The 43523-nt window shown below is 61.0% G+C and carries 43 protein-coding genes and 2 tRNA genes (1 of these 45 cut by a window edge); 31 read left to right on the top strand and 14 right to left on the bottom strand.

Going from position 1 to position 43523, the window contains the following annotated elements:
• The 6 genes from pntB to AB5Z05_RS20180 all read left to right on the top strand — a co-directional run.
• On the top strand, nt 1-142 hold the final stretch of the coding sequence (gene pntB, locus AB5Z05_RS20155) for a Re/Si-specific NAD(P)(+) transhydrogenase subunit beta (protein ID WP_005339759.1). 1343 nt of this gene lie to the left of the window's left edge; 142 of the gene's 1485 nt are visible here — the last part of the coding sequence; its start codon lies beyond the left edge, outside the window; its stop codon occupies nt 140-142.
• Nucleotides 143-240: 98 nt separating this feature from the next.
• Nucleotides 241-1020 carry a substrate-binding periplasmic protein gene (locus AB5Z05_RS20160; protein ID WP_368152869.1) on the top strand — a complete coding sequence of 260 codons (780 nt, stop codon included), beginning with the start codon at nt 241-243 and terminating at the stop codon, nt 1018-1020.
• 147 nt (nt 1021-1167) lie between these two features.
• Nucleotides 1168-1836 (top strand): transcriptional regulator, encoded by a 669-nt coding sequence (locus AB5Z05_RS20165; protein WP_368152870.1) that lies wholly within the window; start codon nt 1168-1170, stop codon nt 1834-1836.
• 21 nt (nt 1837-1857) lie between these two features.
• Complete coding sequence (locus AB5Z05_RS20170) at nt 1858-3159, top strand: serine dehydratase subunit alpha family protein (protein ID WP_041234985.1); 1302 nt, start codon at nt 1858-1860, stop codon at nt 3157-3159.
• 133 nt (nt 3160-3292) lie between these two features.
• Nucleotides 3293-4693 carry an L-cystine transporter gene (locus AB5Z05_RS20175; RefSeq protein WP_005341918.1) on the top strand — a complete coding sequence of 467 codons (1401 nt, stop codon included), beginning with the start codon at nt 3293-3295 and terminating at the stop codon, nt 4691-4693.
• Nucleotides 4694-4791: 98 nt separating this feature from the next.
• Nucleotides 4792-6120: a CoA-disulfide reductase gene (locus AB5Z05_RS20180; protein WP_368152871.1), complete on the top strand. Its 1329-nt coding sequence runs from the start codon at nt 4792-4794 to the stop codon at nt 6118-6120.
• Between the two features lie 147 nt (nt 6121-6267).
• On the opposite strand, the gene AB5Z05_RS20185 is transcribed toward AB5Z05_RS20180, so the two are convergent.
• Nucleotides 6268-7023 carry an outer membrane protein assembly factor BamD gene (locus AB5Z05_RS20185; protein ID WP_101530913.1) on the bottom strand — a complete coding sequence of 252 codons (756 nt, stop codon included), beginning with the start codon at nt 7021-7023 and terminating at the stop codon, nt 6268-6270.
• A 117-nt stretch (nt 7024-7140) separates the two neighbouring features.
• Between AB5Z05_RS20185 and rluD the strand changes: the two genes are divergently transcribed.
• The 3 genes from rluD to clpB all read left to right on the top strand — a co-directional run bounded on the left by rluD (nt 7141) and on the right by clpB (nt 11747).
• Nucleotides 7141-8121, top strand: a complete 981-nt coding sequence (rluD, locus tag AB5Z05_RS20190; RefSeq protein ID WP_005339771.1) for a 23S rRNA pseudouridine(1911/1915/1917) synthase RluD — start codon at nt 7141-7143, stop codon at nt 8119-8121.
• A 112-nt stretch (nt 8122-8233) separates the two neighbouring features.
• A complete protein-coding gene (pgeF, locus tag AB5Z05_RS20195; RefSeq protein ID WP_368152872.1) occupies nt 8234-8971 on the top strand; it encodes a peptidoglycan editing factor PgeF in 738 nt (245 codons plus the stop codon).
• A 202-nt stretch (nt 8972-9173) separates the two neighbouring features.
• Nucleotides 9174-11747 carry an ATP-dependent chaperone ClpB gene (clpB, locus tag AB5Z05_RS20200; RefSeq protein ID WP_335839916.1) on the top strand — a complete coding sequence of 858 codons (2574 nt, stop codon included), beginning with the start codon at nt 9174-9176 and terminating at the stop codon, nt 11745-11747.
• Nucleotides 11748-12032: 285 nt separating this feature from the next.
• Here clpB and asnA read toward each other — a convergent pair whose 3' ends face one another.
• Entirely contained in the window at nt 12033-13025 is a 993-nt protein-coding gene (asnA, locus tag AB5Z05_RS20205; RefSeq protein WP_021231465.1) for an aspartate--ammonia ligase, read from the bottom strand.
• 154 nt (nt 13026-13179) lie between these two features.
• Here asnA and asnC point away from each other — a divergent pair, with 154 nt between their 5' ends.
• Nucleotides 13180-13641: a transcriptional regulator AsnC gene (gene asnC, locus AB5Z05_RS20210; protein WP_005339783.1), complete on the top strand. Its 462-nt coding sequence runs from the start codon at nt 13180-13182 to the stop codon at nt 13639-13641.
• A 63-nt stretch (nt 13642-13704) separates the two neighbouring features.
• On the opposite strand, the gene AB5Z05_RS20215 is transcribed toward asnC, so the two are convergent.
• Nucleotides 13705-14469, bottom strand: a complete 765-nt coding sequence (locus AB5Z05_RS20215; protein ID WP_236288076.1) for an ABC transporter substrate-binding protein — start codon at nt 14467-14469, stop codon at nt 13705-13707.
• An 87-nt stretch (nt 14470-14556) separates the two neighbouring features.
• On the opposite strand from AB5Z05_RS20215, the gene AB5Z05_RS20220 reads away from it, so the two are divergent.
• A complete protein-coding gene (locus tag AB5Z05_RS20220; protein WP_005357578.1) occupies nt 14557-15093 on the top strand; it encodes a DUF2301 domain-containing membrane protein in 537 nt (178 codons plus the stop codon).
• Here the strand turns inward: AB5Z05_RS20220 and AB5Z05_RS20225 are convergent.
• Nucleotides 15090-15494, bottom strand: coding sequence for a CBS domain-containing protein (locus AB5Z05_RS20225; RefSeq protein WP_128834737.1), 405 nt, complete (start codon nt 15492-15494; stop codon nt 15090-15092). The two genes, AB5Z05_RS20220 and AB5Z05_RS20225, sit on opposite strands and share 4 nt — an antisense overlap.
• Before the next feature lie 162 nt (nt 15495-15656).
• Here AB5Z05_RS20225 and AB5Z05_RS20230 point away from each other — a divergent pair, with 162 nt between their 5' ends.
• Nucleotides 15657-16361 carry an SDR family oxidoreductase gene (locus tag AB5Z05_RS20230; protein ID WP_368152873.1) on the top strand — a complete coding sequence of 235 codons (705 nt, stop codon included), beginning with the start codon at nt 15657-15659 and terminating at the stop codon, nt 16359-16361.
• Here AB5Z05_RS20230 and AB5Z05_RS20235 read toward each other — a convergent pair.
• Nucleotides 16287-16862 carry a 2-amino-4-hydroxy-6-hydroxymethyldihydropteridine diphosphokinase gene (locus AB5Z05_RS20235; protein WP_368152874.1) on the bottom strand — a complete coding sequence of 192 codons (576 nt, stop codon included), beginning with the start codon at nt 16860-16862 and terminating at the stop codon, nt 16287-16289. The genes AB5Z05_RS20230 and AB5Z05_RS20235 overlap by 75 nt on opposite strands.
• Before the next feature lie 124 nt (nt 16863-16986).
• Between AB5Z05_RS20235 and AB5Z05_RS20240 the strand changes: the two genes are divergently transcribed.
• The 4 genes from AB5Z05_RS20240 to AB5Z05_RS20255 all read left to right on the top strand — a co-directional run bounded on the left by AB5Z05_RS20240 (nt 16987) and on the right by AB5Z05_RS20255 (nt 20384).
• The gene (locus AB5Z05_RS20240; protein WP_005339800.1) at nt 16987-17079 is read left to right on the top strand and encodes a YnhF family membrane protein; all 93 of its coding nucleotides are present in this window, start codon (nt 16987-16989) and stop codon (nt 17077-17079) included.
• 103 nt (nt 17080-17182) lie between these two features.
• Nucleotides 17183-18583, top strand: coding sequence for a sensor histidine kinase (locus AB5Z05_RS20245; RefSeq protein WP_368152883.1), 1401 nt, complete (start codon nt 17183-17185; stop codon nt 18581-18583).
• Nucleotides 18584-18588: 5 nt separating this feature from the next.
• Nucleotides 18589-19107, top strand: coding sequence for a hypothetical protein (locus tag AB5Z05_RS20250; RefSeq protein WP_040070048.1), 519 nt, complete (start codon nt 18589-18591; stop codon nt 19105-19107).
• On the top strand, nt 19104-20384 hold the full coding sequence (locus AB5Z05_RS20255; protein WP_005339807.1) for a sigma 54-interacting transcriptional regulator: 1281 nt from the start codon (nt 19104-19106) through the stop codon (nt 20382-20384). The genes AB5Z05_RS20250 and AB5Z05_RS20255 overlap by 4 nt, the downstream gene beginning before the upstream one ends.
• 1 nt (nt 20385) lies before the next feature.
• Here the strand turns inward: AB5Z05_RS20255 and AB5Z05_RS20260 are convergent, their stop codons facing one another.
• A complete protein-coding gene (locus tag AB5Z05_RS20260) occupies nt 20386-20868 on the bottom strand; it encodes a DUF1097 domain-containing protein (RefSeq protein ID WP_005339809.1) in 483 nt (160 codons plus the stop codon).
• A gap of 368 nt (nt 20869-21236) precedes the next feature.
• Between AB5Z05_RS20260 and msrP the strand changes: the two genes are divergently transcribed.
• Nucleotides 21237-22238, top strand: a complete 1002-nt coding sequence (gene msrP, locus AB5Z05_RS20265) for a protein-methionine-sulfoxide reductase catalytic subunit MsrP (RefSeq protein WP_368152875.1) — start codon at nt 21237-21239, stop codon at nt 22236-22238.
• Nucleotides 22229-22855 (top strand): protein-methionine-sulfoxide reductase heme-binding subunit MsrQ, encoded by a 627-nt coding sequence (gene msrQ / locus AB5Z05_RS20270; RefSeq protein WP_257123919.1) that lies wholly within the window; start codon nt 22229-22231, stop codon nt 22853-22855. Before msrP ends, msrQ begins: the two co-directional genes overlap by 10 nt.
• Here the strand turns inward: msrQ and AB5Z05_RS20275 are convergent.
• Nucleotides 22852-23100, bottom strand: a complete 249-nt coding sequence (locus tag AB5Z05_RS20275) for a PepSY domain-containing protein (protein WP_013724184.1) — start codon at nt 23098-23100, stop codon at nt 22852-22854. The genes msrQ and AB5Z05_RS20275 overlap by 4 nt on opposite strands.
• A 63-nt stretch (nt 23101-23163) precedes the next feature.
• On the opposite strand from AB5Z05_RS20275, the gene AB5Z05_RS20280 reads away from it, so the two are divergent.
• The 4 genes from AB5Z05_RS20280 to AB5Z05_RS20295 are packed head-to-tail and all read left to right on the top strand — an operon-like array spanning nt 23164 to nt 26029.
• Nucleotides 23164-23502 (top strand): PepSY domain-containing protein, encoded by a 339-nt coding sequence (locus AB5Z05_RS20280; RefSeq protein ID WP_005339825.1) that lies wholly within the window; start codon nt 23164-23166, stop codon nt 23500-23502.
• A 21-nt stretch (nt 23503-23523) separates the two neighbouring features.
• Entirely contained in the window at nt 23524-24180 is a 657-nt protein-coding gene (locus tag AB5Z05_RS20285) for a response regulator transcription factor (protein WP_005339826.1), read from the top strand.
• Entirely contained in the window at nt 24177-25526 is a 1350-nt protein-coding gene (locus AB5Z05_RS20290; protein ID WP_368152876.1) for a sensor histidine kinase, read from the top strand. The genes AB5Z05_RS20285 and AB5Z05_RS20290 overlap by 4 nt, the downstream gene beginning before the upstream one ends.
• A 41-nt stretch (nt 25527-25567) precedes the next feature.
• Nucleotides 25568-26029 (top strand): hypothetical protein, encoded by a 462-nt coding sequence (locus AB5Z05_RS20295; RefSeq protein ID WP_123173962.1) that lies wholly within the window; start codon nt 25568-25570, stop codon nt 26027-26029.
• Between the two features lie 85 nt (nt 26030-26114).
• Here the strand turns inward: AB5Z05_RS20295 and torA are convergent, their stop codons facing one another.
• Both torA and AB5Z05_RS20305 read right to left on the bottom strand, forming a co-directional pair.
• Nucleotides 26115-28595 (bottom strand): trimethylamine-N-oxide reductase TorA, encoded by a 2481-nt coding sequence (torA, locus tag AB5Z05_RS20300; RefSeq protein WP_368152877.1) that lies wholly within the window; start codon nt 28593-28595, stop codon nt 26115-26117.
• Between the two features lie 21 nt (nt 28596-28616).
• Entirely contained in the window at nt 28617-29747 is a 1131-nt protein-coding gene (locus AB5Z05_RS20305) for a NapC/NirT family cytochrome c (protein WP_368152878.1), read from the bottom strand.
• A gap of 276 nt (nt 29748-30023) precedes the next feature.
• On the opposite strand from AB5Z05_RS20305, the gene AB5Z05_RS20310 reads away from it, so the two are divergent.
• The 3 genes from AB5Z05_RS20310 to AB5Z05_RS20320 all read left to right on the top strand — a co-directional run bounded on the left by AB5Z05_RS20310 (nt 30024) and on the right by AB5Z05_RS20320 (nt 34585).
• The gene (locus AB5Z05_RS20310) at nt 30024-31991 is read left to right on the top strand and encodes an ATP-binding protein (protein WP_368152879.1); all 1968 of its coding nucleotides are present in this window, start codon (nt 30024-30026) and stop codon (nt 31989-31991) included.
• 55 nt (nt 31992-32046) lie between these two features.
• Nucleotides 32047-32544 carry a response regulator gene (locus AB5Z05_RS20315; RefSeq protein WP_013724182.1) on the top strand — a complete coding sequence of 166 codons (498 nt, stop codon included), beginning with the start codon at nt 32047-32049 and terminating at the stop codon, nt 32542-32544.
• Between the two features lie 67 nt (nt 32545-32611).
• On the top strand, nt 32612-34585 hold the full coding sequence (locus tag AB5Z05_RS20320) for a DNA topoisomerase III (RefSeq protein WP_368152880.1): 1974 nt from the start codon (nt 32612-32614) through the stop codon (nt 34583-34585).
• Between the two features lie 40 nt (nt 34586-34625).
• Here AB5Z05_RS20320 and AB5Z05_RS20325 read toward each other — a convergent pair whose 3' ends face one another.
• The gene (locus AB5Z05_RS20325) at nt 34626-35066 is read right to left on the bottom strand and encodes a DUF417 family protein (protein WP_005357613.1); all 441 of its coding nucleotides are present in this window, start codon (nt 35064-35066) and stop codon (nt 34626-34628) included.
• A 15-nt stretch (nt 35067-35081) separates the two neighbouring features.
• Nucleotides 35082-35615, bottom strand: a complete 534-nt coding sequence (locus AB5Z05_RS20330; RefSeq protein WP_043823097.1) for a carboxymuconolactone decarboxylase family protein — start codon at nt 35613-35615, stop codon at nt 35082-35084.
• Nucleotides 35616-35716: 101 nt separating this feature from the next.
• Here AB5Z05_RS20330 and AB5Z05_RS20335 point away from each other — a divergent pair, with 101 nt between their 5' ends.
• Complete coding sequence (locus AB5Z05_RS20335) at nt 35717-36547, top strand: cupin domain-containing protein (RefSeq protein ID WP_368152881.1); 831 nt, start codon at nt 35717-35719, stop codon at nt 36545-36547.
• 41 nt (nt 36548-36588) lie between these two features.
• On the opposite strand, the gene AB5Z05_RS20340 is transcribed toward AB5Z05_RS20335, so the two are convergent.
• Both AB5Z05_RS20340 and AB5Z05_RS20345 read right to left on the bottom strand, forming a co-directional pair.
• Nucleotides 36589-37944 carry a TrkH family potassium uptake protein gene (locus AB5Z05_RS20340; RefSeq protein WP_005356363.1) on the bottom strand — a complete coding sequence of 452 codons (1356 nt, stop codon included), beginning with the start codon at nt 37942-37944 and terminating at the stop codon, nt 36589-36591.
• Nucleotides 37941-38594, bottom strand: coding sequence for a TrkA family potassium uptake protein (locus AB5Z05_RS20345; RefSeq protein WP_005339863.1), 654 nt, complete (start codon nt 38592-38594; stop codon nt 37941-37943). The genes AB5Z05_RS20340 and AB5Z05_RS20345 overlap by 4 nt, the downstream gene beginning before the upstream one ends.
• Nucleotides 38595-38721: 127 nt before the next feature.
• Between AB5Z05_RS20345 and murB the strand changes: the two genes are divergently transcribed.
• Nucleotides 38722-39759 carry a UDP-N-acetylmuramate dehydrogenase gene (gene murB, locus AB5Z05_RS20350; RefSeq protein WP_368152882.1) on the top strand — a complete coding sequence of 346 codons (1038 nt, stop codon included), beginning with the start codon at nt 38722-38724 and terminating at the stop codon, nt 39757-39759.
• Nucleotides 39756-40721, top strand: a complete 966-nt coding sequence (gene birA / locus AB5Z05_RS20355) for a bifunctional biotin--[acetyl-CoA-carboxylase] ligase/biotin operon repressor BirA (RefSeq protein WP_021231448.1) — start codon at nt 39756-39758, stop codon at nt 40719-40721. The genes murB and birA overlap by 4 nt, the downstream gene beginning before the upstream one ends.
• Before the next feature lie 80 nt (nt 40722-40801).
• Here birA and coaA read toward each other — a convergent pair whose 3' ends face one another.
• A complete protein-coding gene (gene coaA, locus AB5Z05_RS20360; protein WP_005339877.1) occupies nt 40802-41740 on the bottom strand; it encodes a type I pantothenate kinase in 939 nt (312 codons plus the stop codon).
• A 263-nt stretch (nt 41741-42003) separates the two neighbouring features.
• Here coaA and AB5Z05_RS20365 point away from each other — a divergent pair.
• From AB5Z05_RS20365 to tuf, 3 genes are all read left to right on the top strand, one after another.
• A tRNA-Tyr gene (locus AB5Z05_RS20365) sits at nt 42004-42088 on the top strand.
• Nucleotides 42089-42126: 38 nt separating this feature from the next.
• Nucleotides 42127-42201: transfer RNA gene (locus AB5Z05_RS20370), tRNA-Gly, on the top strand.
• Nucleotides 42202-42369: 168 nt separating this feature from the next.
• On the top strand, nt 42370-43523 hold a 1154-nt coding region (tuf, locus tag AB5Z05_RS20375; protein ID WP_368152835.1), incomplete at its 3' end, for an elongation factor Tu.

A 43523-nucleotide genomic window follows, 5' to 3' on the forward strand; every position in this document is an offset into this window, starting at 1 on the left:
AGCGCAGAACGTCATCGGTTTCAAGCGTTCCATGAATACTGGCTACGCCGGTGTCCAGAACCCGCTGTTCTTCAAGGAAAATACCCAGATGCTGTTTGGCGATGCCAAGGCCAGCGTCGAGGCAATCCTGAAAGCACTGTAAGTGCCACTCAGAGACTGGATATCAAGGAGGCTTCGGCCTCCTTTTTTATTGCTCATCCCTTGTATATCCTCAATCCATACGGACCATGAGGGATCTCCATGATGTGGTGTCAGGGTTGGCGAAGGATCGGGTGGTACGGCTGGCTACTGGCCTTCCTGTTTGGTGCTGGTTCGGCCGTAGCGGCGGACGAGCCGCCGACTCTGACGCTGCTGACCGAGCTGTGGCCCCCTTATGTGATGCGTGGTGACAATGGCGAGCTGGCTGGCGCCGATCTCGATCTGGCCTGTACCGTGTTGCGCCAGATGGGTTATCGCACTGAAATCAGGGTGCTGCCCTGGAAGCGGGTTCTGCAGCAGGCCCGTCTCAGGCAGGGGGATGCGGTGCTCGATGTCTTCTTTGAACCTTCCCGCCAGCATTGGCTCCACTATCCCGAAGAGCCGCTCTCTTACAGTGGAGAAGTGCTCTTCTATCCATCGGCCCGTCCGGTGGATTTCAAACAGCTCTCCGACCTCAAGGGTCTGCGGATAGGTATTCAGGAAGATTATGCCTACAGCCCCGATTTTCTGACCGATCCCGGGGTGATCCGGATGCCGATGACGGGGGAGGGGAATGCCATCAAACAGCTGCATCTGATGATGGCAGGTCGGCTGGACGGGGTGGTGCTCAACGAGCGGGTCGGTCGCTACTTGCTGCATACCCAGGGGTTGCAGGATCAGGTGAACCACGGCTCGCGCCTGCTGACCGACGACAACCGCAACTTCCTCGCGTTTACCCACAAGCCCGGCCACGACCAGCTGGCTATCCGCTTCTCCTCTGCCCTCAAGGCGTTCAAACAGACTCCCGCCTACAAGCAGCTGCTGGCCCGCTATCACCTCTGAGTTGCCGCCCTGCTGTGCGCCGCTTCACAATTTGTCGCACTTTGTTAAAAGGTGGGCATAATGGCGAGCAAAAAGGGGATGCCGCTCAACATTAGTTGATCTTGTTGATAGTAGAATCAACTGCGGTTTACTCAAAGTTACTCATATATGTCCACAGCAGCCACCACTGACCAGATCAATTCGTTAACGGATGAAGAACGTCATCTGATCGCCAGTTTCGAGCCCGCGGTCGAGGCGCTGGCCGCGCTGTTTGGCGCAGGGTGCGAGGTGGTGTTGCATGCGTTCGATACGCTGGATGCATCGGTTATCAAGATTGCCAACGGCCATGTCACCGGTCGTCGGGAGGGCGCGCCGGTCACCGACTTTGCCCTCAACCGCTTGCAGGGGGAGGCGGGCAGCCAGTGGAGCAGCTACTTCAGCCGTACCCGCGACGGGACGCTGATGAAGTCATCCTCCATCACTATCAGCAACCGGCAGGGCAAGCCCATCGGCATGCTCTGCGTGAACTTCAGTCTGGATACCTCCCTTGGCAGCCTGCTCGATACCTTTGCGTTGCCAGCGGCACCAGCGCCGCTCAACAACGAGACTTTTGCCAGCTCGGTGGACGATCTGGTGACCCAGGTGATTGAGAAGGTGGATCGGGACGATTCGCTCTCCTGCACGGTGCGCAACAAGGAGATAGTGATCCGGCTCTTCGACATGGGGATCTTCGAGATCAAGGAGGCGGCCCAGCTGGTTGCCCGGATGCTCGGCATCTCCCGTCATACTGTTTATCTGCATATCCGTAATCACAAGGCGGATCTGAACAAGCAATAACTGCCTGCGGGCACTCTGAACATGAGAAACACTGCGATGAAAGCACAATGGACCGACTTTATTACCCTGCTCAAGCGTGAAGTGGTGCCGGCCCTGGGCTGTACCGAGCCGATGTCGGTGGCGCTGGCAGCGGCCAACTGCCGCAAGTTGCTGGGGGAGACCCCGACTCGCATCAGCGTTTGGGTCAGTGGCAATCTGTTCAAGAACGGCATGGGGGTCGGAGTACCGGGCACCGGCATGATCGGCCTGCCGGTAGCCGCTGCGGTCGGTATAACAGGGGGCAATCCCGATGCCGGGCTGGAGGTGCTCAAGACCCTCACACCAGAACAGGTAGAAGCGGCCAAGGCGCTGCTGCCGGTGATCAAGGTGGATGTGAAGGATGTACCGGATGTGCTCTACGCCGAGGTGCTGGCCGAAGTTGAAGGCCACAGTGCCCGGGTGGTGATCTGCACCGACCACACCCGCATCATCCTGATGGAGAAGGATGGCGAGGTGCTGATGGAGCAGGCCAGTGCCCCCGGCGTGCAGATCCAGCCAGCCAAATCCGCCAAACCGGCCATGACCCTGCGGGAGATCGTCGATTTTGCATTGGAAGTGCCGCTGGCGGAGATCGACTTTATCCGCGAGGCCGCCACCATGAATCAGGCGCTGGCGGACGAAGGGTTGCAGGGTTACGGCCTGAAGATCGGCAAGATCCTCACCGAGCAGGTGGAGCGCAAGCTGCTCTCCGATGACCTGATGACCCTGGCGATGCGCCTCTCCTCCGCCGCCTCCGATGCACGGATGGATGGCGCCATGCTGCCCGCCATGTCCAACTCCGGTTCCGGCAATCAGGGCATTGCCGCCACCATGCCGGTGGTCGCGGCTGCCCGCTTCCTCAAGGCGAGCGACGAGCAGCTGACCCGAGCGTTGGTGATGAGCCATCTGGTGGCCATCTACATCAAGACCTATCAGAACAAGCTGTCGGCCCTCTGCGCCGCCAGTACCGCCGCCATGGGGGCCGGTGCCGCCATCACCTGGCTGCTGGGCGGCCAGTATCAGCAGATCAGCCACTGCATCAACAACATGATTGGCGATGTCTCCGGCATCATCTGCGACGGCGCGGGCAGCGCCTGCTCCATGAAGGTCTCCACTTCCACCTCGGCGGCGGTTAAGTCTTCGCTGATGGCTATCAACAACCTGCATGTCCCCCAGAGCGAGGGGATCGTCTCCGACGATGTGGACCAGACCATCGCCAATCTGGGCCGCCTCTCCAAAGAGGGGATGCTGGATACCGACATCGAAATCATCAACATCATGCGAGCGAAACAGCAGAAGCAGTGAATCTGTGACAAGGGGGCGATAGACCCCCTTGTTCTTGTCACGACGGCGCAGACCGTCTGACACGGTTGCCAGGGCAAGCATGGCGCTTGCTCTTGTTTCTCGGGCCCAAGCCCGCTTTTTGGGGAGTCATACCATGACATTTAGCGTTATCGGCAATCTGGCCATCGCCGCCATCTTGCTGTTCTTTCTCTACCGGTTACAGGAAAAACATGTGAGCTTCACCCGCCGGGTATTTGCCGGTCTGGGGCTCGGTATTCTGTTCGGCGCCGCGTTGCAACTGCTTTACGGCGCAGGTTCGCCCGTCATTGTTCAGACCATCGACTATCTGGATATCGTGGGTAGCGGCTATGTGAAGCTGCTGCAGATGATCATCATCCCGCTGATCATGGTCTCCATCATCAGCGCTATCTTGAAGCTCAATGGCGGCACTGCGCTGGGCAAGATCAGCGCCATGACCATAGGCGTGCTGATCTTCACCACCGCCATCGCCGCCGGGGCGGGCATCCTGATGTCCAACTTGTTTGGCCTGACCGCTGAAGGGCTCACCTCCGGTGCCGCCGAAAGCGCCCGTGGTGCCGCGCTGCAGACCACCCTCGGCAGCGTCGAGAGCATGTCTTTCGCCAAGATGATGCTGGAGTTCATTCCTGCCAACCCCTTCCTCGACATGACCGGGGCGCGCAAGACCTCCACCATCGCCGTGGTGATCTTCTCCATCTTCATTGGCCTCTCCGCTACCGGCATCGCCCGCAAGAAGCCGGAGATCTTCGCCAGCTTCAGCCACTTCGTGGCCGTGGCTCATGCCATCGTAATGCGAATGGTGACTCTGGTGCTGCGCCTGACCCCGTTCGGCGTACTGGCGCTGATGACCAAGGTGGTCTCCGGCTCCAACTATGCGGATATTCTTAACCTGCTCAGCTTTGTGATGGCCTCTTACGGCGCCATCGCCATCATGTTTGTCGTGCACCTGCTGCTGGTGAGCATGGTCGGCATCAACCCGCTGCGCTTCCTCAAGAAGATCACGCCGGTGCTGGCGTTTGCCTTCACCTCGCGCACCAGTGCGGGCTCCATCCCGATGAACGTGCAGACCCAGACCAAGTCGCTGGGTATTCCTGAGGGGATCGCCAACTTCGCCGCCTCCTTTGGTTCCACCATCGGCCAGAACGGCTGTGCCGGTATCTATCCGGCCATGCTGGCCGTGATGATTGCCCCGACCGTCGGGGTCAACCCGATGGATCCCGGCTTTATCATGACCCTGATCGCCATCATCACCGTCAGCTCCTTCGGGGTGGCCGGCATTGGCGGTGGCGCCACCTTTGCCGCGCTGATCGTGCTCTCCGCGCTGGACTTCCCGGTGGCGCTGGCCGGTCTGCTCATCTCCATCGAGCCGCTGATCGACATGGGCCGTACCGCGCTCAACGTTTCCGGCTCCATCACCGCAGGGACGGTCACCAGCCGCCTGATGGGCGAGACCGACATGCATGTGTTCAACAGCGATCACGAAGTGAGTCTGGACGGCGAAGAGTCCACCGTCTGATTTGCTGTCGGTTGATCTGCTCGTGGAAAGGGGTGACTCTTTCCCGTCATAGACCGCAGGGAGGGCATGCCCTCCCTGCGCCATTGAGAGGAAAAACTATGAGAATTCTGATCATCGGTGGTGAAGCCGCCGGTATGAGTGCGGCGGCCAAGGCGCGCCGTCTGGCCAAAGATGCCGACATCGTGGTGTATGAGGCCTCCGAGGTGATCTCTTTCGGTGCTTGCGGCCTGCCTTATTTCGTCGGCGACGAGTTTCAGGAGCCCGGCTACATGGCCGAGTTCACCCCGGAGCAGTTCGCCGCCAAGGGGATCGAGGTCAAGATTGGCCATCGGGTGCTGAGCGTCGACGCGGCGGCCCAGACTCTGGTAGTGGAGCACAACGGCGACACCTTCACCGACCGCTACGATCGGCTGATGATTGCCACCGGTGCCCGCGAAGTGATGCCCCCCATCCCCGGTTTGCTGCAGCAAGGGGTATTCGGTCTGCGCCGGATGGCCGACGGGCTTGCGCTCAAAGCTGCGGTTCAAGACAAGAAAAATCGCCACGCTGTGGTGATTGGCTCCGGCTTTATCGGGCTGGAGGTGGTCGAGGCGCTGGTCCATCAGGGTAAAGAGGTGCGCCTGATCGAGTTGGCGGAGCGGGTCATCCCCGACGCCTTTGATGGCGAGATCACCCAGCACATCGAAACCGAACTGCGCGAGCAGGGAGTCTCTCTTCATCTGGGTGAGCGAGTTGAAGCACTGCTGGGGGATGGTCGGGTGACCGGCGTGCGTACCAGCCAGGGCGAGTATGAGGCCGATATCGTGGTGGTCTGCACCGGGGTCAAGCCCAACACCGAGTTTCTGGCCGACACCGGCATCGAGCGGCTCGGCAACGGTGCCATCAAGGTGGATCGTCAGGGGCGCAGCTCGCTGGCCAACGTCTGGTCAGCCGGTGACTGTGCCAGCGTCTGGCACAGCGTGAAGCAGCAGCAGGTCTATGTGCCGCTCGCCACCATCGCCAACAAGCTGGGGCGCATGGTGGGTGAGAACCTGGCGGGGGCCGAGCAGGAGTTCCCGGGTACCCTCGGTTCTGCGGCGCTCAAGGTGCTGGGGCTGGAAGCGGGCCGTACCGGCCTCTCCGAGCAGGAAGCCAAGGCGATGGGGATCGACTATCGCACCGTGGTGATCAAGGACAAGTGCCATACCAACTACTGCCCGGGCCAGTCCGACATTCACGTCAAGCTGGTCTATGAGGCGGGCAGCAAGCGGCTGCTGGGTGGCCAGATCCTCGGTCGCAAGGGGGCGGTACACCGCATCGACGCGCTGGCGGTGGCCATCACCATGGGAGTGACCACCGAGCAGCTCGGCATGCTGGACTTTGCCTATGCGCCGCCCTTCTCCCGCACCTGGGATGCCCTGAACGTGGCGGGTAATGTCGCGAAGTAACGCCCTGCTATGACGGTGCAGGGAGGGCGCCGTCACGCTGAACTAGATCTACAGAGCTATCTGCGGGTAACAGTTGAGGGTAAATTGCAGCGATAAAAAAACCGATGCCAAGGCATCGGTTTTTTGTTACCGGTTTATCCGTATCACTCAGCCACGGCCGAGGCGGTTCTCCGGGTAGTTCTTGGCCAGCACTTCGCGGGCATGCTTGGCCAGCTGCGGCATCTTCAGAGAGTCGTAAGACTCGACCATGATCTCCAATGCCTTCTCGGTTTCGGCTGTGTCGGGGTAGGTTTCGACAATCAGCTTGGCCCGGTTGGCGGCCGCGACCAGTGCATCACGCTTCACGTAATACTCGGCCACGCTCAGGTCATATCGGGCCAGACGATTCTTTAGGCCAATCATGCGAGCGCGGGCATCGGCGGCATAGACGCTGTTGGGGTAGTTCTGCAACAGGGTCTTGAAGTCCTGGAATGCCTGACGGGCATAAGCAGGGTCTTTGTCGTCCCGATCGATACCGAACAGGCTCTGGAAGAAATTGTAATCCGCCGCCATGTTGGTCAGGCCGCGCATATAGAAGACGTAATCGATATTTTTATGCGCCGGATTGAGGCGGATAAAACGGTCGATATTGGCGATCGCCTGAGCGGTATCATCCTGCTTGTAGTAGGCATAGATGAGGTCAAGCTGCACCTGGTTGGAGTAGGCACCGAACGGGTAGCGAGAGTCCAAAGCCTCCAGCAATTCAGTGGCTTGCACGTAATTGCCAACGTCCAGTTTGAGGCGTGCTTTCTGGTACAGGGTCTCCGGCGGTTCGTCGGGTACCTTGGGTTTGGTGCTGGAACAGCCTGTGATCAAGGTAGCGACCAAGGCGAGCGACATCAGCAGGTGAGACTTCTTTCCCATCAACAACATCCGGTCCATTTCCACGAAATTGGCAAAGTATCCGTTATGCTTGGCTAAAAGAAAAGCTAGAATACCCGGATTATTTCGAATTGATACCCCCCGCTCAAGAGACCATACATGAGCCAGCATATTGAACTGACAGGCGAATTCCAGGATCACCAATTCGGGCAGCGACTCGACCAGGCCCTGGCCGAATTGTTTCCAGACTACTCCCGCACCCGCATCAAGGAGTGGATTTTACAGGACAGAGTGACCCTGGACGGTCAGGTTGCCAACACCCCGCGCGAGAAGATTCTGGCCGGGCAGCAGGTGCATGTGAATGTCGAGCTGGAAGATGATACTCGCTGGGATGCCCAGGATATCGAGCTCAACATTGTTTATGAAGATGAACACATTCTGGTGATCGACAAACCGGCTGGTCTGGTGGTTCACCCGGGCGCAGGTACGCCGGATGGCACCATCCTCAACGCCCTGCTGCACCGCTACCCCGGCATTGCCGAGGTACCCCGCGCCGGTATCGTGCACCGTCTGGATAAAGACACCACAGGTTTGATGGTGGTTGCCAAAACCGTACCCGCCCAGACCCATCTGGTGGAAGCGTTGCAGGCGCGCCAGATCACCCGTGAGTACGAAGCGATCGCCATCGGTCACATGACCGCAGGGGGTACCGTTGATGCGCCCATCGGCCGTCACCCGACCCAGCGTACCCACATGGCCGTGGTGCCCAATGGCCGTCCCTCCGTGACCCACTACCGGGTGCACGAGAAGTTCCGTGGCCACACCCGTCTGCGTCTGCGTCTGGAAACCGGTCGTACCCACCAGATCCGTGTCCACATGGCGCACATCAAACACCCGCTGGTGGGTGATCCCGCTTACGGTGGCCGTCTGCGCCCGCTGCGCAACGCGACCCCCGAGCTGACCCAGGCACTGCGTAACTTCAACCGTCAGGCGCTGCATGCCACCATGCTGCAACTGGCTCATCCCATCACGGGGGAAGTGATGCAGTGGCACTCAGCTACACCGCAAGACATGGTGGAGCTGATGGAAGTGCTGCGCGCGGATACGCTCGCCAATCCGGATGATTTAGTCTGGAACTGATGCGATAGGGCCTGCTGCGTCGGTTTCTGGCGTCATCCGGCCCGAACAGATGCCAAACGGGGTTCCCTTGCAGGAGCCCCGTTTTTATATCGGTGAATTGAAGGAGTCACAGATGAAATGGATCGAACCCGACTGGCCAGCCCCGGCGTGTGTCAGGGCGTTGTCAACCACCCGGGATGGCGGCGTCAGTGAAGGGGTCTTTGCCGGTCTCAATCTGGGCGCCCACGTGGGTGACGAACCGGCGCGAGTCGAGGCCAATCGCGCCCGCTTGCAGCAGGCGGCCGCCATCCCGGGGCCCCTTAACTGGCTTAATCAGGTGCATGGCACCGTGGTTCATCCGGTCAGCAGCCATTATGAGCTGGCGCCGGATGCCGACGCAGCTTGCGCCCATGAGGCGGAGCTGGCCTGCATCGTGATGACTGCTGACTGTCTGCCGGTGCTGTTCTGCGATCGGGCCGGTACCGTGGTCGCAGCGGCCCACGCAGGCTGGCGTGGACTGAAAGAGGGTGTGCTGGAGGCAAGCATCGCAGCCATGGGCTGTGAGCCGGGCGAGATCCTGGCCTGGCTGGGCCCGGCCATCGGCCCCACAGCATTTGAAGTGGGTGGCGAGGTGCGCGAGGCCTTTATGGCTGAGCAGGCTGAAGCAGAAGCGGCATTCGTCCCTTCGTCCAACGACGGCAAATGGTTGGCGGATATCTACCAGCTGGCCCGGCTGCGCCTCGCCCGCGCTGGCGTTACCGCCGTCTATGGCGGCGAATATTGCACCTTCAGCGATAGCGAGCAGTTTTACTCCTATCGTCGTGACGGTCAGTCCGGCCGTATGGCCTCCCTCATCTGGTTGGCCCGCTAAGCAATCACCCGCCAACTAATACCCCGTCTCTCTCAAGAACAGATCCGTATGAGAGAGGCGGTGATCCTGTTCTTATCCCGTCTTGCAGAAAAAATAACCAGTCACAACCCTTGAAATAGCCCGTACGGGCCTCATCTTTCATCTCAGAAAGTTATGTTGTTTGCCGCGCAAGCGGCGTCTGCCTGTTTGAAGGGGGAGTGCAATGCGCCTCGATCGCCTGACCAGCAAATTCCAGATTGCTATTTCCGATGCCCAGTCTCTTGCGCTGGGTCGTGACCACCAATTCATCGAACCCGTTCACCTGATGACCGCGTTGGTCAATCAGGATGGCGGCTCTATCCGTCCATTGCTCACCCTGACCGGGATGGATATCAACGCCCTACGCTCCCGTCTCGGTGAGGAGCTGGATCGCCTGCCGCGCGTCAGCGGTGTGGAAGGGGACGTGCAGCTCTCCAACGGCCTCGGCCGCCTGCTCAACGTCTGCGACAAACTGGCCCAGCAGCGCAAGGATCAGTTCATCTCCTCCGAACTGTTCGTGCTGGCGGCCCTCGACGAGAAGGGCACGCTGGGCGAGCTGCTGCGCGCCCAGGGGCTGACCAAAGAAAAACTCGAAGCGGCCATCGACAAGGTGCGTGGCGGCAAGAAGGTTGAGGATGCCAACGCCGAGGAGAACCGTCAGGCGCTGGAGAAGTACACCATCGATCTGACCGAGCGGGCCGAAATCGGCAAGCTCGACCCGGTGATCGGCCGTGATGACGAGATCCGCCGTACCATTCAGGTGCTGCAACGCCGCACCAAGAACAACCCCGTGCTGATCGGTGCCCCCGGTGTCGGCAAGACCGCTATCGTGGAGGGGCTGGCCCAGCGCATCATCAACGGCGAAGTGCCGGAAGGGCTGAAGAACAAGCGGGTGCTGTCGCTGGACATGGGGGCGCTGGTGGCCGGTGCCAAGTATCGCGGTGAGTTTGAAGAGCGGCTCAAGGCCGTACTGACCGATCTCGCCAAGGAGGAGGGCAACGTCATCCTCTTTATCGACGAGCTGCACACCATGGTCGGCGCCGGCAAGGGCGAGGGGGCCATGGATGCGGGCAACATGTTGAAACCAGCGCTGGCCCGTGGCGACCTGCACTGCGTCGGTGCCACTACTCTGGATGAGTACCGTCAGTACATCGAGAAAGATGCCGCGCTGGAGCGCCGTTTCCAGAAGGTGCTGGTGGAAGAGCCGAGCGTGGAGGACACCATCGCCATCCTGCGTGGCTTGAAAGAGCGTTACGAGCTGCACCACCATGTGCAGATCACCGACCCGGCCATCGTGGCGGCGGCCCAGTTGTCGCACCGCTACATTGCGGATCGCCAGCTGCCGGACAAGGCCATCGACCTTATCGACGAGGCTGCAGCCAGCATCCGGTTGCAGATCGACTCCAAGCCCGAGGCGCTCGATCGTCTCGAGCGGCGCATCATCCAGCTCAAGCTGGAGCAGCAGGCGCTGATGAAGGAGGACGACGACGCCAGCCGCAAGCGTCTGGAGCTGATCAATCAGGAGATTGGCGAAAAAGATCGGGAATACAACGAGCTGGACGAGGTATGGAAGGCCGAGAAAGCCGCCCTCGCCGGCACCCAGCATATCAAGGCTGCGCTGGAACAGGCCCGTCAGGATCTCGACGTGGCACGCCGCGCAGGCGACCTGGGCCGGATGTCCGAGCTGCAGTACGGCCGCATTCCGGAGCTGGAGAAACAGCTGGATCTCGCCACTCAGGCCGAGATGCAGGAGACCAGTCTGCTGCGCAACCGGGTCACCGACGTGGAGATTGCAGACGTGCTGGCCCGCTGGACCGGTATTCCGGTCGCCCGCATGCTGGAAGGGGAGCGCGACAAGCTGCTGCGGATGGAAGATCAGCTGCACAGCCGGGTGATTGGTCAGGAGGAGGCGGTCGATGCGGTCTCCAACGCCATTCGTCGCTCCCGTGCTGGTCTCTCCGACCCTAACCGCCCCATCGGCTCCTTCCTGTTCCTGGGGCCCACCGGGGTGGGCAAGACCGAGCTGTGCAAGGCGCTGGCGGAGTTCCTGTTCGATACCCAGGATGCCATGGTGCGGATCGATATGTCCGAGTTCATGGAGAAACACAGCGTGGCCCGTCTGGTGGGGGCGCCTCCCGGATACGTGGGTTATGAAGAGGGTGGTTATCTGACCGAGGCTGTGCGCCGTCGTCCCTACTCGGTGATCCTGCTGGACGAGGTGGAGAAGGCGCATCCGGATGTGTTCAACATCCTGTTGCAGGTGCTTGATGATGGCCGCCTGACCGATGGTCAGGGTCGGACCGTCGATTTCCGCAACTCGGTGGTGATCATGACCTCCAACCTCGGGTCGGATCTCATTCAGGAGCACCACTCCGAGAAGGATTACGACGAGATGAAGGCCATGCTGATGGATGTGCTGACCCGCAGTTTCCGGCCGGAGTTTATCAACCGGATCGACGAGACAGTGGTGTTCCACCCCCTCGGCGAGGAGCACATCAAGTCCATCGCCCGGATCCAGCTCAAGAGCCTGATGGGCCGTCTCGAGGCTCAGGGTTACGAGGTGGAGGTGAGCGAAGCGCTGCTCGAGAAGCTGGTGCATGCCGGGTTCGACCCCGTCTACGGGGCGCGACCCCTCAAGCGGGCAATCCAGCAGAAGGTGGAGAACCCGCTGGCGCAGGCCCTGCTCTCCGGTCGCATCGTTCCGGGCAAAAAACTGCTGCTGGGGGCCGACAGCAATGGCCTGACCATGACCCAGTAACCGATTCTGTATCGATGTTTGCAACGCCAGCCCTCGGGCTGGCGTTGTCATATCTGGTGGCGGGGATTCGGGCGCAAAAAAACGGCAATCCGAAGATTGCCGGGAGGAATGTAGTGAAGCGACCTGACGTGGGTTGAGCGGGTCGCAGGGGCAAGCCCCCGATTGCGAAGCGCGGCCACTGCTGGCCTCGCTTCTTACAGCCTGCCGGGGATGCGCTCGCTCAACCCCGACGGCCACCTGCCTGTTGCCATGCCCGCGCGATGACGCCGGCATGGCCTTCATTCGTTACAGCATGCCTTGCACGGCGGCTTTCATCTCGGCCGGCCAGACACCGACCTGCACCTGACCGATATGCTCCTTTTGCAGCAACAGCATGGCCAGACGGGATTGGCCGATGCCGCCGCCGATGGTTTGCGGCATCCGTGCGGCCAGCAAATCCTGATGCCAGTCGTACTGCAGGCGATCTTCATCGCCGGTGATGGCCAGCTGGCGGCGCAGCGCCTCGGCATCGACCCGGATCCCCATGGAGGAGATCTCGAAGCTGTCTTGCAGTACCGGGTTCCACACCAGAATGTCACCGTTCAGACCCGCCAGACCCAGCTCGCTGTGGCTGCTCCAGTCGTCGTAGTCCGGGGCGCGGACATCGTGACGCTCGCCGTGGGAGAGGGCACCGCCGATGCCGATCAGGAACACGGCCCCCAGCTCTTTGGCGATGGCACGCTCGCGCCCCTTGGCATCGAGGTCCGGGTAACGGGCCAGCAGCTCTTCGCTGTGCAGGAACTGGATCTCGGCTGGCAGGAAGGGGGTCAGCTCATGTTCGGCGCAGACTGCGCGCTCGGTGGCCTTGATGGCGGCCCAGATGCCGCGCACGGTTTCCTGCAGATAGGCCAGATCGCGGCGCTCGCTCGGCATCACCTTCTCCCAGTCCCACTGATCCACGTAGACCGAGTGGATGGGGGTGAGCTTGTCTTCATCCGGACGCAGCGCCTTCATGTGGGTGTAGATCCCTTCGCCCGGGCCGAAGCCGAAGCGACCGAGAGTCTGGCGCTTCCATTTGGCCAGTGAATGAACCACTTCGTAGCTGTGCTCCGGCAGGGTTTTCACTTTGACCTGCACTGCATTCTCATGGCCAGAGAGGTTGTCCTGAGTGCCATCACCGACCCGGCTCAGAATGGGGGCTTGCACCTCCATCAGACCCAGTTGCTGGGCGAGTTGGCGGGAGAACATCTCTTTGACGAAGCTGATCTGCTGTTGGCTGCGAATGTAGTGCTGTTTCATGCTGAATTCCTGTTTCAAACCCCGTTGGATGTGGTGATTCTTCAACGGAGTGCCAACCAAATTCAATATTCGATAATAGAAATAGGCTTTATGTATTTTTTTCTTCAAAATAAGCCGTTATTTAATGAGGTATCGTCAACGGGAGTGCAAAAAAATGCCGGAAAATTACCGGATCGATAATCTCGATCAGGCCATCCTCACCGCTCTGATGGAAAATGCGCGAATCCCTTACGCCGAACTTGCGAAACAACTGGCGGTCAGCCCGGGCACCATCCATGTGCGGGTGGAGAAGATGAAACAGGCGGGGATCATCGAGGGGACACGGGTGCAGGTTAACCCCAAGAAGCTGGGTTACGACGTCTGCTGCTTTATCGGGATCAATCTGAAGAGTGCCAAGGATTATCCCTCGGCACTGGCCAAGCTGCAGGCGCTGGACGAGGTGGTGGAGGCTTACTACACCACCGGCCACTACAGCATCTTCATGAAGGTGATGACCCGCTCCATCGACGAGCTGCAGATAGTGCTGATCAACAAGATCCAGACCATCGACGAGATCCAGTCCACTGAAACCCTGATCTCGCTGCAAAACCCTATCCTGCGGGATGTGAAGCCTTGAGGTGGGTTGTATAAGGGGTAGGGCGTAGAGATCCATCTCCCGTGCGAAACCCTGACCCCTTGATCAGGGTTCGATATAGGGGATGGCGTACTTGTCGTAGAGGGCCTTGAGGCTGCCGTTGCGCTTCATGCGCAGCAGTTCGGCATCGTAGGCGGCCATCAGGGCTGGGGTCTGTGCATCCGCCCGTGCGCGGGCCCAGGTGTTGAAGTAGGGACTGCTCTTGAGCGGTTTGGGCAGGTAATCGATCTTTCCCGTCAGCCCCTCTTCCTTGATCTGGGTGAAGGCGGTGACCAGCGGCATGGGTACGGTATCGATCCGTCCGGCCAGCAGTTTGCGCAGTTGCAGCTGGTTCATAGTGATCTCCTGAAACTGATAGGCCGGGTCGGTCATGGCCGCTGCCAGTTCAGGGGTGTAGGAGAAATCCTTGGTCACGCCGATGCGCCAAGGTTTGAGATCGGCCAGCGTTTCGTAGCGGATCTTCATCAGGTCCGCCTTGCGCACGAAGAAGTGCCAGCTGTGGCGAAGATGGGCCTGTTGGGGATAGATGAGATAACTCTCCCGCTCCGCCTTGTAGGAGTGGGTCATGACCAGATCGCAGGCGCCGGTTTCGGCATTGCGGGTGAGGCGGGCGCCGGAGTCGGCCAGCTCGATCCGAAAGGGCGTCTCCAGCTTGTCGAAGATGGCGGTGACTATGTCTATATCGAGTCCGCGGGGTTTCTGATCGGCATCGAGATACTTGAGCGGGGGCTCCATGGTGCCGCAGATCACCAGCTCTTTGGCGGGCAATCCGAGTGGAAACAGCAACCAAAACAGGGGGATCACACGCAAACTACGTCTCCTGAGCCCGTTTGAAGATATTCCAAGACCTGATTCCAGTATATTGGATGGCACCTGATCCGTTAGAAGCGACTGTTTATGGCAAATCCTGAAATCGAGAGCCCGCTGGACGGGATCGACAAGTTGACCGTCTCGCTCTACCGCCTTGGCTTGAGTGCTGCTGCCCTGTTGCTGCTTTGCCGCGGTGCGGCGCTGCTGAGCGGGATGGCACTGCTTCCGTCGGCACAATGGTTGATGTCACTTGCAGTGGCAAGCGCAATCTGCGGCTTCTCGCTGCATATCTACGACAAGCGGATTCGCCTGATTCTGCAGGGATTTGGTTGGGGCGCGCTGGCCCTGGCTGCGGTAGGGGCACCGGATGCGCTGGTGCTGGGGGCGGCGTTGGCGACCCTCTCCGGGCTGGCGTTCAAGGAGCAGTTTTGCTTCGCCATTCCCGGCATCAAGCTGGTGCCCGTATTGCTGCCGGCGTTATGGCTGCTGGAGTGGTTGCGGGTGGAGTGGGCCGCCGCACTGGTGGCACTGGTCTGCGGTGCCCTGTTGACCTTGCTGGCGCTGGCCAAGTGGCGAATGCCCCTGCACTTCGATATCGGTGACAAGGGGCGTTACCAGATCTAGGTCTGCTGGCACACCTTCATCTGCTGGTTGAGGGCCTGCATCACCTGACGGCGGCTGATGATGCCGATCACCTTGCCCTGTTGCAGCACCGGGTAGATCTTGGGCTTGGCATCGGCCATCTGGCGAGCCAGCTCCAGAATGCTCTCATCCGGCCCGACCGAGAGGGGCGAGCGGTTCATCAGATCCTCCACCCGGATGCGGGTATCGCAGTGGTAGCTGCCGGTGAGCAGGCTGGGGATGCAGTCTTGTTCGGAAAGAAAGCCGATCAGCCGTTTCTGCTCATCCAGCACCGGCAGGCCGCCAAGACCCGATTGATGCAGGCGATCCAGCGCCTCGGCCAGGCCGAGTCCGGCAGTGAGGGAGTGGGTCAGGCGACCCATGTGGTGGTGTACTTTCAGCATGGTGGTGACTCCGCAAGAGGGGGATGCCGCCACTATGACGCGGGCGGGTGGCCCGCGACCAATGGCTTGTGCCGCAGGGATTGATAGGCACAAGCCATCGGCGGTGATCCGCTGGCAGGCGGGCTTCGTTCATGCAAGACCATGAAAGGGAAAGGAGATCGTATGCGTGCATTGGTTACGGGCTGCGGCCGTCGACTCGGATTTTATCTCTGTGAACAGCTGATGGCAGCGGGCTGGCAGGTGACGGGCAGCTATCGCAGCGAGAGGCCGGAGCTGGCCACTCTGGCTGCATTGGGGGTCGAGCTGGTGCAGGCGGATTTTGGCCGGGAAGAGGACGTTGGCAAGCTGATCGATGTGCTGGCTGCCCATCAGGATCTGGCGCTGGTGATCCACAACGCTTCGGCCTTCGAGCCGCAGGCAACTGATCCGGCGGCGCAACTGGCCCAGTTCGAGCAGTTCTACCGGGTACACATGGCGGCCCCCTTCCAGCTAAACCGGGCGCTGGCCCCCCGGCTGGCCAGCAATCCCAACGCCAGCATCATTCACATCACCGATATCTATATCCATGCCCCTGCCCCCCGTTTTGCCAGCTATGTGGCCACCAAGGCGGGAGCTCATTCGCTGGCCATGAGCTTTGCTCGGGAGCTGGCGCCAGCGGTTCGGGTCAACACTATAGAGCCGGGCCCCATTCTGTTTCTCGACGAGCATGACGAGGCGTGGCGCCAGCAGGTGTTGGCGAAAACACCGCTGGCGCGGGAGGGGGGACTTGAGCCCATCTGGCAGGCGGTGCAGTTACTGATGGGGAACAGTTATATGACGGGTGCCAGCATCAAGGTAGATGGCGGGCGTGCGCTGGCCACCCTCTGAGGGGTTGCCGAGCACCAGTGGCTCCAGCCCGACCTGCCGGGTCAGCAAGCCCTTGCCGGGTTTGAGCTTGCTCGACGGGGCGGGGAGCGTCACTTGCAGCGCCACCTTGGGGGCATGTACCTCGCCATGGCCATAGAGCTCGGCCAGCAGCTCCGCCAGATAGGAATCGACCTCTGCCGAGGCAAAGTCACCGCTCCTGTTGCTGGCCAGAATATCGATGTCGAGCGGCCGATCGTGCACCTTGCAGAGCGGATCGCTGCGATCCCGGCCGTGAGCTACCTCGAGGGCGACAAAGTGCTGCTTGAGGCGGGCGGCATCGAGCGGGCTCTCCACCACCAGCAGGCAGTTGAGAAAGTCGTGGCTGGAGTGCATTCCCACCGGCTTGGTGCGGATCACCGAACTCAGCCGCAGGGGGCCGACGTTCGCAAGCAGCTCGGCCAGCGCATGGCTGACATGGGTATGCGGGTCAAGATTGGAACCAATGCTACACAGATAGAACATGCTCACCTTCCCTGGGTTGGGCTCATCTGAAATGTATACGCAGCTCACGGTTATCGGATTAACTATGGCTTAACATAGTCTTATCTATTGTGATCCGGCACTGATTGGCAGAAAGGAGGTTTGCATGAGTGTGGAGCTGAAATGGGCGCTGTTGACCGCCTCGGGCGCGCTGGCGATGATCATGATTATCTGTCTGGCATCTGTCGCGTTGGCGTGAATCACCACAATCCAGATAATACAAACCGGCCTGTTGGCCGGTTTTGTTTTTTGGGGCGGTGCGGCTATGCTGGCGCACCGGTGAGAATGCAAGAGAAGAGATGATGACCAAAGTTCGCCCACGCTCCCTGCTGCAGGTGGTATTGATGGGATTTGTGCTGGTATTGATGCCGCTGGGCGGCATGATCTGGCACAACAGCACCTCCCTTGCCCACCTCAGTCAGCTCACCAGCGACGAGATGGAGCGGGCGGTCAAGGATACCCGCCGCGCTACCCTGCTGACGGCGCAAGCCATCGATATCGAACGCACCTTGCGCCGCTTCGCGGTGCTGGGGGATCGTCGCAGTCTCACCAGCTACCAGCAGCAACTCGATGGTTATCGGGTGTTGTTGGCGGAACACCGCAATTCCATCACCGACGGCCAGCTCTACAGCGGGCTCGATCAGGGGCTGGCCTGGCTCGACAGCCTGCAGGATGCCGCGCTGGCCCGTGCTGCGGTAGCGGGGGACAAGCTGGAGCAGTTCAACGATGCCAACAAGCAGCTCGAAATAGTCACCCGCAGCCGGGTTGACGAACACATGGATCGGGTGCAGCTCACTATTGCTGGACTGACCAGCGAGCTCTGGTGGGTGAGTGGAGCGGTGGCGGCGCTCAGCCTGCTGATGGTCTTTATCTTCACCTACCTCATCATCCACCCGGTACGACAGATTGAGTCGCGCATCTTGAGTCTGGGTGCCGGGGTCGAACCCGATCCCAAGCCGGTTGACGGCCCTGCCGAGCTGGTATTGCTGGGGGAGCGGATCGTCTGGCTGCACGACAAACTCAAGGAGCTGGAGCTGCAGAAATACCAGTTCCTGCGCCATGTATCCCACGAGCTCAAGACCCCGCTGGCGGTGCTGCGGGAAGGGACGGATCTGCTCTGCGAGCAGCTGGTCGGGCCTTTGACGCCGGATCAGCTGGAGATCTGCCAGATGCTCGACGAGAACAGTCGTCGCCTGCAGACCCTGATCGAGCGGCTGCTCGACTTCAACCGGCTCAGTCAGCAGGAGGCCTTCGAACTGGAGCCCGTCCCCCTGCTGCCGATGTTGTCGGAACTTTCTGCCGAGTACCGGCTGGCATTGGAGTCCAAGCAGATCCGTGTACACTTGCCGACCGTGCCGGTTACCCTGTGGGCGGAGCCCTACCGGCTACGACTGATCCTCGATAACCTCTTCTCCAACGCCGTCAGTTACGGCGCCAGCGGGGGCAATATCTGGATCAGGGCAGGGCAGTATGAACAGATAAGCTGGCTGGAAGTGGCCAACGAGGGGCCCAAGATCCCCGTGGCCGATCAGCAACGTATTTTTGAACCCTTCGAGCAGGGCAGCACTGTGCGGCAAGGTCTCTTGAAAGGCTCGGGCATGGGCCTCTCCATCGCCCGCGAGTCTGCCAACAGCCTGGGGGGGGAACTGGTTCTGGTAGAGGATGAACAGGCGGATGTCTGTTTCAGGTTGACGTTGAAATGAGGACTATGAAGATACAACGCGTATTTCCAGCTCTGATGGCAGGGCTGCTCGCGGGTTGCTCCTTGCTGCCGCAACAGGCACAGCGGGAGTCCTCCGATATCGCTTTTGCCAAGCGGATGGAGTTTGCCAACAAGGAGATGCAGGTGCGTCTGCAATACTCCGACTGGCTGCTGGCCAGTCACCCCCAGCAACGGGTGCAGGAGCGTCAGCGTCTGAAAGGGGCCGACGATCTGGAGAGCCGGGTCAGTCTGGCCATGGTGGACTCCCACCCCGCCGAATCGGTGGCCAATCGCACCGCCGGTCTGGCGCGCCTGAAGCAGATGCTGCCCGAACTGGGTCTCGATGCGCAGGCATTTTTACGCAGCTGGATCGCCCTCGGCGAACAGCTGCTGGCTCGCGACAGCCGTCGCGATGACCAGAGTCAGGAGATCCAGCGGCTGCGCCGCCAGATCGAGCAGCTGACCGCTATCGACGACCAGCTCAACCAGCGCAAGCTGAACGAGAATCGTGAGGTAATACCATGAGCCGGATCCTGTTGGTGGATGACGACGTCAGCCTGCTCAAACTGATGAGCATGCGGCTGCGCAGTCAGGGTTATGAAGTGGATACCGCCGACAGTGCGGAAGGGGCTCTCGACCGGTTGCGTCAGCAACGGGCCGATCTGGTGCTGAGCGATCTGCGGATGGCCGGCATGGACGGTCTGGCGCTGTTCGAGCGGATCCAGGCCCAGTGGCTGGGTTTGCCGGTGATCATCATGACCGCCCACGGCACCATCCCGGACGCCATTCAGGCGACCCGCTCCGGGGTCTTCAGCTTTCTGACCAAACCCATCAACAAGGATGAGCTGTTCGCCACCATCGAACATGCGCTGAGTTTGACCCGGCCGAAACAGCAGCAGGAGTGGCAGTCGCTGATCCTGACCCGCAATCCCCAGCTGGAACAGCTGCTGATCCAGGCCCATAGCATTGCGACCATGGAGGTGCCGGTGCTGATCATGGGGCCGTCAGGCTCCGGCAAGGGGGCGATGGCGCAGGCGCTGCATCAGGCCAGCCAGCGGCGCGACAAGCCGCTCCATACCATCAACTGTGCCGCCATTCCGTGGGCGTCACTCGACTTGCAGCTGTTTGGTGAAGATGGCCAGTCAGGGTTGTTCGAGCAGGCCAAGGGGGCGACCCTGTTTCTCGACGAGATTGGCAGCCTCTCCGAATCCCTGCAGGCCAAGCTGCTGCAGGTGATGGAGGAGTATGGTCAGGGCACGCCGGAGGTGCGGGTGCTCAGCTCCAGCCATCAGGATCTGGTCAAGGCGATGGAGGAGGGGCGCTTTCGGGAAGATCTCTTCTACCGTCTCAACGTCGCCAATATCACCTTGCCGTCTCTCAGTGCCCGCAGCGAGGATATCCCCCTGCTGGCCCGCCAGGCGCTCGATGATTACCGTAGCCGCCACAGCGATTGCGCCGCCATGGGTTTTTCGCCCGAGTCGCTGGCGATGCTGGCGGCCGCTGCCTGGCCCGGCAACGTGCGCCAGCTCTGCAACGTGGTGGAGCAGCTCGCCAGCCTCTGTTGCAGCCCGGTGATTGGGGTCTCCATGGTGGAGTCCGCCCTGAGTGGCGGCGGCGGCGGCATCCCCTCGTTCAACGAGGCGCGGGCCGAATTCGAGAAGGAGTATCTGATCCGTTTGCTGCGCACCACCGAGGGCAACGTGACCCTGGCGGCCAACATGGCGGGCAGAAACCGTACCGATTTCTACAAGTTATTGAATCGGCACGGCATTGAAGCAGCAAACTTCAAATCGAAGGGATAAATCAGGCGGGATCAACTACCGCCGGAGCGGCATCGGCTTTTTGAGTTTTATGGGAGAGCCAGAGGCCGCTCGCCTTCATCAGGTAACCGAACAAGGCGCCAATGATGAGGGAGGGCAGGATCAGCCGCCACTCGCCAGCCGCCCCGAAGGTGGCACAGCAACCGGCAAAGGTGCCGGGAATGTAGCCGAGCCACTGCTGCTTGGCCTGTACGCACATCAGGGTGGCGACCACCCCCGTCATCACATAACCCGCCACACCCGCTCCCCACAGACTGTCGCCATGGATCAGCAGCAGTGCCCACAGCATGCCGCTGGTGTTGCAGAAGATGGTCTGCAGCAGCGCCTTGTAGCCGCCGCTTGACGCGAAATAGCTGGTGCAGCCGAGAAAGCCGACCCAGGAGATAAGGCCGAACGCGACGGCAATCCAGCCCCAAACGGCGGAGAGAATTCCAGTAGTGATGGCGATGGCGATCAGTGGGCTCATGGGGCGACTCTTCAGTTGGCTTCGCAAAATGGGCAGCCTACCCCCGGCAATCGGTGCGGCAAGCGGGGGCCGAATTGTGTGTGATCTTCATCACCCTTTTCAACTCAGGAATACGCTTGCGCTCGCGAAAAAAATTCATTGGTGACCGGCCTGACAGTCGGCCATAGTTAGAGGCCCTGTCCTGCTCATGGAGTGAGTCTGATGGCGCCAAATGTGATCGTTCCCCTGCTGGTGTTCGTAGTCCTGTTTCTGGTCGGCACCATGGCCAAGGCACTGCCCCTGCACCACATGATGTAAATTTGTGTGAAATAAAAATCTGCCGGGGCGGGTCTTATCCATACTGCCTCACTCAGCCCCGGGAGTTTTTCATGTTGATCAAGCGTCGTACCGCCCACCCCCTCACCGAACAGGATGTCACCCCGGAAGCCGTTTATCAGGACCGCCGCCTTATTCTCAAGGGGCTGGGTCTGGGCGCGGCTACTCTGGCGTTTCCCACTCAGGCCGGAGTGCTCGACCTGCTGCGCGGCAAAGAGGATGCTCCCCAATTAGCCACCAAACCGCTCAACAGCAAGCCTGCGGAGCGCCCGGCCAGTCTGGTGCTAACGCCGGAAGAGAAGGCCACCAGTTACAACAACTTCTATGAGCTTGGCACCGACAAGTCCGACCCGGCTCGCAACGGCCATTACCTCAAACCCGAACCCTGGACCCTCAAGGTGGAGGGGGAGGTGGCCAAGCCCTTTACCCTCGATGTGTGGGATCTCATCAACAAGAGCGAGCTGGAGGAGCGGATCTACCGGCTGCGCTGCGTCGAAGCCTGGTCCATGGTGCTGCCCTGGAACGGCATCTCGCTGGCGGAGATCATCCGCCGTGCCGAGCCCAACAGTCGTGCCAAGTTTGTCGCCTTCGAAACCCTGTTTGATCCGAAACAGCTGCCGGGGCAGGCTTCCAGTCTGGGGGGCGGTATAGAGTATCCCTACGTCGAAGGGCTGCGTATCGACGAGGCGATGCACCCTCTCTCTTTCCTTGCGATGGGGCTCTACGGCAAGACCCTGCCCGCCCAGAATGGCGCGCCGATCCGGCTGGTAGTGCCGTGGAAGTACGGCTTCAAGAGCATCAAGAGCATCGTCTCGATCCGGCTGGTGGAGGAGATGCCGCCGACCACCTGGAATCTGCTGGCTCCCAATGAATATGGCTTCTACGCCAACGTCAACCCGCAGGTGGATCACCCGCGCTGGAGTCAGGCCAGCGAGCGCTTTATCGGCGAGGGCGGGGGGTTTGGAGCCAAGCGTCAGCCGACCCTGATGTTCAACGGCTATGGTGACGAAGTCGCCTCGCTCTATCAGGGGATGGATCTGCGCCAATGGTACTGAGATTGAAACAGGCCCATATCAGCGGCTTGCGGGCGCTGGTGCATCTGTGCTCCCTCGGCTTCCTGCTCTGGCTGGTTTTTGCCATTCCGGCAGGTCTGCTGGGGGGGGATCCGGTGCCAGAGCTTATCCACTACCTCGGCAAGGGGGCGCTCAACCTGCTGCTGCTCACCCTGCTGGTGTCGCCGCTGGCCAAGCGCTGGCGGCAGGGGCAGCTTATCAAGCTGCGCCGCCCCCTCGGGCTCTGGTGTTTTGCCTGGGCGCTGCTCCACTTCATGGCGTGGCTGGGGCTGGATCTGCAGTTTGACTGGGGGCTGATTGGCGGTGAGCTGGTCAAGCGCAGCTATATCGTGGTGGGGATGGTTGCGTTGTTGCTGCTTGCCGCCCTCAGCATCACTTCGCTGCCCGCATTGCAGCGTCGCATGGGCGCCGCATGGCAGAAGCTGCACAACTGGGTCTATGCCATCGCCCTGCTGGTGCCGGTGCACTACTGGTGGTCGCTCAAGAGCGGTTGGGGGGAGCCTCTCATCTACCTGCTGCTGGCCTGCGCCCTGCTCTGGCCGAGGCGGGAGAAACTGCTGCGCCCCATGCGGGGGCGCTGGAATGCAAAAGAGGCCTAATCGGCCTCTTGTTGTTTGATCTCGCCGGTGTAGGCATCGACGATGAGATGCACCTTCTGATCCTGGCGATTGAGGGTTTTGACCTCGAATTTGTCCCCTTCCAGCTCCACTTCCCGAATGTCGTGATACCCTTGCGCCAGCAGGAGTTTGACCAGCCCGGCCATGTCGAGACGGCTCTGGGCCGCCCAGCTTGTGGCACTTAACAGGCAAAGGATCAGCAGGAAACTGCGCGGGATCATATTCATTCCGGATTCATGGCTGGCAGACTATAAACGCCATTATGTTAGGTTTTTGGAGATGAATCATCCATGAATAGAGCGCTCCCTCTGCTTGGGTTATTGCTGCCGTTGCTGGCACAGGCGGTCACGCCTGATGAAGCCATGCTGCAGCAAGCTGTCCATGAGGGACGGGTTCGGCCCTTCCATGAAATGATGGAGGTGGCGGCCAGATTGCCGGTGCGGGTGTTGCGGGTAGATCTGGGGGAAGAGGATGGTATCTGGCTCTATGAACTGCGAGTCATCGATCGGGAAAACAGCGTGATCAAGGTAGCCTATCGGGCTGACAACCTTGAGCTGGTGTGGGCCAAGGGCCACCATCTGGAGCGGCTGTTCGAACCGCCAAAGCCCCCGGTCGAGGATGATGAATAACCCCTGTGTGGAAGCCTGTTCATGCGAATTCTGATTGTTGAAGACGAAAAAATTCTGGCTGGCCAGCTGGCCGAACAGCTGCGCCTCTCCGGCTTTGTCACCGACCTCTGCCACGATGGCAACGAGGCCGGTTTTCTCGGCGAGACCGAACCTTACGATGCCATCATTCTCGACCTCGGCCTGCCGGGGCGCGATGGCCTGAGCGTGCTGAAAGAGTGGCGCAGCAAGGGGATCGATACCCCGGTGCTGGTGCTGACCGCCCGTGGCCAGCTGCACGAGAAGATCGAGGGGCTCAACGCCGGTGCCGATGACTACCTCACCAAGCCGTTCCAGGTGGCCGAGCTGGTGGCGCGAGTCCATGCGCTGGTGCGCCGGGCGGCAGGCAACGCCAGCTCCATTCTGGAGATTGGTGGGGTGCGGCTCGACATGGCGGCATCGCAGGTGTGGTACGAAGGGACCCCCATCAAGCTGACTGCCCACGAGTTCCGGGTGCTGGGTTACCTGATGCAGCATCGGGGCAAGGTGGTGTCGCGCAGCGAGCTGATCGACCACATCTATGCTCAGGATTTTGACCGTGACTCCAATACCGTGGAGGTGTTCATCGGCCGGATCCGCAAGAAAACCAACCCCGATCTGATTGAAACAGTGCGCGGCCTCGGGTACCGGATCAACGAATGAGGCTGGTCAGAACCCTGCGGGGGCGACTGGTCGCCATCGCGCTGGTGTGGTGCGGGCTGTTTCTGTTCGCCACCGGTTTCAGCTTGCAGACCATGATGCGCAACTACTGGCAGGAGGCGGAGGCCGACGGCCTTCGCCTGCAGCTTTATGATCTGCTCTCCCGGCTGGAAGTGGCCAAAACTGGCCTGCCAGTGGTCACCGGCTCCCTCTCTGATCCCCGCTTCAATCAACCCTACTCCGGCTACTACTGGCAGCTGGAGCTGAGCCGCGATGTGGTGGGGCGCTCCCGTTCCCTGTGGGATACCAACCTGAAGAGCGATGGCCTCAAGTCGGCGTTTGGCGATCCTGACCTCTTCGTCGGCAAGGGGCCCAACAAGGAGCCCCTGCTGATCATGACCCGTACCGTGCTGCTACCCGGTTCTGATCGGGTCTTCACTCTGGTGATGGCCAAGGACAGCAGCGCCCTGACCCAGACCCTCAACAAGACCCGGATCAGCCTGTTCCTCGGTCTCGGCTTTGCAGCCGCCGGTCTGGTGCTCGGCTTCATGTTCCAGATCGTCTACGGCTTGCGGCCGCTGCACCTGCTGCGCCGCGAACTGGGGCGGGTTCACGAGGGTCATCAGGAGGGATTCCGGCTGCGCTATCCGCTGGAGATCCAGCCGCTGGTGGAGGATATCAACCGGCTGCTGCACCACTACGGCGAGCTGCTGCAGCGGGCGCGATCCCACACCGGCAATCTGGCCCACGCCCTCAAGACGCCGCTCAGCATCATGCGCAATCAGGTGGCCCAGTTGCCGCCGGAGGATCAGGCCGCCATCGGCGAGCAGCTCGACCAGATCCAGCGCCATATCGACTACCACCTCGGCAAGGCGCGGGTGACCGGCGCCGCCAAGATCCTCGGGGTCTCGACCCCGGTGCGGGCGCGGGTGGAGTATATCTGCCGCGCCTTCTCCCGCCTCTATCCGGGCAAAACGGTGGATCTGCAGGTGCCCGCCAATCTGGCGGTCGGGGTGGAGGAGCAGGACTTCGACGAGATGGTGGGCAACCTGTTGGAGAACGCCTTCAAGTGGTCAGCCAGCGAGCTGCGCATCTCCAGCGCCGAGCTGGGTGGCTGGATCACCTTACGTATCGAGGATGACGGCCCCGGCATGAGCGAAGATCAGATCGCCAAGGCGGTGCTGCGCGGGGTGCGTCTCGACGAGAAGGTGCCGGGCTCGGGCCTGGGTCTCAACATCGTCTCCGATCTGGCGGAAGCCTATCGGGGCAGTTTCATCATGGGCCGCGCCGAACTGGGCGGTCTGGCCGCCTCCCTCTCGTTGCCCAAGGTGGCAAGAGTCGAGAGCTAGGCATAACATATGGCATTTGTTTTAGCCTGAGGAAGAGAAGCATGACCGACGATCCGTGGGCACTGTGTCACCTTGACGATTCGTTTGATGCCTCTGTGCTGGGGGTCAAGGGCGCCCAGATCCAGTGGTTTGAAGACAGGGATGGCCTGATCGCGTTCCTTCTGGAAGATTTTGTCGACTTGCTGGCCGATGTGGGCGAGCTGGACGAGGAGCAGACCGAGCAGGCGCGCGAGCGCTTCACCCTGCTGGTGGAGCAGAGCTTCGACGATCGCACCCTGATGGATGCCATCAACGATCTCGCCTCCGGCCTGCGCCGCATCGCCTGGTTGGGGCCGCTCTCGGAGCTGGCCGAGATCAGCGACGACTTTGCCTCCGGCCTGCGCCGCTATTTCTGGAGCCAGTACGACGGGGACGAAGATGACCCGGACGCCTGGGTGCCGGAAGAGCTGTGGCCACAACTGGTGGAGTGCGCGCAGGAGTATATGGAGGAAGGGGAGTTCTAAACCCGTCCCGACCATGCCTGCGCTTTGGCAGACAGATAAAGAAACGGCGCCTTGATGGCGCCGTTTTTATTGGGTGGCAATCGCCTTAGCCGTTGGCCGGTACCGCATGGGCGGTGTTGGCCAGTACCGGGCCTGTGTACTTCTCGATCTGCAGCTGGGCCATGTGGCCGCAGTTGCCCTGCGCCAGGCTGGACGAGCCCTCGTCGAAGGTGAGGCAGTTGACGTTGCCGTTCTTGCAGATGCTACCCGCTTCGCCCGGCTTGGCCGGGTCGTACCAGGCCCCTTCGCAGATCCGCACCACGCCTTGGCGCACATCTTCGGAGAGCAGGGCGCCCACCAGGATCTGGCCGCGCTCGTTGAAGGCGCGCACCAGATCCCCCTGGGCGATGCCACGGGCCTTGGCATCTAGCGGATGGATCATGATCGCCTCGCGGTCGGCGATGGCGAACTTGTCCCGCAGCGGGGTGTTGTCGAGCTGGGAGTGCAGACGCTGGGTCGGGTGGGAGGTGTTGAGCGACAGCGGATAGCGCGCCGCCACCTCGCTCTTCACCCACTCCTTGGGTTCATACCACTTGGGATGGCCGGCGCAGTCGGCGTAACCCATCCCGGCTACCGTGTTGGAGAAGATCTCGATCTTGCCGGACGGGGTACCGAGCGGGTTGAGCAGCGGGTTCTCGCGAAAATCGGCGTGACGGATCCACTGGCGGTTGGCCTCGGGGATCGGGAAGCGGATGTAGTTGTTGGACTCCCAGAACATGTTGAACGGCGGCAGCGCCACGCGGGCACCACGGGCCTGCGCCGCCATGCCGTCGTACATCTGCTTGAGCCACAGCATCTCGTCCTTCCCTTCGGTGTACTGCTCCTGCACGCCCAGCTTGGCGGCGATGGCGCTGAAGATGTCGAAGTCGTTGCGGGCTTCAAACTGGGGCGGTACGCACTGGTGCATCGGGAACACATAGCGCTGGGAGTAGTCGCCACCCATCTCCAGATCATTGCGCTCGTAGCTGGTGGTGACCGGCAGCACGATATCGGCGTGCTTGGCGGTGGCGGTCCAGTAAGGCTCGTGGACGATCACGGTCTGCGGCTTGCGCCACGCCTGCAGCAGGTTGTTGGTGTCCTGATGGTGGTGGAAGGGGTTGCCGCCCGCCACGTAGACCAGCTTGATGTCCGGATAGGTCACCTTGCGGCCGTTGAAGTCGATGGTCTTGCCCGGGTTGGCGAGACAGTCGGCGATGCGGGCCACCGGGATCGGAGCCGGGCTGTTCTTAGGTGCGTTGCCGGCGGAGATGCCCGCTAGAATGCCACCCTTGGCGGTGGGGCTGCCACCGGAGGAGTAGTGGTAGCTGAAGCCGTAGCCGCCGCCCGGCAGGCCGATCTGGCCCAGCATGGAGGCTAGGGTCACCAGCATCCAGTTGGGCTGTTCACCGTGCTGCTGACGCTGCATGCCCCAACCGGCCATGATCATGGTGCGCTTGGCGGCCATGTCGAGGGCCAGCTGGCGAATCACCTTGGCATCGACGCCGCAGACAGTGCTCGCCCACTCGGCGCTCTTCGGCTGACCATCATCCTTGCCGAGCAGATAGGCGAGGAACTTGTCGAAGCCGACGGTGTAGCGATCGAGGAAGGCCTGATCGTGCTTCTTCTCGCTGTAGAGGGTGTGGGCCACACCCAGCATCATGGCCACGTCGGTGTAGGCGTTCGGCGCAATCCACTCGGCGCCGACCAGCTTGGCAGTCTCGTTGTAGACCGGATCGATGCTGATGACGCGGGTGCCTTTCTCTTTCAGCGCCTTGAAGCCAGCCTGACCTTCGTGATCCGGCATGTTCCAGCTGTTCTTCAGGGTGACCTGAGCATTGACCCCCCACAGCACCACCAGTTCGGCGTTCTCCACCACGTTGGGCCAGGCGGTCTGCTGCTCGTACACCTCGATGGAGCCCATCACGTGGGACATGATCACCTGAGCCGCGCCGGTGGAGTAGTCACCGGCATAACCGGTGAAGCCGCCGGAGAGGTTCATCAGGCGGTGCAGCAGGGTGCGGCTGTTGTGGAACATGCCGACACTCTTCCAGCCGTAGGAACCTGCGTGGATCGCCTGCGGGCCGAAATCAGACTGGACGCGCTGGATCTCGCCGGCCACCAGTTCGATGGCTTTCTCCCAGCTCACCCGCACCCACTCGTCGGCGCCACGCAGTTCGGGTTTGGCGCCCGGGCCGTGCTCCAGCCAGCTCTTGCGTACCATGGGGTACTTGATGCGGTTCTTGGCGTGCACCTGAAACGGCGCCATGTCGATAAGATCGTTCGGCGCCGGATCATCGGCCACCGGCTGGACGCGCACCATGCGGCCATCTTCGACGATCGCCTCGAAGGCACCCCAGTGGGCGCCGGTCAGAATGCCCTTCTGGGCGGGCACCAGAGTCGGGAACTGGCTCAATGCGGTGCTGATGGCTTGCGCCAGCGCACTTTTCGGGAAAATACCGCCGAGCAGGGGCAGGGCGGCGCAGGCACCGAGCCCCTTGAGCAGGTTGCGGCGGGAGAGATTGGTCTTCTTGTCGTTAAAACGGGTCATTGGGATTCTCCTCTACCAGCCTCAGTGGGCCGCGCTCATGTCGCTGGCGTGTTTCTGGACATACTGGGTCAGCATGCGTGCCTGTTCCGGGGTGAGGGAGGTACGAGACTCCATCCCCTTGATGACGCCGATCCACTGGTTGGCGTTGAAGTGATCCAGCGCGGTGAGGCCGTGGCAACCGGTGCAGTTGTTGGACATCAGGGTGGAGGCGTACTGCCACAGCTTGCCCTGATCGCCGATGAGCTGGCTCTGGTCGACCCAGGCGGTCAGCTTGACCTGATGCCAGGTGAGGTTGGTGGCGCTGTCGGTTTCGCTCTGGCCGGTGACCAGCGCTTTCTTGGCGGCATCGCCGACCAGTACGTTGAGGATCCGCTTGCCCGGTGCGGCGTAGAACACTTCGCTCACACCATCCTGTTGCCAGCCTTCGATCTGCACCTTGGCGCGGCCGTTTTCGTTGGCCAGCACTTCCACCTTGGTGGAGGGCATCAGGGTGCCCTCGTCGGTCTTGGCGGCGGCATCGAGGAACAGCGGGGTGGTGGCGATGGCGTAACGGGTGGTGACGTTGGCCGGGGTCTGGGCCGCAGCCTGCGCCAGCTCGCTGGCACCGGCGGCAGCCAGGCCGCTCATGTCAGGCATGATGTGGGCGACACCACGGTGGCAGTCGATACAGGTCTGGCCTTCCTTGATGGCGACCGGGTGCTCGGCACGGGCATTGGGGCGCTGGGCCAGAATGTCCATCGCCTCGTAGCTGTGGCAGCTGCGGCAGGTCGCGGAGTCGTTGGCTTTCAGCTCGTCCCAGACGGATTGGGCCATCCGCAGCTTGTGGGCTTCATACTTTTCCGGGGTATCCAGCGTGCCGATCGCCTCGTGATAGATATCCTTCACGGCGCGGATCTTGGTCCACAAGTAGGAGGTGGGGTCGCCCGGGATGTGGCAGTCGGCGCACTCGGCGCGGATTCCCTTGGTGTTCTGGAAGTGGACACTGCCCTGATACTCGGCGAGCGGAGTCTGCATGGAGTGGCAGGAGACGCAGAATTCGGTGGAACTGGTCTTGTGCAGCACGGTCACGGTGACACCCAGTGCCGCGACACCCAGCAGGGCCCCGAGCAGCAGGAGCCAGAACCAGGTTTTTCTTATCAGTTTTCCAATCATGGCGGCGTTTTCCTACGGTCAATAATTACCTACATAGTACTAGTCCAATAGTAGTAGTAATGACAGGGATAAGGCGTTGACCTCCATCATGGTTTATATTTTTGATTGTTGTCACATTTTGTCTTTTGTTTTGTTATTGACATAATTATCGAATTAAATTCAATTGTTTTCTGTTTTATCTATTTGTGCACTTTCCGCGACAGCTGTTAGCCCCCTCGCAAAACCCCACAAGATTCGCTGATATAGTGAGCAGTGAGCCTCAACGGAGTGTCGCTGATGAGCCCTTTCTCACTGCTGTGTGTCGCCGCCAACGTGCAACTGCTGGCCGAATTCGAACAGGAGTTGGCTCCGCTGCTCGGCCATTTCGCGCTGGTGGTGGTGGTCGGTCAGGGATCGGCTGAGCTGGCCTTGGACGAGTTGGATCGCAAGGGGCAGCCACCCGCCGTGGTGGTGTGTGACAGCGAGCTGGGGGATGGGCGAGGGGCCGATTTTCTGATCCGCCTCGGCAGCCGTCACGAGGCGTGCCGCAAGATCCTGCTGGGCAGCCAGCCGGAGATGAAATCGATCATCGAGGCAGTGAACCTCGGTCGTCTCGACTACTACCTGCAACGCCCCTGGCGTGATGGCAGCCTGCGCCGGGCGGTGATCGAGCAGGCGAGCCACTTTGTATTGCAGCGTCCCGAGGCGGACCTGCTGAGCTATGCTGCCGTGCTCGACAACCAGAAGCTGCTGCGAGCCCACGTCGATCGCCAGTTGGCAGCCTATCGGCAGGGCTTTATGGATTACACCCACTGCAGCGATGAAGAACTCTCCCGGGTGGTGATCGACGGCCTCTACCAGTTTTTCGAGGGCAATGACGAGGAGCGGGTCTGCCGCCACTACAGTCCGGGCCATGTGCTGACCCGCGAGGGGGAGCCCAACAGCTTCCTCTGGTTTATCGCCAAGGGGGAGGTGGTGCTGCGCAAGCGGGACGAGCAGGGGATCGATCAGGAGGTAGTGCACTACCGTACCGGCTCGCTGGTGGGGGGCATGTCATTTGTGACTGGAGAACCCGCCTTCACCACCGGCGTGACTCTGACCGGTGCCGAGGTGATCAAGCTCGACAAGCTGCAATTCTCCCGGGTGATGCAGGCGCGCAGCGAACTGCTCCCCTCCTTTACCAACCTGCTGCTGCGCCACTTCAATCGCCGCCTGCAAAACAGCATCCGCACCGAGATGCGGCTGCAACAGACCCTCAACTCCCTCGATGCCGCTCACGCCCAGCTGGTGGAGAGCGAAAAGATGGCGATGCTGGGTCAGCTGGTGGCCGGTGTCGCCCACGAGCTGAACAACCCGGTGGCGGCCATTATCCGTGGCAGCGAGACCCTGCGGGCCGCCATCCCCGATCTGGTCAATCTCGAGCTGCCAGCACCCATCAAAGGGCTGGGCAACCAGACCCTCTGTCAGGCGCTCTCCTCACAGCCGGTCTCGACCAGCGAGATCCGTGACAAGACCCGGCAGGCTGAGGGGCGCTTTGGTGATCGCCAGCAGGCGCGGCTGGCGGTACAGATGAATCTGGATGACGAGCTGAACTGGCAACGCTGGTTTGCCAGCCGCACTGCCGACGAGCGGGAGGCGCTGCTCTCCCGGCTGGAGCTGTTCCAGCAGACCGGCAGCTTCCTGCGCAATATCGAGGTGTGCGCCCGTCGCATCGGCGATCTGGTCAAGAGCCTCAAGCAGTATGCGCGGCAGGATCGGGCCGAGCCCTCGCTGGTAGACCTGCACGAGGGGCTGGAAGATACCCTGATGATTTTCGAAAACCGCCTAAAGCATCTTGAGCTCTGCAAGGAGTACCAGCCGTTGCCGCTGGTGCGCTGCCACCCCATCGCCCTGCAACAGGTGTGGACCAACCTGATCGCCAACAGTCTGGATGCCATGAGCGGCCCGGGGCGACTCACCATCCGCACCGGGTTGCTGGATCCCGAGTGGGTCATGGTAGAGATCGAGGATAGCGGTTGCGGCATCGAGCCCGAACTGTGGCAGCGGATCTTCGATCTCAACTTCACTACCAAGCGGGAGGGACATTTCGGCCTCGGGATTGGTCTGAGCGTTTCGTTGCAGATCGTGCAGCAGCATCACGGCCGGATCGAGGTGGCCTCCGAACCGGGCCGTTACACCCGGATGCGGGTCTGTCTGCCGCTGGACGGCATGGGGCAGGCCGGTTACGGGGGCGAACCTCATCACAACAAGGAGCATGCGGCCTGAGCCGTCGCCAGCATCAATCGCGCGGCGTGCCAAACCATGTCGCCAAGGAGGAGCAATGAACAAACACTATCTGATCCTGTGTGTGGACGATGAGCGGGAGGTGCTGGATGCGGTGATCCACGATCTCGCCCCGTTCCGTTCCCACTTCGAGCTGGAGGCGGCCGAGAGCGTCGATGAGGCGCGTGCGGTGGTGGAGGAGTGGGAGAGCGACGGCAACAAGCTGGCGCTGATCCTCTGTGACCACATCATGCCGGGAACCCTGGGGGTCGATTTTCTGGTGGAGCTGAACCGGCGTGCCACTACCCGCGCCAGTCGCAAATTGCTGCTGACCGGACAAGCGGGGCTGGAGGCCACCGTCGAGGCGGTCAATCGTGGCGGGTTGCACTACTACCTTGCCAAGCCGTGGAAGCTGGAGACCCTGCAAGAGGCGGTGCGCGAACAGCTGACCGACTACCTGCTGGCTGAAGATGGCGAAAATGCCTTCCACTATGCGCCGCTGCTCAATCAGGCGCGGCTGTTTGCCGCCATCCACGATCACCCGTTCGACGAGTAGGGGCAGTTGGGCTTTCGCGGTGGCAGTTGTATACTGTCTGCATATACAGTATTGCAGGTAGCCACCGATGCGACTCTTTATCGCCGAGAAGCCCACGCTGGGCCGTGCCATTGCCGATGCCCTGCCCAAGCCCCACAAGAAGGGCGACGGTTTTATCGAAACAGCCCTGGGGGATGTGGTAACTTGGTGCATCGGCCATCTGCTGGAGCAGGCCGAGCCCGATGCCTATGACGCCGCCTTCAAGCAGTGGCGGATGGAGCATCTCCCCATCATCCCCGCCCAGTGGCAGCTGGTGGCCAAGCCCAAGACCAAAACCCAGCTCACCGTCATCAAGCGGCTGATCAAGCAGGCGGACTGCGTGGTCAACGCCGGTGACCCGGATCGGGAAGGGCAGTTGCTGGTGGATGAGGTGATCGACTTTCTCGGCTACCCGAAAACCAAGCCGGTGCAGCGCTGCCTCATCAGCGATCTCAACCCGCCTGCGGTGCGCCGTGCCCTCGACAAGCTCAGGGACAACAAGGAGTTCGTGCCGCTGGCGGTTTCCGCACTGGCCCGCAGTCGGGCCGACTGGCTCTACGGCATCAACATGACCCGCGCCTATACCCTGCTCGGGCGCAAGGCCGGTTGCAGCGAGCTGCTCTCGGTTGGCCGGGTGCAGACCCCGCTGCTGGGGCTGGTGGTGCGGCGGGATCTCGAGATCGAGGCCTTCGTCCCCAAACCCTTCTACGAGGTGCTGGCCCATCTGCTGACCGAGGGCAACGAGCGCTTCACCGCCAAGTGGCTGCCATCAGAAGCCTGTCTGCCGTGGCAGGACGAGGAGGGGCGGGTGCTCAACCGGGCGCTGGCCGACAAGGTGGTTAGCCGGATCAACGGCCAGCCCGCACAGGTTGAATCGGTGGAAGAGCAGGCCCGCAAGCAGGCGGCGCCGCTGCCCTATAATCTCTCCAGCCTGCAGATCGATGCCGCCAAGCGCTTCGGCATGGATGCCAAGCGGGTGCTCGACATCTGCCAGAGCCTCTACGAGCGTCACAAGCTCATCACCTACCCGCGCTCCGACAGCCGCTATCTGCCGACCGACCATTTTAAGCGGGCCGAGCAGGTGCGCGGTGCCATCGCCGCTACTGCGCCTGCGCTGGCCAAGGCAGTTGCCGAGGCAGACGGCAAGATCTGCAGCAAGGCGTGGAACGACAGCAAGGTGGATGCCCACCACGCCATTATCCCCACCGAGAAGCAGGGCAACCCCGGTACGCTGGGGGCCGACGAGGCGAAGCTCTATGGCCTGATTGCCCGCCAGTATTTGCTGCAGTTCTATCCCCCGTTCGAATACAACGACAGCAAGGTGCTGCTGCGCATCGCTGGTGGCCTGTTTCAGGCCAAGGCGCGGCGCATTCTCAAGGCGGGCTGGAAGGCGCTGCTCGGGGTGGAGGAGGATGACGACGAAGAGAAGGCGGGCACGCTGCCTGCCCTGAAAGAGGGAGAGCAACTGCTGTGCGAGCGGGGCGAACTGTTGGAGAAGCTGACCCAGCCGCCCAAGTCGTTCACCGATGCCACCCTGCTGGCGGCCATGACCGGCATCGCCCGCTATGTGCAGGATCCCGAGATCCGCAAGACCCTGCGCGACACCGATGGTCTCGGCACAGAAGCGACCCGTGCCGGTATCATCGACCTGCTGTTCAAGCGCCGCTTTCTGGTGCGTCAGGGCAAGAGCATCAAGGCGACCCCGACCGGGCGGGCGCTGGTACAGGCGCTGCCTGCGACGGCCACCACGCCGGATATGACTGCGCTGTGGGAGCAGAGCCTAGGCCAGATCGCCGAGCGTCACGGCAGCTACCAGCAGTTTATGGGGCCGCTCACCGAGCAGCTCAACGGCCTGATCGAGGGGGCGCGGCAGGACTCCGGCGCCAGCTTCAGCGCCCTGCCCAAGGAGGCGCCGGGTGCCGGCAAGCGGCGTTTTACCAGGCGCAAGAGTCCGGCGGCCAGCACGACTGGCGGGCCCCGACCGCGCAAGACGGCCAGCAAGCGCCAGACCAGGGCGGCATAACGAAAAAAGGCGCCCATCCCGGGCGCCAAAGGCATTGTTGTCAGGCTGCCTGAGTGGACAAGCTGGCACGGATCCTGTGCTGGTAGTGCAGAACCACACCGAGAAACACCAGATCCTTGAACAGGAAGAACTCGGTGACTGGCACGCCGTCAACCATCTTCCAGACACCTGTCAGGGTCAGCAGGAAGCTCAGCGTCGCCAGGAAGGTGACGATAGCCCCCATGCTGCACCAGTAACCGATGCGAGGTTGCCACAGACCCACGACCAGTCCGATGGCGATCACTATCTCGACCACCCCGATCAGGTTCGATACGCTCTGTTCCGACAGGGGGCCATAGAGCCAGCTCATCAAGGGGTGGCTGGCTACCAGTGGTTTGATGGCGGCTGCCTCTGTCGGGGTAAACTTGAAGACGCCGATCCAGAGCAGGGTCAATACCACGCCCGCCAGGGCGACCAGAAAGCCTTTGTCATGTTGCTGCATGGGGGGGCTCCTTGTTTAAGGGGTCAGAGTGACGGGCGGGAAGTCGATCTCGGTCGCCGCCAGGTGGTTGCCATAGTTGGTCAGGGTATTGACCACCACCTGGCCGAGCACCTCCAGCAGCAGCTCGTCATCTACGCCTGCGGCACGGGCGCTAGCAAGCTGCTCGTCACTGATCACTCCGCGCTGGTTGACCAGTGCCGTGGCCAGTTGCAGCAGGGCGTGATCAAGGGGAGCCGAGGCTTGGCCGAGTCGGGCTGCCCGGATCTCCTGGGCCGAGAATCCGGCCTTTCCCGCCAGTAGTGTGTGGGCAGACAAACAGTATTGGCAGGCGTTGGCTTGACCTATGGCCAGTGCCAGCAACTCCCGTTGTGGGGCCGTGAGACGCCCCTTGCCAAGCGCCTCGGCAAAGGCCAGGAAGCCATTGAGCAGGGCTGGCGAGTGGGCCAGGGTGGCGTAGAGGTTGGGCACCATACCCAGATTGCGTTGCAGGGTGGCCAGGGTCTGGGCGGCTGCGGGTTGCGGTTGGGATACGGGTTGGATACGGCTCATGATCTTCTCCTGTGGTATTGAAGGTACGGGAGACAGTGTGCCGTCATTCGTGATACGGTTTATCACTCATCGTCTGCAAATAAATACTATTCGTCTCAAATATGGATCCGCTCTCTGCCCTGTTGGTTCATGCCTCCCCCGAAGCCAAGATCTTCTTCGCTGGCAACCTGTGCCAGAACTCCTCCAGTGATGATTATCCGAGCGGCGGACATCTTCATCTGCTGCGCAGCGGCGCCGTCATGCTGCGTGAAGAGGGGGGCGCCAGCTTGCTGCTCGAGGAGCCGACTCTGATCCTGTTCCCCCGGGGACGTCCCCACAAGCTTGAACCCAGAACGCTGGGGGGTTGTGATTTGGTGTGCGCCAATGTCGCATTCGGCAAGGGGGTAGCATCGCCGTTGCAACTGGCATTACCAGACTCCCTGGTGCTGCCGCTAAGGGAGTTGCCTGCCCTGACGCCGGTGCTGAACCAGCTGTTTGACGAGGCGTTTCACCCCCGCTACGGGCAGGATCCGCTGATCTCCCGCTTGCTGGAGGTACTGTTGATCCTGCTGCTGCGTCATCTGGTCGAGCAAGGAGTGTGTCAGCAGGGGATGCTGGCAGGTATTTCCGATCCCCAGTTGGCCAAGGCGATCTCGGTGATGCATCAGCGTGGGGATGAACCCTGGACGGTGGCCACGCTGGCGCGGGAGGCCGGCATGTCGCGGGCCCGCTTTGCCGCGAGGTTTCAGGAGCGGGTTGGTCAAGCGCCGCTGGGTTATCTGACCCACTGGCGCATGGCCAGAGCCTGCCAGCAACTGCTGGCGGGGGAGCCCATGGTACAGGTGGCGCTGGGGGCGGGGTACAGCAGCAGTGTCGCCTTTGGTCGGGCATTCGAGCGGGAGCTGGGGGTGAGCCCGGGGCGCTGGCTCAAGGCGCAGCAACAAGCCGAATAAAAAAACGGGGCAGCCAATGGCTGCCCCGTGTTCATGGCTGGTCAGCCGGTATAGACGTTCTCTTCCGGATAACGGATGCGGGTCTCGACCGGGCGGGCCAGCATAAAGGCCAGGGTCAGGGGGCCGAGACGGCCGCAGATCATCACCAGCACCAGGATCAGCTTGCCCGGCTCGCTCAGGGAGGCGGTGATGCCGGTGGAGAGGCCGACGGTAGCAAATGCCGAGATGGTCTCGAACATGATTTTGTCGAACGGCAGATCCTCGGTCACCATCAGCAGGAACATCGCCAGCATCAGCACCATGGTGCTGACGATGATGATGGCCAGCGATCGGGTCACGATCTGGGGCGACAAGGTGCGGCCAAAAGCGGTGACATGGGGTCGTTTGGTCAGAAACGCCTTGGTCGCCAGCAGCACAACCGCGAAAGTGGTGACTTTGATACCACCACCGGTGGAGGTTGCACCGGCACCGATAAACATCAGCATCATCAGGAACAGCAACGCCGCCGGGGTCATCAGCCCGATATCTATGGTATTGAAACCGGCGGTACGGGCACTGGCAGACTGGAAAAAGGCCGCCAGCAGCTGGCCACCGATACCTGCCTTGCCGAGGGTGCCCGGGTTGTTGTGTTCCAGCAGCCAGAACATCAGGGTACCGGCCAGCAGCAGCGCCGGGGTCATCAGCAGCATCAACTTGCTGTGCAGCTTCAGCTTTCGCCAGCGGCGGTTGCGCACCAGATCGACGATGACGGTAAAGCCGATCCCCCCGAGGATCAGCAGACCGGCGATGGTCAGGCTGATGATGGGGTCGTCCCTATAGTCCATCAGGTTGTTGGCAAAGAGCGAAAACCCGGCGTTGTTGAAGGCCGAGACCGCGTGGAAGAAGCTGACATAGAGGCCGTGCACCCACCCCATCTCGGGCACCCAGCGGATCGCCATGATGCCGGTGCCGATCAGCTGGGCAATAAAGGCGAACAGCACGATCCGTTTGACCAGCTGGATGATGTTGACCGAGCCTTCCTGTCCCAGCGCCTCCTTGGCCAGCACCTGTTGGCGCAGACCGACCCGCTTGCTGAAGATGGCGATCAGCAGCAGGGTCATGGTCATCTGGCCCAGACCGCCGATCTCCATCAGCATCAACAGGAAAATCTGCCCCTGCAGGGTGAAGGCGGTGCCTGTATCCACCACGCCAAGACCTGTCACGCTGATGGCCGAGGTGGCGGTAAAAAGGGCGTTGACGAAGGTAACCTCGCCATTGTGGCTGGAGGGTTGCACCAGAAAGATGGTGCCAATCAGCAGAATGATCAGAAAGCTGCCGAGGATCAGCCGGGCTTCGCTCCAGCGAGAGTCCTGCTCCCGATGGAGGGCGAAGGCGTAGCTGCTGCGCCAGTTTATCATAGGGTTTCGAGCCAGTGGTCGATGGCGTGCTTGTTGCCCGCCAGGATCAGGATGTCGCCCAGTTGCAGCTCCATCTTGCCGGTCAGCACGTTGTGCAGCACATCACCACGCTTGATGGCGAGCAGCTGGAAATCGCTCTGTTGCAGCAGGTGGAAGTCGCCCAGTTCCCGGCCGTTCTGTTGCAGGCCGATCACGAACTCGGTCAGCACCATGTCGTGGCCCAGCTCCAGATAGTCGAACAGCCGGTTGTCCAGCATGCTCTGGGCGACCCGGCGGCCCATGTCCCACTCCGGGTTGATCACCTTGTCGGCGCCCACTTTCTGCAGGATCTTGGCGTGGAACTTGTCGCGCGCCTTGACCCACACCTTCTTCACGCCCGCCTCTTTCAAGACGAGGGTGGTGAGGATGCTGGTCTCCAGGTTGTCACCGATGGCAACGAAGACGATATCGAAATTGGCCAGTCCCAGCTCGGCCACGGTGGCCTCATCGGTGGCATCCGCCACGATGACGTGATTGCAGAGGGCGGCGATTTGCCGGGTCTTGCTCTCGTCGATATCGATGGCCAGTACTTCGGCATCTTGCCTTTGCAGCTCTTCGCACAGCGCGCTGCCAAACAGGCCCAGGCCGATGACGGCAAACTGGTTGTTCATGAGTTGTTCCTCAGCAGTTGAAGTCGCCTACTCTAAACCACTGCTATTCCCCCGAAAAGGGCTCGGGTTTTTCGTCATGGGGTAACTTGAGGTAGACTGCGCCCTTGCACCAAGCCGGGATAGACCGATGAAACTGAATGCCAACGCCTCCTTGTTGAAGCTCAACACCCTTGCCCTCGATGCGTACTGCCTCTGGCTGGCCGAGGTGGAGCAGGTTGCCGATCTGGCGACCCTGCGTGCCGATCCACAGCTCAACCAGCTGCCTCGCCTCAATCTGGGCGGCGGCAGCAACATGCTCTTCACCACCGATTTTCTCGGTCTGGTGGTGCTCAACCGGCTCAAGGGAATTACCGCTGAAGATGGTGGCGATCACTGGTTGCTCCATGTGGCGGCCGGTGAAGATTGGCATCAGCTGGTGCGCCATACCTTGCAACAGGGCTGGTTCGGGCTGGAGAATCTGGCGCTCATTCCCGGCACGGTCGGTGCGGCGCCGGTGCAGAACATCGGTGCCTATGGCGTTGAGCTGGCCGACTTCTGCGCCTATGTTGAGGCGTTCAACTGGCAGAGTGGCGAGATTGAACGGATCGCGGCGGCAGAGTGCCGCTTCGGTTATCGCGACAGTATCTTCAAACACGAGCATCAGGATTCCCACCTGATCACTGCTGTCGGGCTCAAACTGCCCAAGGCGTGGCAACCTGTGCTGGGCTATGGCCCGCTGGCAGCCCTCGGTGATGCGCCTTCGGCGCAGGCCATCTTCGATACCGTCTGTGCCACCCGCATGGCCAAACTGCCGGATCCTGCGGTGCTCGGCAATGCGGGCAGCTTCTTCAAGAATCCGGTGGTGCCTGCCGCGCTGGCGGAGAATCTCAAGGCGCGCTACCCACAGATGCCCTGCTATCCGGCCGGAGAAGGGCAGGCCAAGCTGGCGGCAGGCTGGCTCATCGATCAGTGTGGTCTGAAAGGTTTCGCCATCGGCCGCGCCGCTGTTCATCAGGAGCAGGCGCTGGTGCTGGTCAATCTGGGGGGCGCCAGTGCCATGGAGCTGATCGCGCTGGCGGCCCATGTCCGCGACAGCGTGGAGCAGACGTTTGGCGTGGTGCTGGAGCACGAGGTGCGATTTATGGGGGCGCACGGTGAAACTTGGCTCGATGAGGTGCTCTCATGACGTTGACTCCCATCAGACAGACCCTGATCACCCTGCTCAGTGACGGCCAGTTTCACTCCGGCGAACAGCTGGGCGAGCAGCTCGGCATCAGCCGGGCGGCGGTGAGCAAACACATGGCGGCGCTCAAGGAGCTTGGGCTGGATCTCTTTAGCCTGACCGGCAAGGGTTACCGGCTGGCGGTGCCGATGGCGCTCTATGATCAGGCTACCTTGCAGGCACTGGCCCCGATGGCGCCGGTGCACTGTTTTCCGGTCATTGGCTCGACCAACCAACACCTGCTGGATCGGGTTAATGAGCTGCGCTCCGGCGAGAGCTGTCTGGCCGAGTGTCAGACAGCCGGGCGCGGTCGTCGTGGCAAACCCTGGATTTCGCCGTTCGGTTGCCAGCTGATCCTCAGCATGTACTGGCGACTCGAACAAGGCATGGCGGCGGCCATGGGGCTCAGTCTGGCGGTCGGCGTGGCAGTGGTTGAAGCGCTGGAGTCCCTTGGTTATCAGGGGGTCGAGCTCAAGTGGCCGAATGACCTCTACTATCAGGGCCGCAAGCTGGCGGGCATTCTGGTAGAGATGAGTGGTAGCGCCGGGGCCAGCTGTCATCTGGTGATCGGCATCGGTCTCAATCTGGCGATGCCTGCCCGCGAAGGTGAGAAGATCGATCAGGCCTGGGCCGAGTTGCGCCACATCAATCCCGAGCTGGTCGATCGCAATCAGTTGGCGGCCCGGATGATCGTCCATCTGCAGCGGGCGCTGCACACCTTTGAGCAACAGGGGTTGGCAAGCTTTGTAGATGAGTGGAACCGGCTCGATCACTTTGCCGGTCGCCCGGTGCGCTTGCTGATGGGTGATCAGGAGATCCGCGGCATCGCCCGTGGCATCGACGATCGCGGCGCCCTGCGACTGGAGACAGGTGAAGGGATCAAATTCTATCTGGGGGGCGAGCTCTCCCTGCGCCGGGGCGACTGAGGGTCAGCAAGGCCGCTCATGATGCCAAATAGAAGAGGGGGCCTGCGGGCCCCCTCTTCGTTATCCGGCAACTGTAGTCATCATTTGCGCAGCTTGATCTGTTCGATGGCGTGCTCATGGCCCTTGGTCATGATCAGGTTGGCACGCTCACGCGTTGGCAGGATATTTTCTTGCAAATTCAGATAGTTGATATCTTGCCAGATGTTGCTGGCGATCTGGGTCGCCTCACTCTCCGCCAGCTTGGCGTAGTTATGGAAGTAGGAGTCGGGATCCGAGAAGGCGCCGCTGCGGAATTTCAGGAAGCGTTCGATATACCAGGTGCGCAGCAGTTCGGCATCGGCATCCACATAGATGGAGAAGTCGACGAAGTCCGACACGAAGACCCGATGGGGCTCCTGAGGGTAATCCATGCCGCTTTGCAGCACATTGAGCCCTTCCAGGATCAGGATGTCCGGCTGCTCCACCACCTTCTTCTCATCGGGAATGATGTCGTAGATAAGGTGGGAGTAAACCGGCGCTTCGACCTTCTCGTGACCGGCGCGGATATTGGCGACAAATTCCACCAGATGGCGGATATCGTAGGATTCCGGGAACCCCTTGCGACGCATCAGGCCGCGCTCTTCCAGTACCTTGTTGGGATAGAGGAAGCCGTCGGTGGTGACCAGCTCCACCCGCGGATGTTCCGGCCAGCGCTCCAGCAGGGCCTGCAGAATACGGGCCGTGGTACTTTTGCCCCCCGCCACGCTGCCGGCAATGCTGATGATATAGGTGCCCTTGCCGCGGGACTGGCCGAGGAACTGCTCCAGCACCCGGCTGCGACGCTGTTTGGCTTTGACATAGAGATTGAGCAGGCGGGAGAGAGGCAGATAGATCTCTTCCACTTCCCGCAATGACACCTTCTCGTTGATCCCGCGCAGGGTCTGCAGATCGTGTTCGGTCAGGGTCAGGGGGACCGAATCGCGCAATAACGCCCATTGTTCGCGGGTGAATTGCAGATAGGGGTTATGCTCTGTCGTCATGGTGTCATCACTGTTTCTTGGGCACGGCGACCATACACCAAGGGTGGGGGAGCGACAAGGGACGCAGCAGGATTGGCTTGTTTGCCCCCGCTTTTTTGCAAACTTCCCAGCAATAAAGCATATTTTGCCGGGTTCAATGGTTGCATCCCCCAAAACCTTACAATAAAATGCGCGACGCTTGACTGTCTGTCGTCTATTTGCCGTGCAAAAGCGATAAACACAACGGGTGCAAGCAGAATTACCGTTGTGACAATCTGGCGTCTGGAGGGGTTCCCGAGCGGCCAAAGGGATCAGACTGTAAATCTGACGGCTCTGCCTTCGAAGGTTCGAATCCTTCTCCCTCCACCATATTTCTCTGCGGTTTGAGTTCTTTGGGTTAGAGAAATGCGGGCATCGTATAATGGCTATTACCTCAGCCTTCCAAGCTGATGATGCGGGTTCGATTCCCGCTGCCCGCTCCAAGATGCTGATATGGCTCAGGCGTTAGCAGAGCCGCACCCTAGGGTGAGTTCGGCAAGCGAACCAGCCATCAGTACCTCTCTCTTTCCCACCAGATTCAAATCCATCATATAAACTGTTCTGTGGTTAGCTTGCCACCGCGTACTCAGCGTTAGTTTAGAGGGACGATCATGTCTAAAGAAAAATTTGAGCGTAATAAACCGCACGTTAACGTGGGTACCATCGGCCACGTTGACCACGGTAAAACCACCCTGACTGCAGCTATCACCAACGTGCTGGCCAAGCACTTCGGTGGTAAAGCTTTCGCCTTCGACCAGATCGACAAGGCACCGGAAGAGCGTGAGCGTGGTATCACCATCAACACCTCCCACGTAGAATACGACACCGCTACCCGTCACTACGCCCACGTAGATTGCCCGGGTCACGCCGACTACGTTAAAAACATGATCACCGGTGCTGCCCAGATGGACGGCGCGATCCTGGTAGTAGCAGCGACTGACGGCCCGATGCCGCAGACTCGTGAGCACATCCTGCTGGGTCGTCAGGTTGGTATCCCGTACATGATCGTGTTCATGAACAAGTGTGACATGGTTGATGACGAAGAGCTGCTCGAACTGGTAGAGATGGAAGTTCGTGAACTGCTGACCGAGTACGACTTCCCGGGTGATGACCTGCCGGTAGTTCGTGGTTCCGCACTGAAAGCGCTGGAAGGCGACGCTCAGTGGGAAGAGAAGATCATCGAGCTGGCTGGCCACCTGGATACCTATATCCCGGAGCCGGAGCGCGCGATTGACCAGCCGTTCCTGATGCCTATCGAAGACGTATTCTCTATCGCTGGCCGTGGTACCGTAGTTACCGGTCGTGTAGAGCGCGGTATCGTTAAAGTAGGTGAGACTGTAGAAATCGTTGGTATCAAAGATACCGTTTCTACCACCTGTACCGGTGTTGAAATGTTCCGCAAGCTGCTGGACGAAGGTCGTGCAGGTGAGAACATCGGCGCGCTGCTGCGTGGTGTTAAGCGTGAAGACGTAGAGCGTGGTCAGGTACTGGCCAAGCCGGGTTCTATCAAGCCGCACACCAAGTTCGAATCTGAAGTGTACGTACTGTCCAAAGAAGAAGGTGGTCGTCATACCCCGTTCTTCAAAGGCTACCGTCCGCAGTTCTACTTCCGTACTACCGACGTGACCGGTACCATCGAACTGCCGGAAGGCGTAGAGATGGTAATGCCGGGCGACAACATCAAAATGGTTGTTACCCTGATTGCTCCGATCGCGATGGACGACGGCCTGCGTTTCGCTATCCGTGAAGGTGGCCGTACCGTAGG

The sequence above is a fragment of the Aeromonas sp. R2-4 genome (genome assembly GCF_040908365.1).
GTDB classification, from domain to species: Bacteria; Pseudomonadota; Gammaproteobacteria; order Enterobacterales; family Aeromonadaceae; genus Aeromonas; species Aeromonas veronii.

Bases quoted from the DNA above. Each gene is read 5' to 3' on its own strand.
- AB5Z05_RS20165 (WP_368152870.1), top strand. From the start codon at position 1,168: ATGTCCACAGCAGCCACCACTGACCAGATCAATTCGTTAACGGATGAA.
- asnC (WP_005339783.1), top strand. From the start codon at position 13,180: ATGCCGGAAAATTACCGGATCGATAATCTCGATCAGGCCATCCTCACC.
- AB5Z05_RS20295 (WP_123173962.1), top strand. From the start codon at position 25,568: ATGACCGACGATCCGTGGGCACTGTGTCACCTTGACGATTCGTTTGAT.
- AB5Z05_RS20235 (WP_368152874.1), bottom strand. From the start codon at position 16,862: ATGTTCTATCTGTGTAGCATTGGTTCCAATCTTGACCCGCATACCCAT.
- AB5Z05_RS20250 (WP_040070048.1), top strand. From the start codon at position 18,589: ATGAAGATACAACGCGTATTTCCAGCTCTGATGGCAGGGCTGCTCGCG.
- msrQ (WP_257123919.1), top strand. From the start codon at position 22,229: ATGGTACTGAGATTGAAACAGGCCCATATCAGCGGCTTGCGGGCGCTG.
- pgeF (WP_368152872.1), top strand. From the start codon at position 8,234: ATGAAATGGATCGAACCCGACTGGCCAGCCCCGGCGTGTGTCAGGGCG.
- clpB (WP_335839916.1), top strand. From the start codon at position 9,174: ATGCGCCTCGATCGCCTGACCAGCAAATTCCAGATTGCTATTTCCGAT.
- birA (WP_021231448.1), top strand. From the start codon at position 39,756: ATGACGTTGACTCCCATCAGACAGACCCTGATCACCCTGCTCAGTGAC.
- murB (WP_368152882.1), top strand. From the start codon at position 38,722: ATGAAACTGAATGCCAACGCCTCCTTGTTGAAGCTCAACACCCTTGCC.
- AB5Z05_RS20340 (WP_005356363.1), bottom strand. From the start codon at position 37,944: ATGATAAACTGGCGCAGCAGCTACGCCTTCGCCCTCCATCGGGAGCAG.
- AB5Z05_RS20170 (WP_041234985.1), top strand. From the start codon at position 1,858: ATGAGAAACACTGCGATGAAAGCACAATGGACCGACTTTATTACCCTG.
- AB5Z05_RS20175 (WP_005341918.1), top strand. From the start codon at position 3,293: ATGACATTTAGCGTTATCGGCAATCTGGCCATCGCCGCCATCTTGCTG.
- AB5Z05_RS20280 (WP_005339825.1), top strand. From the start codon at position 23,164: ATGAATAGAGCGCTCCCTCTGCTTGGGTTATTGCTGCCGTTGCTGGCA.
- AB5Z05_RS20315 (WP_013724182.1), top strand. From the start codon at position 32,047: ATGAACAAACACTATCTGATCCTGTGTGTGGACGATGAGCGGGAGGTG.
- AB5Z05_RS20160 (WP_368152869.1), top strand. From the start codon at position 241: ATGATGTGGTGTCAGGGTTGGCGAAGGATCGGGTGGTACGGCTGGCTA.
- asnA (WP_021231465.1), bottom strand. From the start codon at position 13,025: ATGAAACAGCACTACATTCGCAGCCAACAGCAGATCAGCTTCGTCAAA.
- AB5Z05_RS20240 (WP_005339800.1), top strand. From the start codon at position 16,987: ATGAGTGTGGAGCTGAAATGGGCGCTGTTGACCGCCTCGGGCGCGCTG.
- rluD (WP_005339771.1), top strand. From the start codon at position 7,141: ATGAGCCAGCATATTGAACTGACAGGCGAATTCCAGGATCACCAATTC.
- AB5Z05_RS20225 (WP_128834737.1), bottom strand. From the start codon at position 15,494: ATGCTGAAAGTACACCACCACATGGGTCGCCTGACCCACTCCCTCACT.
- AB5Z05_RS20285 (WP_005339826.1), top strand. From the start codon at position 23,524: ATGCGAATTCTGATTGTTGAAGACGAAAAAATTCTGGCTGGCCAGCTG.
- AB5Z05_RS20255 (WP_005339807.1), top strand. From the start codon at position 19,104: ATGAGCCGGATCCTGTTGGTGGATGACGACGTCAGCCTGCTCAAACTG.
- coaA (WP_005339877.1), bottom strand. From the start codon at position 41,740: ATGACGACAGAGCATAACCCCTATCTGCAATTCACCCGCGAACAATGG.
- AB5Z05_RS20310 (WP_368152879.1), top strand. From the start codon at position 30,024: ATGAGCCCTTTCTCACTGCTGTGTGTCGCCGCCAACGTGCAACTGCTG.
- AB5Z05_RS20275 (WP_013724184.1), bottom strand. From the start codon at position 23,100: ATGAATATGATCCCGCGCAGTTTCCTGCTGATCCTTTGCCTGTTAAGT.
- AB5Z05_RS20180 (WP_368152871.1), top strand. From the start codon at position 4,792: ATGAGAATTCTGATCATCGGTGGTGAAGCCGCCGGTATGAGTGCGGCG.
- AB5Z05_RS20185 (WP_101530913.1), bottom strand. From the start codon at position 7,023: ATGGGAAAGAAGTCTCACCTGCTGATGTCGCTCGCCTTGGTCGCTACC.
- AB5Z05_RS20260 (WP_005339809.1), bottom strand. From the start codon at position 20,868: ATGAGCCCACTGATCGCCATCGCCATCACTACTGGAATTCTCTCCGCC.
- AB5Z05_RS20220 (WP_005357578.1), top strand. From the start codon at position 14,557: ATGGCAAATCCTGAAATCGAGAGCCCGCTGGACGGGATCGACAAGTTG.
- AB5Z05_RS20230 (WP_368152873.1), top strand. From the start codon at position 15,657: ATGCGTGCATTGGTTACGGGCTGCGGCCGTCGACTCGGATTTTATCTC.
- AB5Z05_RS20345 (WP_005339863.1), bottom strand. From the start codon at position 38,594: ATGAACAACCAGTTTGCCGTCATCGGCCTGGGCCTGTTTGGCAGCGCG.
- AB5Z05_RS20245 (WP_368152883.1), top strand. From the start codon at position 17,183: ATGACCAAAGTTCGCCCACGCTCCCTGCTGCAGGTGGTATTGATGGGA.
- AB5Z05_RS20320 (WP_368152880.1), top strand. From the start codon at position 32,612: ATGCGACTCTTTATCGCCGAGAAGCCCACGCTGGGCCGTGCCATTGCC.
- AB5Z05_RS20305 (WP_368152878.1), bottom strand. From the start codon at position 29,747: ATGATTGGAAAACTGATAAGAAAAACCTGGTTCTGGCTCCTGCTGCTC.
- AB5Z05_RS20335 (WP_368152881.1), top strand. From the start codon at position 35,717: ATGGATCCGCTCTCTGCCCTGTTGGTTCATGCCTCCCCCGAAGCCAAG.
- torA (WP_368152877.1), bottom strand. From the start codon at position 28,595: ATGACCCGTTTTAACGACAAGAAGACCAATCTCTCCCGCCGCAACCTG.
- msrP (WP_368152875.1), top strand. From the start codon at position 21,237: ATGTTGATCAAGCGTCGTACCGCCCACCCCCTCACCGAACAGGATGTC.
- AB5Z05_RS20325 (WP_005357613.1), bottom strand. From the start codon at position 35,066: ATGCAGCAACATGACAAAGGCTTTCTGGTCGCCCTGGCGGGCGTGGTA.
- AB5Z05_RS20330 (WP_043823097.1), bottom strand. From the start codon at position 35,615: ATGAGCCGTATCCAACCCGTATCCCAACCGCAACCCGCAGCCGCCCAG.
- AB5Z05_RS20290 (WP_368152876.1), top strand. From the start codon at position 24,177: ATGAGGCTGGTCAGAACCCTGCGGGGGCGACTGGTCGCCATCGCGCTG.